A 57671-nucleotide genomic window follows, 5' to 3' on the forward strand; every position below is an offset into this window, starting at 1 on the left:
ATTATGTTGAAAATAATTTTATATAAATTCAATATGATGACTAAACAAATATGGCTTAACCTTCCAGTAAAAGATATCAAACAATCAAAGAAATTTTTTTCTGAAAATTTGTTTTCTTGTAACAATGAACTTGATACGAAGTATTCTGCTTGTTTGTTGGGTGGGGAATATAATTTAGTTACAGTAATAAGACCAACAAAGCTTTTATAAATACAGGGTCAGTTTTACGGTAATTTCGCTTATCAGATGAATTTGATTTCCATCATAGGATAAGAAATTATTACCGATGCACAAACTCAAAATTTAGCTAATTTGAAAAAGATTTTGGAAGAATAATTGTTTTAGTCGGGTATCTAACGAGTTTTTATTGTAAACTATATCTTGATAAGCTGACTGAATTGAAGTTCAACAAATAAAAAAGCTCAGAAATATATGTTTTGAGCTTTTTTTATGGTGTGGGTTTAGGGTAATTGGATTGTTTATTAAACATTATTTGAGAATTCAATTTTTTTCCAAATAATAAATAATTGAAGTAATGTAACTATCAAGGTTATTATTAAAGTGTAATCAAAAACATTAGTAAATTGATTGGAAAAGCCTGAAAGAACTGTGTCGCTTTTTAATCTTTGTTTAAACCTCTTACTTGAAAAGTCATGAAATAAGTTTATAACTGTTATAAAAAAAGTGAATGATAGTAAAACAAAAAAAGTAAACCCATTTATCATTTGTGATTTTATATAGAAAAATTTATAAATAGGAATTGATAAGCTTATTAAAATAAAAAATATAAATGAAAAAGTTACTTGGAAAATAAGTTTGGAATTATGTTTAATTAATTTATAAGTGAGAAAATTTAAAAGAATAAAGAAAAAAATGTAAAATATACTCATGCTATTATCTATTAATTTTGAAAATGCAATTATAAATTAGTTTTGTAATATTAATCAAAGTGAAATATAAGGTATTTAGGATTAGATAATTACTTTTTCCTGTATTTCTTTCAATTGCTCCAGATAATCTCTTTCATTAGACAATCTAGGGATTTTATGTTGCCCGCCTAATTTATTGTTTTCTTTTAACCAATCGTAAAATAAATTTTCTCTAGCTACATTAATTACCAATGGATTTAACGTCATGTTGTTGTAGCGTTTGGCTTCGTAGTCAGAATTTAATGATTGTAGAGTTTCGTCCAGTGCTTGTTGGAAAATAGCCATATCAGCTGGTTTTTTCTTGAATTCAATCATCCATTCGTGGGCTCCTTTTTCTTTTTCTTTCATGAAAATGGGTGCAACCGTATAATCCACTATTTCAGAATGAGTGATTTGACAAGCTTTGGCTAAGGCTTGATCGGTGTTTTCGACCATTAATTCTTCGCCAAAAACATTGATATGATGTTTGGTTCTTCCGCTAACTCTGATTCTATATGGATTTAATGAGGTAAATCGAACCGTGTCTCCCACTAAATAACGGAACAATCCCGAATTAGTAGTAATCACCACAGCGTAGTTTTTATTTAATTCTACATCGGCTAAACGGATTGTTTTTTGATTTAGAGTTCCAAATGTATCCATGGGAATGAATTCGTAAAAAATTCCGTAGTCCAGCATCAACAATAAATCATTCGAATGATTTAAGTCTTGGATGGCAAAAAAACCTTCAGAAGCATTGTATATTTCGTAATATTTAAATTCTTTTTTAGGTAGTATGTTTTTGTATTGTTCGCGGTATGGATTGAAACTCACGCCTCCATGAAAATATACTTCGAGGTTAGGCCAAATTTCAAATAAATTTCCTTTTCCTGTTTCTTCGAGCATTCTATTCATTAAAACCAGCATCCACGAAGGAACTCCGGCAAAACTGGTTACATTTTCTCTTTTGGTTTCATTAATGATGGCAGCCATTTTAGATTCCCATTCGCTCATTAACGAAGTTTTGTTGCATGGAGTGCTACTAAATTCAGCCCAGATAGGCATGTTTTCTATTAAAATAGCTGATAAATCGCCAAAAAAACTATTGTTGTCTTCATAAATTTGAGAGCTTCCGCCCAGACGCAAACTTTTGCCTGTAAAAAGCTCTGAATTCTCGTTGTTGTTCAAATACAAGCACAATAAATCTTTACTGCCCTTGTAATGACAATCTTCTAGGGCTTCGTTGCTTACAGGAATAAATTTGCTTTTAGCATTAGTAGTTCCGCTAGATTTAGCAAACCATTTTATAGGCGATTCCCAAAAAACATTTTGTTCTCCTTGGCGTGTTCTTTCAATTAGAGGTTGTAATTCTTCGTAGGTAGAAATCGGTATTCTCTCTGCAAATGTGGTATAAGAATGAATGGAGTTATAATCGTATTTTTTTCCTAAAACCGTGTTTTTTGCGGCAGCAATTAAATTCATAAGTAATTCTTCCTGAACTTCGTTTGGGTATTTCACGAAAAGTTCAATCTGATGGATTCGTTGTTTTAAAACCCAGGAGGCAAATGAATTGATTAATTGTTTTGGCATTTTAAAAAAAATAGGGTTATGAAATTTACCTTAGGAATAATAACTTTACCAAAAATAGGAAAATTTACGAAACATCAAACTTTTAAAATTCAAACTTAATGCAATACGAAGGCGTACTTACAAAGATGGAAACCGAATATGGTAAACCAATTCAATATTATTTGGTTTTTGAGAATAATTTTTTGAATGTAAACCAACTTTTAGACAAGAATATCGAGATTAACTTTGTAGGTTTTCAATGTTTGAATTGTGGAAAAAAGAAAAAGATATTTCGCCAAGGTTTTTGTTATGATTGCTTTTATTCCAGTGCGGCTGTAGGCGATTGGATTATGAAACCTGAATTAAGTACCGCACATTTAGGCATTGCAGATAGAGATTTGGTTTATGAAGAAAAAGTACAATTACAGCCTCATATTGTTTATTTGGCTTTGTCAAGCGAAATAAAAGTAGGGGTAACACGTAAAACTCAGGTTCCAACCCGATGGATTGATCAGGGAGCAAACGAAGCCCTTACGATTGTAGAGGTACCCAATCGATATTTAGCAGGAATTACCGAGGTGGCTTTGAAAAATCATTATGCTGATAAAACCAATTGGCGTAAAATGCTAACCAATGAAATTGAAGCTGTAGATTTGGTCGCCGAACGATTGAAATTAGAAAATTTGATTCCAACTGAAGTTCAGGAATATTTTTATTTAGATAAAAATGATTTGTACCAAATGGAATATCCTGTTTTACAATTCCCTTCTAAAGTAAAAAGTTTAAGTTTAGACAAAACACCTCATTTTCAAGGAAAATTAACTGGAATAAAAGGGCAATACTTGTTATTCGAAGATGGAACGGTTTTTAATGTTCGTGGTTCTGAGGGTTATATAGTTCGTATTTTAGTATAAATAAAAATGATGGTTTCTACTTAACTTTGAAACCATCATTTTTTTATAGAGATAAAATTTATTTTACTTTTGTAGTATCCACTACTTTTTTCTTTTTGTTAAAAAAGCCATTGATTATATCAGTTGCTTTTGCTTTCACTTGTTCTTTTGCTTTTTCTTGTGCTTCCGCTTTGGTTGATGGAATAGTTGTTTTTGTGGTGTCTCCGGCTTTTTTATTTTTATTGATAAGATCGGTCAAAGCAGAAGTTCCTTTGTTAACTAATTTTGTTTTTTGTTGTTGAATCAATTGGTTTGATAAATTGGTTGCTGCTGTTTTTAAATCAGTAGTGATTTTAGGTTTCGAAAAACTACCTCCTAAAATTGCATTTATCGGAATATTTTCTAATTTTTGAGCATCGGCAGTAGATAATTTTGCAATCAAAGCATTAGCTTCTGTGCCCAGGTATTTGGCAGGTACGTCAAACTTGATGTTGTAATTCATTATTTGGTCAAAACCATGTGTTCCGCCTATTGTAGCCTTGATGTCTTGGTAGTTGATGTTAAACGGTTTTACATTGACTTTTCCATCTTTGAAAGAAATAGCGGCTTTTAAATCGTTCAAATTGATTTTACTCATGTCTAAAAACTTGATGTTTGAAGTTAGGGCTGTCAATAAAGTCGAATTACTAGAATTGATAGTAGTAGAAAGAAACTGACCTAATAAGTCGCCGGTAATGGTTTTTAAATCAGGAGTGAGTTCGTTAGCGTCTAGATTTCCATTTAATTTGATGGTAGAATTAATTTTACCGTTAACAATTCCTGCAATTGGAGCTAATTTTTTTAACATGTCTAATTGGGTGAAAGACTGTGCGATATCTACTTGGTTTAAACCCAAATCCATAGCAAAAGTAGGCGTTTTTCCTTTGGTGGAAACCGAACCATTCAATCCAATAGAACCACCAAAAATGGAAGTTTTGACGTTTTTCATGGTCAGTTTCTCATCTTTGACAATCAATTTACCCGAAACGTTTTTTAGCGTTAAATTATCATACAAAACCGTATTGGCTTTGGCGGTAAGCGTGCAATCTAAGAAAGCTGGAATCTTCATGGCTTCCGTTTTTTTAGTTTCAGTTTTGTTGTCTTCTGTTTTCGGTGCTTCTTCAGTAGTCACAAAATCATTAACCGCTAATTGATTGGAAGTCAGGTTGAAGTTTCCTTGTAAATTTTGATTTCTAAATAGGAAACCATAGAAATTTTCTAAGACTCCTGTCACGCTCAAATCACTTTTTCCTGTTGAAGCATTAAATTGTTTTAAGTTGACTCTTGATGGATTGAATGCAATGGCAGCGTTGCTAATATTTAACGATTTACCGTTTTCATCTGTATATTTAAATCCTGATAAACTCATCGTGCCTGCATTATCAATGTTCTGGTATTGACTTTTTTCTACTGACTGCATGTCAAATTTGGTAGTCACATCGGCTTTTAAAATTCCGTTTAAAGGTTTGTCTAATTTTATAGGATAAGCTTTTGATAGGTTGGCTAAGTTGATGGTTCCTTTTAGCATAGCATCAACCAGTGCGTTTTCGGTAATGTTTTTAATATGGGCTTTGGCATTAAAAACATCTTGATCAATGCGAAACGAAAGTTTATCTAGGTTGACATAAGTGTCGTTTAAAGTTCCAGTTTGATTGATGATTTTAGCATCAATAACAATATTTTGTACTGATTTTGGTAGATTAGGATATTGGAAAGAAGCATTGTTAGAAGCAATTTCGACATTGAATTTTGGTACGGTAGTATCTGAATACAATCCTTTAGCAAAACCGACAATAGAAAAATCGCCTGTAGTTTTTACATTATCTAAATTAGCCGCATAAGCCGCAGGGATAACACCTAAGAAGTTTTTAAACGAAGAGGTTGGTGTTTTAAATTTTAAATCGTATTCCTGACCTTCATCTACTAATTGAATAAATCCATCAAACTCTAATGGTAGTTGATTGATTAAAGCCTTGTTTTCTTTGAAGGTATATTTACTATTTTCTAAATCAATTCCTAAAACTGCGTCCAGTGTCAAAGCAACATGGTTCATGTAATTTACTTTGTCCATATCCAGACTTATTTTAGCCGTAGATTTAGTATCCAAATCTAATTTAGAAGCCGCAAAATCTCCCGTTCCTTCGTGGTTTAAACTGTCAATGAGCATTTTTATTTTCGAACTTTCGTCGAAATATCTAAATTGAAAATTTTCTAGTTTATAGTTCTGAATGTTGAGCGCAAGTGGTTTGCTTTTTGAATCATCAGTGGAAGTTTTATCGTCTTTTATAGCAATATCATAATTTCCAATGCCGTCTTTGTTGAAGATAATATTGATTAATCCATTTTTAGAACTAATTCCGTCAATATTCATAGGTTCGTTATCTCCTTTAAATAGTTCTTTTATTGATAGTTGCAAATTCAATTCGCCTAATGAAACTAAAGTATCTCCTTCAAATGGCGCTTTATTGATAATAGCTAATTTTTCGATAGTAACATTAGCATTAGGAAAGTCTTTAAATAAACTTAAATCGGCATCGGCAAAACTAACTTTAGCATCTACTTTTTGATTGATAGCGTCAATAATTTTAGCTTTTATTTGCTCCTCAAAAAAATAAGGAATGGCAAATAATGAGCCTACTGCTAAAAGGAAGATTGTTCCTGTAATGAGTACTATTTTTTTTAACATGGTGGTAAATTTTAATTTGAATAAAGGTAATGCACTACAAAAATAAGGTATTAACCTATAAGAACTTTACAATATTTCCATAATGTGTTATATCTTTTAGTATAGTTTTTTGACTTTTCTTGAATAAAAAAAGTCCGTTTGAATCATTCACAAACGGACTTTTAAATTGTTTTTTAGTAATTTTTAATAAATCGAAATTTCAAAAGGCAGAATAGCTTGCACCCCTTTTCGAGATTGGAATTTTTTTACTTGTTGCAATAATTGGTAATTTTCAACGCCAATTTCTTCTTTTATGATGTTTTGTTTTGAGCTGCCAAAAGGAAAACGCGAAAGCATATCATCAAAATCTTTTTCGTATTCAGGATAGTTTTGAGTAGTGTAATTTTGTGTTTTAGACAAACGAGCGGCTTCTACAATAGCCGCGTTTAATCCGCCAATTTTATCCACAAGGCCAATTTTTAAAGCTTCTGAACCTGACCAAACTCTTCCTTGAGCAATAGAATCTACAGCTGCGAAATTCATTTTTCGACCTTCGGCAACGTGAGTTACAAAGGTTTTATAAATGTGTTCAATTCCTTCTAGTGTAACGGCTTTAAAGTTGTCATCTAATGGTACAAAAGGACTATAACCAGCTGCGTTATTATTAGTATTTACTTGTTCAACGTTAATTCCAACCTTTTTTGTAAGCTCATTAAAATTAGGTAAAATCCCAAAAACGCCTATAGAGCCTGTAATCGTGTTGTTTTGAGCAAAGATGGTATTGGCGTTACAAGCAATGTAATAACCACCAGAAGCGGCATAATTTCCCATAGAAACCACTATAGGTTTCACTTTTTTAGTTAATTCTACTTCTCTCCAAATCAAATCGGAAGTTAAAGCATTTCCACCAGGGCTGTCAATTCGTAAAACGATGGCTTTTACTTTTTTGTCTTTTCTAGCTTCTTGTAATGATCGACGCATTGAACCTTCACCTATAGTATTTACATCTCCTTCGCCACTCTGGATTTCGCCTTGAGCATAAATAATGGCTATTTTATCATCGCTTTCAGAGACTATAGAAGTTGTGATCATTTTATTAGTATAATCACTAATGGAGATTTTATTGTATTCTTTATCAGGACTAACTTTTAATGCTTTTTTAATGTCATTATGATACACATCTTCATAAGCAATATAGTCAATTAGCTTTTGTTGTTTTGCCATTTCTGGAGTTCGGGCTAATAAACCATTCGCAATTTCGTTTAATTTAGAAACTGAAATACTTCTACTTTTCGAAATTTCCGCACAAACAGAATTCCAAATCGATTGTAATAATTCTGTGGTTTGTTCTCTATTAGCCTCGCTCATTTTATTGTCTAAGAAAGGTTCTACGGCGCTTTTGTATTTCCCGTGTCGAAGTACTTCCATCTTTACGCCAGTTTTTTCCTGCAAATCTTTGAAAAACATAATTTCAGAAGACAATCCTTTAAAATCCAAATCGCCCACAGGATTCAAATAAATGCTATTGGCTACGGAATTCAGGTAATATTCTTTTTGCGAATAACTATTGGCGTAAGCCATGACAAATTTTCCCGATTTTTTAAAATTTTCTAAGGCATTACGCAAATCTTTGCTTTGCGCCATTCCTAACTGGGAATTGTTGTTTAAAATAGAAATTCCTTTGATATTATCGTCTATCGAAGCTACGTCAATGGCATTGATAACATCAGTTAAACCAATGTTTTTTTCTTCCGAAAAAAAGCTCATCCAGGGATCTTTATATTTTCCAGCATAATCAAATTGTACATCTTTAAGGTTTAATTCGATTACAGAATTTTTTTTAAGAGATTCTCCATCTGTATCACCACCAAAAATAGCAGCAATAAAAATGATTCCGAAAAAAAACAACATTAAAAACACAAACAGGCCGACAACAGTAGCGATTACATTACTTAAAAATTTCATAATACGATGCTTTGATTTTGAGGATAAAAACAACCACATTCTAGTTTTTTGTCGAACTTGAATACAGTTACTTTTTGCAAATATATTGCTATTTCTAAAATTCTTAGTTAATTTGTGCTTAATATGAAAGCACAACATCAGGTTATTTTATCCATTGGCAGTAATCAAGGCAACCGACTTGAAGTAATAAAACACTGTATTGCATTATTGCATCAGGAAATAGGAATGGTAATTCAGGTTTCTAAAGTTTATGAAACCGCTGCTTGGGGATTTGATAGTGATGCTTTTTACAATTGTGCCTTGGTTTTGCATTGTCATCTTTCGGCTTCGGAAGTGCTTTTGAAAGCTTTAGCAATCGAACAAAAATTAGGTCGTATTCGAAAAAACGAAAGCGGTTATCAATCTCGAATTATAGATATTGATATGATTGCATTTGATGAAGCTATTATCGAAACAGAAAAGCTTACAGTTCCACACCCATTAATGCAAGATCGAAAGTTTGTCTTGCTTCCTTTTCAGGATTTGAAAATAAATTGGATACATCCCATTTTAAAGATGACGATTTCAGAAATGGTCGAAAATTGTTCGGATACAGGAGAATGTGTTGCTGTTGCAGATTTAGAAAATCCAGTAGAACAATCTTCTTTTAAAAAAGGATTCAATATTGCTTTTGAAGGAAATATTGGAGCAGGAAAAACCACATTAGCTACAAAAATTGCCGAAGATTTTAATACGAAGACGCTTTTTGAACGGTTTGCTGATAATTCTTTTTTGGCTAAATTTTATAAGGATCAGGAGCGTTATGCTTTTCCGTTAGAATTATCGTTTTTAGTAGATCGTTACCATCAACTTTCAGAAAATTTAGCTTCACATGATTTAAAAAATGATATTTTAGTTGCCGATTATCATGTTTTTAAATCCCTAATTTTTGCAAAAGTAACATTGGAAGAAGAAGAATATCAATTGTATAAAAACCTTTTTGATATTATCTATAAAGAAATTCCAAAACCTGATTTGTACGTTTATTTGTTGCAAAAACCGGAGCAGTTATTAAAAAATATTCAGAAAAGAGGGCTGGATTATGAGCAAGAAATTTCTATTGACTATTTGGAAAAAATAAATAATGGGTATTTGTCTTATTTGGATTCTCAGACTAACTTAAATGTTTTAATTATTGATGTAACTAATAGGGATTTTGTAAATAATCAATCGGATTATCTTTTTGTTTTAGACGAAATTCAAAAGAGGATCAATAGTTAGTTTATCTTTTTAAAGAAAAATGACCTCGTTTTTCAGTACCTGAATCATCAATTTTTAATATATACCAATAATCATCAGCAGGAAGCATAATTTTATGATAAGTTCCATCCCAACTAGGATTATTGCTATTTAAAATACTAATTAATTTTCCATAGCGATCAAAAATAGTGACCGAAGCTTTTGGGTAAAAACTCAATCCGTTTATTTCCCAGCGATCATTGAAAGAGTCGTTGTTAGGAGTGAAAAACTTGGGAACAATTAATACTATAAAATTTTTAGTATCTATTCCACAGGAATTGATTTCTCTAACGTAAGCTGTCTGTAAACCACTTGGAACATTAAAAAACACATTGGAATTTTGATAGTTAGTTCCGTCAATTGAATATTCAAAATAGGGTTGTTCTTTTTTTAAATAAATAACTACGGTGGTTTCGTTGACATCGATGTAATTAATTTCAGGAATAGTGTGTTCGGTAAGATTGATGGTTTTTCGACTGCTACAATTATTTTCGTTTGTAACGTCTACGGTGTAGATTCCTCGGCTATTAACCGTGATTTTTTGTGATGTTGCTCCTGTTGACCATAGATAACGCATTCCTGTTAAGCCTGCATCAAGTTCTGTATTGCTCCCTAGGCAAAAGGAAATTTCTTCGTCATTAACATCCGGTGAAGAATATACGACAATGTTTATTGGAGTTCGAATGCCTGATGTGCAACCATTATTAACGGCTTCGGCGTAATAGGTAGTGTTTTGTGTAATTGTAGGTGTGGTAAATTGATTTCCAGAACCTAAAATACTGCTGTCAGTTGATGAAGCATACCAGTTTACAGTACCAACATCAGTTGTTGCGTTCAAGGTGATGCTGCCTGATTCGCATAGAGGAACTATGTTGTCGACAACGTTTAAGGTTGGGATGATGTTGACGGTTGCTGTAACTCTTACTCTTGTTGATTCGCAGTCGGAAGCTTGTGCGTAATAAAATGTGGTGGTGGATAGGGAAGCTGTTATGAAATCATTCCCAGCTGCTAATGGACTTCCAGCAGTAGGAGAATCATACCAACTAATTATTCCAGTTGATGATGTGGCTTTTAAAGTTACGCTACCCGTTCCACATCGTGATGCTGAAGTAGTACTAGTGATTTTTGCAATACTAAGAGTTACACTAGCTGAAAGTTGTAAATCAGGATCTCCTGGCATTCCGCCATATTCTACAATATAACCTTTAGGGTGGTAATTTCCAGGTGGATCACCATCATTAGAAAGATCATTCCATGCCCCCGATTTTCCGATTCCAGGTGCTGTAATATGTGCGTAATGCTCACCATTTGGTTTAAAAGTTTGGATGTTGTTGTTAGGTTCGTTGTTATTCCAATTGGCATAAAAATTAGGAGCTGTTGCTGTTCCATTACTTACTCCTATCCAAAAAATTGTTCCTGTTCCTCCATTAGCAAGTCCTTCTGGTCCCGTAACCCATTTCCATACACCTTCTGTTTCGGCATCGCTTCCGCCAATCCATCCTGCTCCTGGTGCTTGTGCTCCAGCTAATTGAGCTTCATCTGCGGCTGTTAAAGTGGCTAAGTAGCCTTGAAGCCCATAGTATATTCTTGCAGCGGCTTCGTCTCTTGCTCTGGTCCAGTTTATTCCTGATGAAGGTACATATTCATAGTAATGCCCTGTCCTAGGTAAATAACTAAGATTTCCTTTGCCTATACTTATTGAAAATTCTCTGATTCCTGATGGATTTGCTGAGTTATTATAAAACTCTACTTCTTTTATAGCAGTTATAAAGTCTACATAAGGTAATGAACCATTTGTAGATGTTAATGTTAATTTTCCCTCGACAGAATTGAAATTCCCTATTATTGAAGGATTTGTATAATTATTGCTTAGTTTTAAAATATCTTGTCCTATAATATATCCTGAAGAGATTTGTATGTAAACTACATCTGTACTGGTTTCTAATGGATCATTCGTAATGATTACATTTGTGACAATCTTATGATATGTGTTTGGGCAATATACGTCACTTCCATCTACAATTATTGTAGGAGGATCAATGAGTGTGTTAGCAAAAGAATAGGAATGATTTGTGAAAAAAAACACTAGTATTAAAATATGTAAAATATTGTTTATCATATCATAAAAGTATTGTTTTTTTGAATATAGAGTTATTTTGACCCATTCATTTTTTGAAATAAATCCCAAACTACAATTCCTGCACTTACTGAAATATTCAAAGAATGTTTTGTTCCTAATTGAGGAATTTCGATACAACCGTCACACAAAGCTACTGCTTCCTGGGCTACACCATGAACTTCATTGCCGAAAACCAAAGCATATTTTTGATTTTTTTCGACTTCAAAATTTTGAAGGAAAACAGCACTTTCTACTTGTTCGATGGCAAGTGTGATTACTCCTTTTTGTTGTAAAGCAGCAATTGTGTCAAGTACATTCTCGTTATGTTCCCAAGTTACGGTTTCGGTTGCTCCTAAGGCTGTTTTGTGAATTTCCTTGTTTGGAGGTGTTGCGGTAATACCACATAAATATATTTTTTCAATCAAAAACGCATCGGCAGTTCTAAAAACTGAACCTATATTGTGTAAACTGCGTACATCATCTAAGACTAAAATAAGAGGTGTCTTCTCCGATTTTTTAAAGTCTGCAATCGATTTTCTTTCTAGCTCGCTATTTTCTAGTTTTCTCATTTTAATAATGGCATTTATTCGAATAAAAAAAGCTTCCGATTGTAGCAAAAGGAAGCTCTTAGAGTATTATGAAATTTTAAAAATTAACTTTTTTTGTCATCAAGGACAGTTCCTTTGATCGTTAACGTTTTTGTTGGTTGTCCAGCAGCATTAGAAGATACAGTTACTGTTTTTGAAAAAGTACCCACTCTGTCTGTTGCATATTTTACACCAATTACTCCTTTGGCACCTGGAGCAATTGGCTCTTTTGGTGTAGAAGGAACTGTACATCCACATGAACCTACAGCACTAGTAATAATTAAAGGTTTGTTTCCGTTATTTGTAAAAACAAATTCACGTTTTCCATCTGAATTGTGTGCAATTGTACCGTAATCGATAGTCTCATTTTCAAAGACCATTCCCGCTCCGTTTACTTTTACCGTTTTAGCAACTGGCGCTTTGATTTTCTTAGAAGTTTCTTGTGCTTTAGAAGTGCTAATTCCAAAAACAACTAGTGCAGCAAGTAAAATTATTTTTTTCATTTTGTTGTAATTTAGTTTTATTGAACAAAACTAAAGAAAAAATCATGCCAATGCCTTAATTTTTCCTTAAAAATGCTTTTAATTTTTGAAGTGGTAGTTATTCGTAATAAAATTTTTAAATTCGCTTTCGCATTTTTAATATACTAAAAACAAAATAAATTGGCATCTAAAGATAAAGTAGTTAAGGAAACCCCGTTAATGAAGCAGTACAATGAGATAAAGAGAAAGTATCCTGATGCTTGCTTGTTGTTTAGAGTTGGCGATTTTTATGAAACATTTGGAGAGGACGCCATTCGGGCTTCAAAAATATTAGGAATTACATTAACTAAACGTGGTGCGGGTTCTGAAACAGAGACTGCCTTAGCTGGTTTTCCCCATCATTCTATTAATACGTATTTGCCAAAATTAGTTAAAGCGGGACTTCGTGTTGCCATTTGCGATCAGCTGGAAGATCCTAAAATGACTAAAACCATAGTAAAACGTGGGGTAACTGAATTAGTCACTCCGGGAGTTTCTATGAATGATGAGGTTTTACAATCCAAAACGAATAACTTTTTAGCTTCTGTTTTTTTTACCAATAAATCAATAGGAATTTCTTTTCTGGATGTTTCTACTGGAGAGTTTCTTACAGCTCAGGGAAATGCGGAATATATTGATAAATTATTACAGAATTTTAGTCCGTCAGAGGTTTTGATTCAAAAGAATAATAAAAATGATTTCAAGGAAAATTTTGGAGACGATTACCATTGTTTTTATCTTGAAGACTGGGTTTACAAAGAAGATTATGCTTTTGAAACGTTGACCAAACATTTTCAGACTGTTTCTTTGAAAGGTTTTGGAATTGAAGATTTGAAAGAAGGAATTATTGCTTCGGGCGCTATTTTATATTATTTGTCCGAAACGCAGCATAACAGAGTGCAACACATTACAGCCATCCAACGAATTGCCGAAGATGCTTATGTTTGGATGGATCGTTTTACGATACGAAATCTCGAATTGTATCACAGTTATAACCCTAATGCGGTTACGCTTCTGGATGTTATTGATAAAACGCTTTCGCCAATGGGTGGTCGTTTATTAAAACGCTGGTTGGCATTGCCATTAAAAGACATCAAAAAAGTGCAAAGCCGTCACGATGTGGTTTCTTATTTGAAAGAAAATCAAGAGGTGTTGCAAAAAATACAATATCAGGTCAAACAAATTTCCGATTTAGAGCGTTTAATTTCGAAAATTGCCGCTGGGAAAGTCTCCCCGCGTGAAGTGGTTTACTTAAAAGAATCATTAGATGCTATTATCCCAATAAAAACTTTGGCTTTTGACAGTCCGCAAGAAGCGGTGAAGGTAATTGGAGATAGTTTACACAGCTGCGAATTATTGCGAGAAAAAATAAAAACAACTTTAAATCAGGATGCTCCCGTGGCTGTTGCCAAAGGAAATGCTATTGCTAAAGGAGTTAACGAAGAATTGGACGAATTGCGTGCTATTTCTACATCAGGGAAAGATTTTTTAGAAGGAATTGAAGCCAGAGAATCAGAAAGAACGGGAATCAGTTCATTGAAAATTTCATTTAATAATGTTTTTGGATATTATATCGAAGTTAGAAATACGCACAAAGACAAAGTTCCAACCGAATGGATTAGAAAACAAACGCTGGTTAATGCTGAGCGTTATATTACCGAAGAACTAAAAGTTTACGAAGCTAAAATTCTTGGTGCCGAAGAAAAAATTCATAAGATAGAAACAGAATTGTTCGAGCAATTAGTGGCATGGATTGCTACTTATATCAAGCCCGTTCAGTTGAATGCTAATTTGGTCGCGCAATTGGATTGTTTGTGTTCTTTTACGCAATTGGCTATTGAGAACAAATATATTTGTCCAGAACTGGATGAAACTTTCGAATTGGATATTAAAAACGGAAGACATCCTGTTATCGAAAAACAATTGCCTGTAGGTGTTCCTTATATTGCTAATGATGTTTTCCTGGATAGAGAAACGCAGCAATTAATTATGATTACGGGGCCCAATATGTCTGGTAAATCGGCTATTTTGCGTCAAACGGCTTTGATTGTGCTGTTGGCTCAAATGGGAAGTTTCGTGCCGGCTGATAGTGTAAAAATGGGCGTGGTGGATAAAATATTTACCAGAGTAGGAGCGAGTGACAATATTTCGATGGGAGAATCGACTTTTATGGTCGAAATGAACGAAACGGCTTCGATCCTGAATAATATTTCCGATAGAAGTTTAGTCTTGTTGGATGAAATTGGGAGAGGAACGAGTACTTACGATGGAATTTCGATTGCTTGGGCTATTGCCGAATTTTTACACGAACATCCTTCTAAACCTAAAACTTTGTTTGCAACCCATTATCATGAATTGAATGAAATGAGTGAAACTTTGAGTCGAATTCAGAATTATAATGTTTCTGTCAAAGAATTGAAAGATACGGTGCTTTTTATTAGAAAATTAGTCAAAGGCGGAAGTGCACATAGTTTTGGGATTCATGTGGCAAAAATGGCAGGAATGCCTCAAATTGTGATTTTGAAAGCCCAAAAGATTTTAAAGAAATTAGAGAAAGATCATTCTAGTGATGCATTAAACGGAATTAAATCAGAAAAAGAGCAAATGCAAATGAGTTTCTTTAATTTGGATGATCCGTTACTAGAAGAGATAAAAGAAGAGATTTTAAATATCGATATCAATTCGGTTACTCCTGTAGAAGCTTTGATGAAACTGAATGAAATTAAAAGGATGTTGACTAGAAAATAATTTTTTATTTTTAAAGTAAAGCAAATCAAAAGCTTAGTGTAAATATTGAATTTTTTTTCAAAAAAGGCTTGTGTAATCGAAAAAAGGTCTTAAATTTGCATCCGCAATACAGAACAAGTATCGCGGTTCTTTTTAAGAATTGAAAATGCGAAAATAGCTCAGTTGGTAGAGCGCGACCTTGCCAAGGTCGAGGTCGCGGGTTCGAGCCCCGTTTTTCGCTCGAAATCACATCATGCTCGGATGGTGAAATTGGTAGACACGCTGGACTTAAAATCCAGTGAACAGCAATGTTCGTGCGGGTTCAAGTCCCGCTCTGAGTACAAAGAAAGCTTCAAACTAATGTTTGGAGCTTTTTTTATTTGTACAAAAATCAGTTTTTTATTGTTTTTAGTGGGTCAACACAAAAACCTGTGGAGTTAGAAAAAAAATTACCGCAGAGAGCGCTAAGTTTTTTACCCTTAGTTTTTATAAAAAGGAAAAGTTCGCAAAGTTTTCTATTGACTTAGCTTTGTGAACTTTGTGCTTTTAGAAGTATTCTTAGTTGAAAATCTTTGCGCTCTTTGCGGTAAAAAATAATTAGAGCGTATGGTTTTTATGTTTCTCCACAACATTTAGCGTTGATCCGTTTTTAGTGGGTAGTTTAAGATTTGTAATAGTGTGATTTGTTGATTCTAGCCGTTTTTGGAATTTGGAATTTTTTAAAATTGGGATTTAATAGTTTTGTTTGAGTAAAAAAATATGGGAACTTTTGTTATTAGTAAAAGATTTAGCGGAGATTATAAATTTGAGTTTACTTCTAGAAAAGGGAAAACTATTTTTACCAGTAATGCTTATGAATTAAGAATGGATTGTGAAGCAGATGCGGAGTATTTACGATCTGTGTTAGAAAATTGCTCTTATGTAAAATTTAAAACGTCTAAAGGGAAGTTTTTCTTTAGAGTTGTAGTTGATGGTAGGGTTGTGGCTGTAAGTCGAAAATACAGTACAGAACTGATGGTTCAGAAAGGGATTGATGAAATAGTGAAATACGGTTCAAAAGCAGAGATTCTTGATTTTGCTAACAACGATTTTGAGTTTATGGATTAAACTGTTTGGTTGTTTTTAAATTAGAAATTGTTTGTTGAGTATAGGTCAAAAAAAAGCCGTCACAATGTGAACGGCTTATTTTTTACTGTAATTTAAAAATTACTCAGCAGCAGGAGCTTCAACAGCAGCAGAATCAACAGCAGTAGCAACAGTGTCAACAGCTACAGAGTCAACAGCTACAGCAGTAGTATCAACAGCAGCAACGTCCTCAGCAGGAGCTTCAGCTTTTTTACAAGATACAACAGTTAAAACAGCAACTACAGCTAAACTTAAAAATACTTTTTTCATCTTACTTTATTATAAAAGGTTAATTATTAATTCGAGGCAAAGATATAAAATTTTTGATATGTAAAATATTTTTTCATTTTTTTTTTAAAATATTATTCGATTATATTTTCTGACCAAAAGTATCAGTTTTATAGCTGAAATAGTTTTGTTTAAAAACCTCTTTTTTAAAGTAGAAAAAAAAACAGCTTTTTTTGTTGGTTTTTTAATGGATTGATTACAAGTGTATTGTGTTTAGTTTGGTCGAATTGAAAGGATTCTTTATGAATTATGAAATCTATAAGTTGGTTTTTTGAGAATTTAATTTTTTTAAACTGCCGTTTTTGCGTTTCGGTTATTTGCTTTGTTTTCTGTATTTGGTATTAAAAAAGAGAATTTCTAAAGTGCTAAAAATCATTTTTAAAGTTGCTTTAGTTTTATTTCATTGAATGTTTTCTAAAATTAGACTTGTAGCTCCTTTATTTCTATTTACAAATTCGCTACAAATACTACCTTTTTTCTTACGATTACTTTCGTCTGTAATTAATGTTTCAAAAATAGCTGTTAGTTCTTTGCCATTTGTTATGCTAATGCAGCCTTTTAAATTAACTAAAGCAATCGCTTCGGCAAAATGAGAGAAATGAGGTCCAATAATTATTGGAACGCCAAAAGTAGCTGGCTCTAATAAATTATGTACGCCAGGATTACCAAAACCGCCGCCTACATAAGCAATATCGGCGTAGCTGTATATTTTAGTTAAAATGCCGATAGTGTCAATAATGAACACATCAAAATCAGCTAAATTTTTAGATTCTTTTTCGCTAAACAGCACCGTCTTTTTGTTTATGCGGTTTTTTAATTGTTGTATTTGCTCGTTTTTAATGTTGTGTGGTGCAATGATGAATTTTACATTATTAGTATTTGAATTGATGAAATCTACTAGTAATTCTTCGTCTTTTGGCCATGAACTACCAATAACTACATTTAAGGTATCGTCTTTAAATTCGGAAATAAAATCCAAACGATTGTCTTTTTCTAAAATTGCAGCTACCCGATCAAAGCGCGTATCGCCAGAAATAGTCACATTGGTTTTTTCTAATTGAAGTAATAAATTTTTTGAAGCTTCATTTTGAACAAAAAAATGAGTGAAAGTATTCAAGGCATTTCTATAAAATGGCCCGTACCATTTAAAAAACATTTGATTTTTTCTAAAAATCCCAGAAATTAAATAAGTAGGGGTATTTAGTTTTTTTAGTTCATTTAGGTAATTCGGCCAGTATTCATATTTTATAAAGAACACCATTTCGGGATGAACGAGTTTTAGAAATTCTTGGGCATTCTTTTTAGTGTCCATCGGTAAGTACACCGTTGCATCTGCAACTATATTGTTTTTTCGGACTTCATAACCTGAAGGGGAAAAGAAAGTCAACACAATTTTATGCGAAGGGTGTTTTTCTTTTATTTTTTCAATCACAGGAAGACCTTGTTCGTATTCGCCTAAAGAAGCCGCATGAAACCAAATGGTTTTGTCGTTTGCGTTTATTTTTTGCGCAAGCGTGCTGAAAACGGTTTTTCTTCCAGAAACAAAGAGTTTTATTTTTGGATTAAATAGTGCGATAATTTTCAAGAAAAAATCGGCAATTGTAATGATGAAATTATAGAGAAAAAGCATTCGGATATTTTTTGGGCTAAAATACATTTTCTTTGGCTTAAAATCATTGGTTTGAAATCAATAATACCTATTTTTGTTTCCCTTTTGTGAAAGTCCAATTGTTATATGAAGAGTATAAGCCAGTACTTTCTAACTATTAATAAAGTTGAAATGAAGAAAATTCAAATGGTTGACTTAAAGAGTCAATATGATAAAATTGCCACTACCGTTAATGCTTCTATTCAGGAAGTTTTGGATACAAATGCTTATATCAATGGACCTCAAGTGCATCAATTCCAAAAATCGTTGGAAGATTATTTGGGTGTAAAACACGTAATTCCTTGTGCTAATGGAACAGATGCTTTGCAAATTGCCATGATGGGATTAGGGTTACAGCCAGGAGATGAGGTAATTACAGCCGATTTTACCTTTGCTGCAACTGTTGAGGTGATAGCGTTATTGCAATTAACACCAGTTTTAGTGGATGTGGATAGGAACAACATGAATATTTCTTTGGATGGAATTAGAAAGGCAATAACACCTAAGACCAAAGCAATTGTACCGGTACACTTATTTGGTCGTTCGGCTAATATGGACGCGATTATGGCAATTGCAAAAGAATATAATTTATATGTAATTGAAGATAATGCGCAAGCTATTGGTGCCGATTATACTAATAAAAATGGAGAAAAAGTAAAAGTAGGAACTATTGGTCATGTGGGTGCCACTTCTTTTTTTCCGTCTAAAAACTTAGGTTGTTATGGTGATGGTGGAGCAATTTTTACCAATGATGATGCACTAGCGCATACTTTGAGAGGAATTGTAAACCACGGGATGTACGAGCGATACCACCATGATGTTGTGGGTGTAAATTCAAGATTAGATAGTATCCAGGCAGGAGTTTTAAATGCTAAATTACCTCATTTAGATACTTACAATAAAGCGCGTCAAGAGGCAGCTAGAAAATACAGTGTAGCTTTAGGTATTCATCCAGATATTTGGGTGCCAACCATCTGCGAAAGTTGTGATTGTCATGTTTTTCATCAATACGTTATTCGAATTACAAATGGAAAACGAGACGGCTTGTTGGCTCATTTACAAAGTAAAGCAATACCTTGTGCTATCTATTATCCAATACCTTTGCACAGGCAAAAAGCGTATGCCGATGTTAGGTACCAAGAGCAAGATTTTCCTGTAACCAATCAATTGTGTGAAGAGGTTATTGCATTACCGATGCACACTGAATTAGAGGATGAACAAGTCCAATTTATTTCTGAGAGCATTTTAGAATTTTTAAGCAAATAATTATGAAAAAGTATTTGATTTTAGGTTTGATTTTGATTTCATTTTCAAATTGGGCGCAAACAAAATCAGTTTCGAAAGAAGTGACAGTGGTTGCAAATAGAGTGGAAGCATTTAGAAAAGCATTAATTGATCCAGAAACAAATCAACTAAAAGAATTAACGTCAAAAGATTTAAGTTACGGGCATTCTAGTGGTGTGCTTCAAAATCAAGAAGTATTTATTGAAAAATTGCTTAACAAAGAATCTGATTTTGTGACCATAGAATTCCAAAATCAAACCATTCAAATTACAGGAGATGTTGCCATAGTAAGACATAATTTGGCAGCACATACTAAAGATAGTGGTGTTGAAAAAGATATAAAAATTGGAAACGTATTAGTTTGGCAAAAACAAAAAGGAAAATGGGTTGTTGTGGCCAGACAAGCTTTTAAATTGCCACAATAAGAAAAGCTATAATAAGCAAGAATCCCAAATTATCGAAATTGATAGTTTGGGATTTTTTGTTTTAAAGTATTAGTTGTAATTTCGTTAGAAATTAAATGCAGTGATTATGAATGCTAAAGGAAAAAAATCTAAAATAGATAAAGTAGAGGAAACTGCTGCTGCTTATGAGTTATCTAAAACAAAACAAGGCATTGATCATGCTACATTTGACTTTGACGCCGAATTTGAAAAAGGTTATACACCTGAACAAGCAAAAGCAGAGTCAATAAGACGTATTAGAGAATGGTGGGGAAAGTAAAAGTAATTATTACTCCAAAAGTTATTGATTATCTGGATGATTTAGTTCGAATATTATATAAAGAAGAATATTTTGGATTTATAGAATCGGCAGAAGGTTATGTGATAAAGATTTATGATGCTATTGATGAAAATATTAAATTAAATATTCATAAGTCAACTCCAAAATCACTTCAGTATCAAGGTTCTAGTTATGTTTTTTATAAATCCAATAAAAGAACTACTTGGTATATTTTCTTCGAAAAAAAGAATCACAATTATTTGATTACTGGAATAATCAATAACCATTGCGAAGAAGCGAAGGATTTATTACAATACTAATTCAAGATACAATTTCTCAAAAGTTTTGTCTAAATCAGTGCTAAATCCTGAATGCGGTCTTGAAGTTTGAATACTTGAGCTTTTAATAGCTGTTAACCATCTAAAGCGTTCGTCTTTTTCGAATAATGCAATCGGTCCAGCATCTTTTTTACCCTGGCAAATCGCTACAAATGAATCTAAATTGACTTTGAGTTGGTCCAAATCAAATTCGCTACAAAATAAACTGATTTTAGCTGTAGGAATTTGATATTGAATACGTAAATATTTCTGGCGCTTGCAATAAAGCATCAAACCTACATTTATAAATTCTTCGCGTTCTACTCTTGGTACGACACGAATGACAGCATAATCATACAAGTGTTGTTCGTGCATCTTGAGCTTGTTTTAAAAATACATCAGCATTTTTCAAGCGTGAGCTTAAAAACTGAAAATAGATTGCTTTAATTTCGTCGGCAGTTATTGTTTGGTCTTCCCATTGCAACCAATCTTCTGGAATTTGATTTACCATTTCTTTTAGAATCGAATCATTTAACATTGCAATAGATTCTTGATGGGCTTCTTCTAGTTTTGATGCCTTTGGTAATAAAACATGATCTTTAATTAATGCAAATGGAGTGATGGCTGTTTTCTCCCAATTCACCCAGGAATGATGAAAATAAAAAGAGGCTCCGTGATCGATTAACCAAAGTTCTTTTTTCCAAATTAAAAGATTCGTATTTTTGAAAGTACGATCCACATTGGTAATAAAAGCATCTAACCAAACGATTTTTGAAGCCAGTAAAGCTTCGCAATCATTTGCGGCAGCATCATACGTAATAGCTCCGGATAAATAGTGTAATCCTAGGTTTAAACCCTGACTAAACTTTAATAAATCCTGAATTTCTTCATCAGCTTCTGTTCTTCCAAAGGCTTCGTCTAATTGTGCAAAAACTAATTCTGGAACAGGTAATCCCAATTGTTTGGCTATTTGACCACCTAAAAATTCAGCAATTAAAGCTTTTACTCCGTGACCAGCTCCTCTAAATTTTAATACATATTTAAAATCATCATCGGCTTCTGCCAAAGCAGGTAAAGAGCCACCTTCCCGAAGCGGAGTAATGTATCGAGTGACGTTTACTGTTCGTAAATTTAAATTCATAAGAAGATATTCTTAAAAACAAAGATAGTTAATACCGTTTATTATTTCGAAATAGCCCAATTTCTTTTTCAAAACAAAATATCCCCCTAAACCTAAGTTTAAGAGGATTCTTGTTTGTAACAACTGATCACTAAAAGCTGCTTACAGAATACTAATTAAGCATTTGCAGTAGCCGCTTCTTTATTGATTTTTCCAATTAATCCAGCTAATACTTTTCCAGGACCTACTTCAGTAAACAAAGTTGCTCCATCAGCAATCATTTGTTGTACAGATTGTGTCCATTTTACTGGAGCAGTCAATTGTATAATTAAGTTTTTCTTGATCTCGTCTGCAGACGAGACTGCGCTAGCCGTTACGTTTTGGTACACTGGGCAAATTGGTGTTGAGAAAGTAGTCGCTTCAATTGCGGCTGCTAGTTCTTCTCTTGCAGGTTCCATCATTGGTGAGTGAAAAGCACCACCAACAGGCAATAACAAAGCACGTTTTGCCCCTGCTTCTTTCATTTTTTCGCAAGCTAATTCTACCGCTTTAAATTCGCCAGAAATCACTAATTGTCCAGGGCAATTATAGTTTGCAGCTACAACAACTCCGTCAATAGAAGCGCAAACCTCTTCTACAACATTGTCAGCTAATCCTAAAACGGCTGCCATAGTTGAAGGAGTGATTTCGCAGGCTTTTTGCATAGCCAAAGCTCTTTGAGAAACTAATTTTAATCCGTCTTCAAAAGACAAAACACCGTTAGCAACTAAAGCTGAAAATTCGCCTAAAGAATGTCCTGCTACCATTTCTGGTTTGAAATCTTCTAAGGTTTTTGCTAAAATTACGGAATGTAAAAATACTGCTGGTTGCGTTACTTTAGTTTCTTTTAATTCTTCGGCAGTTCCTTCAAACATGATATCTGTAATGCGGAAACCTAATATTTCGTTTGCTTTTTCGAATAATTCTTTGGCTAATGGAGCGTTTTCATATAAGTCTTTGCCCATTCCTGTAAACTGTGCTCCTTGACCTGGAAATACGTATGCCTTCATGTTTTTTTAATTTAAAAATTGAAATATTTAAAGATTGAAAAATTAATCAATCGGGATGCAAAAATAGTATTTTTTTAGGATTTATCAGTAAAGATAAAAACGGCTAAACTTCCAGTCGAAGTTTAGCCGTTTGTTTATGAAAATCAGGGGTTGAAATTCCTTATGCTTTGATTAATTGTAATTCGATGTTTAAACGAACTTCTTCGCCAACTAAAACACCGCCTGCTTCTAAAGCTGAGTTCCAGTTTAATCCCCAGTCTTTACGGTTTATTTTACCAGAAATATTCAATCCTGCTTTAGTATTTCCCCAAGGATCTTTCATTAAACCGCTGAATTCAGTTGCGAGTTTTACCGATTTTGTTACTCCTCTCAAACTCAAATCGCCTACTAGTTCATAATCATCACCATCTTTAGTGAAAGAAGTCGCTTTGAAAGTCAGTTTTGGATGGTTTTCTGCATCAAAAAAATCGCCACTTTTTAAATGATTATCTCTGTCTCCATTATTAGTGTTAATCGAATTGATATCAGCAGAGAATTCGATACTAGCATTTTCGAAATTATCTTCGTCTGTAATAATTGTTGCTTCATAAGAATCAAATTTTCCTGAAACGTTTGTAAACATCATGTGTTTTACTTTAAATCCAATTTCTGAATGTGTCGAGTCGATTGTCCATTTTGTAGTTGCCATAGTTTTATTTTTTAAATTGTTACTTCATTTTGATAAGAACAAAATTATGGTATTCACTTATGCTTATCGCTTAACCTAGATTAAGAAATTAAAAAACCAGATACTAGCTTTCTACCATCTGGTTTCTAAATTTAGCAATTTTACAGTTATACCTTATCATTACAAAAGAGGAAGCGGATTTTATTTAATAAAAATTTATAGACAATCCGCTGTTGTCTTTAAGGGTGTATGACAAATTTAGCGCAGAACACATTTCATTTGGATTTTTTATGTTTTCAATAATTGTTTTAGATGATTATGCAATTTCTTCGTACAGCGACAAAATTGGTAAGCCAAGACTTTGAGATGTGCTTGGGTTTTGTTTTTTGATTTTAATCTTTTTAGGTTTTCTAGTTTCGATTAAAAGATTAATGTTGTTTTTTGTGATGGCTTCGGCTAATAAATACTGAAACTCTTCAGGATCTTGATCGTTAAAAATTTTAGCTTGGCTTACAATTTTAAATTTGAAATGTGTAGGAATCAAATCTTCTAAATCTTCCACTTGAAGCCTAGACATGGTTTGTTCTAAATACATTGCTTTAGTTAATACTTGCTCTTTAAAATTTGCACTTAGGTGTAAAATGGCACATTTAGTGTTGCTCAATATTTGTACAAATTGATTGTGAATTTTTTTTTGAGTATTTCTAATAGAAGGGGTAAGGATGGTTAATTCAATATCCAGATGTTCTATTAGGTTCTTCATTAAAGGTGCCGAAATCCCATATTGATGATGTATTTTTAAGGTACAATTTTGAGAAATAGTAATTAATTCTCTACATTGATCCAGTACATTTTTTTGCGAGACAGTCATTTCGCTTTTCATACTTCTTAAAAATGTTGCTGAAGAATCGGTGTCTGGTATTTCGCTAACTAAAGCCAGGTATATAGTGCAGTTTTGACCGTTAGAATGTTGGATTGCCATTTTGATGGCGTTAATTGTATCCGATTCTAAATTGGAAGGTATTAATAGATTTTTCATATGTATTATTTAAGTATACATACAAAATAAGGGCTTGAACATTAGGTTTTTCTTTGATTAATATTAAAATTCCCTAAGAATTAGGATTAAAATCTCTAATGTTGATTTTTTTCGAAAGTGATATTGACTACAGTTCCCTTTCCTGTTTCTGATTGAATTTGAAGTTCCCCGTTGTGCATTCGGATGATTTTCATGGCCAAAGGTAGTCCTAACCCATACCCATTATATTTAGAAGCAATTTTCCCTCTAAAGAAGGGTTCGTACAAATATGGAATGTCTTCAGGAGGAATTCCAATTCCAATATCTGTAATTGCAATTTTAATTTTGGACTTATCAGCGGTAATGGTCACAAATACTTCGTCGTTATCAGAATATTTCACGCCGTTTGAAATAATATTATTCAATGCTAATTCTAACAGTGGTCGGTTGCAAGGAAGGTTTAATAGTGATTCATCTTCAGGAATTGATTTTAATTTAATATTAACGCGATTATTAGGAAGTAGTGTATCTATCGATGCTTTAACTTCTAAAAGGATTTCATCAATTCGAGCAATATCTAACACTTGTTTCGTTCCATCATAACCGGTTTGGGTTAATTTTAAAAGACTTTCGGTAAGATTTCCCAGTTTTGATGCCTGTTTATTGATGTTTTCCATCGAATGAATGTATTCATCTTTTTCTCTGTCTTTTAAAAGCATGATTTCGGTTTCGGCAATAATAGTAGTAATTGGCGTTTTTAGTTCATGCGAAGCATTATTGATAAAGTTGGCCTGGATTTCGAAAGAGGTTTCTAATCGATCCAGCATGTCATTGAAGGTTTTGGTAAGGTCTGAAATCTCATCTTTCCCATTGGTATCGGCTAGTCGATTGTGAAGATTAGAAGCACTAATCCGGTGGACTTCCTTTGTAATCCGTGCAATAGGATTGATTACTCTTCGAGCAAAAAAATGACCAAAGAAGTAGGCTAGAATAAAAAAACCAATTCCTCCAAAGAGCAAAATTTGTAGAATGTAAATGGCACTGGTATTGCCACGACGATCTTTAGCCGTTACAATTACAATGTGTTTTTGCCCTCCAGTATTAAAAATTTGACCATAATAATAGCGGTAATTCTCTTCAAACCAGCTGGATCCCTTTGTCATTATATCATTGTAAAATTCGGGAGGAAGGTTCAAATCAGTATTGTATTCAAAAGTGTTTTTTCCTTTTACTTTTAATACATATTCTTTTTCTTCGATGAGTTCTTCTAGTCCGTCTTTTTTAAATTCTTTAAAATAATTTTTCTTCTCTGGTGTGTTTTGAGAATAGGCTGAAGAGGCAATCTTAGCTCTGTCTTGAAGTCTTTTTATAAAATAATATTCGTTGTTTTGTTTGAACAGAGAAAAAATAACAATGCACAGCAGCGAAGTGCTAAAACACGAAAGCGCAATATAAGTGATGGTTATTTTTTTTCTAATTTGCATAAATTATGATTTTATAATGTAGCCCAAGCCTTTAATAGTATGGATTAGTTTAACCTGATAAGGTTTGTCTATTTTGTTTCTTAAATAATTGATGTACACATCAACTACATTAGTATTCATATCAAAATTGATATCCCATACATTATCTAGAATTTTTTCTCTGGATAAAATAGTTTTGGCATTGCGAGCCAAATAATGCAATAATTTAAATTCTTTGGCAGTCAATTGTATGAGTTCTCCGTTTCTTTTTACTGATTTTGCGTTGCTGTCAATTTCTAAATCCTCAATTTGAATCAAGTCATTCGGTTTGTGTTCTTGGTTAGATCTTCGGGAAAGCGCTGCTATTCTAGCTTCTAATTCCGAAAATTTAAAGGGTTTTACCAAATAATCATCGGCACCAGAATTCAATCCTGTAACAATGTTTTCGGTTGTTCCTAAAGCAGTTAAGAGTAAAATAGGGACATAGTTTTTAGCTGCTCTTAATCGTCTACAAATTTCGATTCCGTTAATATCAGGGAGCATGATGTCTAAAATAACAACATCAAAATTGTAATTTATAATCATTTCTAATGCTGTTGTCCCGTCAAGAGCAACACTTACATCATTGTTTTTTTCCGAAAGTCCTTTTCGTATAATGGATAGAAGGTTGGGTTCGTCTTCAACAATGAGTAGTTTCATAAAATTATTTTTTATACTTCATCAAAAATATATATTGTCTTCTTAAAATTATGCAAAATTTGGTTTTATATTTTCAGTTTGTATATTTCGAATGCGATTCTCTTGTTTTTTCGATGCTTTAAAAGAAAAAGCGTCACAAAATGCGACGCCTTCAAAAAAGGGTTTGAATTATTGTTAAAGTTCGATTGACTGTATAATTTCAAGCAAATCGCTTTTTAGTTTTTCATTTGTAATTCCTTCACTGCTATTGAAATTGTCATTGAAGCTTGGCAATGAAAAACTTCCTTTAATCACTGCACCTTGAAAAGGAAAACGATTTTTTGCAATCTCTAAAACGGTAAGACCTCCTCTAGGTCCAGGAGAAGTGGATAGAATTAGGGTTTGTTTTTCCTGAAAAAATTTAGAATTGATTCTAGAAGTCCAGTCAAAAATATTCTTGAAAGCTGTAGAATAAGCTCCATTATGTTCGGCAAGCGAAATAACAATTAAATCGGCAGTTCCCAGTTTATTATAAAAACTTTGAGCTAATTCAGGAATGCCGTTTTTTAACTCTTTGTCTAAAGAAAAAATTGGCATTTCGTAATCATTTAAATCTAAAATTTCGGTTATGGCATTTTCAAATTGTGAAGCTGTATAAACTGCAAATTGTTTATTAATAGAATTTGTGCTTGATGAAGCTCCAAAAGTGATAATTTTTTTAGTCATTTTCATGGATATTATTAAAAATTAGATTGCTGGTTTTATTTGGTTTTTTTTAATGAATCATAGGGATTTCCATTAATAAAAATTTAGCGTCAGCTGTAGCTTTGATGTCTAATGCTTTAAAATCAGTAATTCCTAATCCATCTCGAGTTTCTAATTCTTGACCATCAACAGTAATAGTTCCTGAAATTACAAAAACATACATTCCGTTTCCATCTTTTTTAATTTCATAGGTTTTAGAAAAATTTTTGTCAAAGTCAGCCAAATGAAACCAAGCATCTTGGTGAATCCACACTCCAGCATCATCTGCATTTGGAGATAATATTTGAGCAAAATTATTTTTTTGTTCTGCTGTGTCTAACGTGATTTGTTGGTAACGCGGAGTTACATTTCTAGTTTTTGGAAACAACCAAATTTGGAATAATTTAGTTCTTTGATCTGCATTTGGGTTGAATTCACTGTGTTGAATTCCTGTTCCGGCACTCATTACCTGAACATCACCTGTTTTTATAGTGGCGGCATTTCCCATGCTGTCTTTGTGTGCTAAATCACCTTCAAGTGGAATAGTAATGATTTCCATATTGTCGTGAGGATGTGTTCCAAAACCCATTCCTGGAGCAATAGTATCGTCATTCAAAACGCGAAGTGTACCAAATTGTACTCTATCTGGATTATACCAACTTGCGAAACTAAAACTGTGGTAGGCATTTAACCATCCGTGATCGGCATGTCCTCTTGTATCTGCTTTATGTAAAACTGTAGTTGCCATGTTATTTTCGTGTATTGATTATTACATTACAAATGTACAACCATCACAAGCGTTTTGCACTTAACCTAGATTAAGAAGTTTTATAGTCCTTAGTCCTTAGTACGTAGTCCTTAGTAATGAGCGATTTGTGAATAGTCCTTAGTAAATAGTGATAAGTAATGAGTGATGAGTGAGTTATGATTAGTGATATGCACTATGGTACTTGGGCTAATAACTAAGGACTAAGGACTAATAACTAATAACTAATAACTAATAAAATAACTAAGGACTAATAACTAATTACGCTTCAATAATTTAGCTTTCATTTTACTAAAAAATTCTGGTGTTACACCTATATAAGAAGCAATTTGTTTTTGAGGGATTTTGTGAACCAAATTAGCATATCTTTTGTTGAACTTATCAAATCGTTCTTCGGCAGATAGACTTAAATTATCCATTAACCGTTCTTGGTTAGCCACCAATGAATTTTGGGTTAGTATTCTAAAAAAGCGTTCTAATTTAGGTATTTCAGTGTATAGTTGTTCCTGATTTTCTTTAGAAAGTAACACCAGCTCAGCATCTTCTAAAACTTCAATAAAAAGATTACCTGGTTTTTGCGAAATCAAGCTGTACATGTCGCCCATCCACCAGCCTTCGCAGGCAAAACTCAAAACGTGTTCTACAATATTATCATTGATATTGAAACTTCTTAAAATACCCGAGTTTACAAAATAAGAGTGTTTGCAAATTTGTCCTGAATTGAGCAAAATGGTTTTGGCTTTGTACTGATGAATTTCAGTTTTACTTAGAAAAAGTTCCTTTTCTTCGACAGTAAGTTGAACGTGTTTTTCTATATTGTTTAGAATCAGAGCCATTGTTCTTTTTTAAAAATTGACTCTGCAATATAGCAATTTTGATGTATTTGTTTTTTTGTTATTTCGAATAATTTTTAAACATATAAATCCATAATAACCTTGATAATCGGATGTTTAATGGTGACATTACTATGATAACAACCATAATGATGGGGATAATTCTTAAGTCAAATGTTTCCTTAAAAAAGAAACTAGCTATCACATAAGTCATGATTCCTTGCGCCACTGTTAATCCATAATTGACATACATAGCACCAAAAAAATAACCGGGTTCTTTTTGAAATTTATAATGACAATGCAGACAATATTCATTCATTTTGGGAAAACTGAATTTAAAAAAAATGCTGTTTTCTTTAAAAATTTTCCCTTGATGACAATGTGGACAATCATTTTTTAGAATATGGATAAGTGTATTAGACATGATTTCTATTTTTTTCAAAGGTATTTATTATCCATCTGCTAGCTATTTTCTATATTCGCTTAATATAGGACAAAAAAGACATTTTTAGGATGAAAAAATATCCCATTTATAGCATAGAACAATTCAATTGCAATTCGGTAACGAGTGATTTGTATATTAATACGTTTAAAAATCATTTGATAAATCATAGTTTTATAGAAAAACCCCATCGCCATAATTTTTATTTGTTGGTTTTTTTTACCAATGGTTCAGGAATTCATGAAGTTGATTTTGATCGTTTTGATATTCGTCCGGGAAGTGTTTTTGTCTTGCAACCCGGGCAAATGCATCATTGGATTTTATCCGAAGATATTGAAGGTTTTATTGCTTTTTATACAGCCGAAATGTACAATTTGTATTTTGGAAATAAGACTATTGAAGATTATCCGTTTTATTTTTCGGTACAAAATAGCCCCGAAATTGTATTGGAAAAAGAAGAAATAAAATCCATTTTACCTTATTTCGAAAATTTGATTGCCGAAATGCAAACCAATAAAGTATTCAAGCGAGATAAAATAATGAATCTATTGGATATAATTCACATTGAACTCGCTCGAAAGTATAGCGAAATTTACATTCATGAAGCTCATTCGTATAATGTGAAAATCAAAAGTCTGGAGCAACTTTTAGAACAAAAATTCAAAGAAGAAAAATCGGCGGCGTTCTATGCATCGGCATTGAATGTTAGTTTGAAACACCTAAACCGAATTTGTAATGAAATCCTAAAAAAAACAACCACCGAAGTGATTGTGGATCGTGTTCTTTTAGAAGCCAAACGCATGTTACTCGACAAAAACTGGACCGTAAACGAAATTGCCATCGAGTTGGGGTATGACGACTATTCGTATTTTACCCGTTTGTTTAAAAAACATACCGCTATAACACCAACGAATTTTCGATTATTAAAAAAACACTAGGAACTATTCTTTTGTGAAATGGTTTTTTTAACCGCAAATTGCACAAATTCCCTCCAATTACTTCACAGTTACTAAACTCGCCGCTTTTATTGCCTTTTCTACCACGTCTTCAATTGGCGTTTCTAGTGTGTCGTTTACCAAAGCCACGCCCATGCGTCGGTAGGGTCTTGAAGAGGGTTTGCCAAAGATTCTGAAATCAGTTTTGGGTAATGCAGCGACTTTTTCTATTCCGGTATAGGTTGGATTCGAACTGTCTTCCGAAGCTAAAATCACTGCACTGGCGCCTGTTTTTTCTAAGGTAATTTCGAAAATAGGCAAACTCAAAATCGCTCTAAGATGCAATTCGAATTCATTAAAATTTTGTGTTCCTGCTAAAGTTACCATTCCGGTATCATGCGGGCGAGGGGATAATTCAGAGAAATAAACGCCATCATCGGCGATAAAAAATTCCACACCAAAAAGTCCTGCGCCACCTAAGGCTTCGGTTACTTTTTCGGCCATGTCTTGGGCTTCGTATAAATCCTTGTCTGAAATTTTAGCAGGTTGCCAGCTTTCCTGATAATCCCCACGCTCTTGTCTATGTCCAATTGGCGCACAAAACAAAGTACGATTGTTGTTTTGTGTTACAGTCAATAAGGTAATCTCCGAATTGAATTTCACAAAAGCTTCCACAATTACTTCCACCACATCGCCACGCGAACCAGCCACCGCATATTCCCAGGCTTTTTCAATACTTGCACTAAGCTCTGCCGAAGTGTCGCCTTTTATGGTCGATTGTCCCTTTCCAGACGAAGACATTAAGGGTTTTACCACACAAGGAATTCCAACTTCGAGAACGCCTTTTCGCAATTCCTCTGTGGTTGTGGCATATCGGTAATTGGCCGTTTTTAATCCTAATTCTTTGGCAGCCAAATCCCGAATGGCTTTGCGATTCATCGTAAAGTTGGCAGCCTTAGCCGATGGTACTACAGTAATGCCTTGTTTTTCGTAATCGTAAAAACGTTCGGTTCTAATGGCTTCTATTTCAGGAACGATAAAATCCGGATTGTGTTTGGCAACAATTGTATCTAGAGCATTGCCGTCAAGCATATTAATCACTTCAAAAGCATGAGCGACTTGCATAGCAGGAGCATTTTGATAACTGTCCACCGCAATTACGGTTTGCCCGATGCGTTGTGCCGCGATTACAAATTCTTTACCGAGTTCGCCGGAGCCGAGAAGAAGGATTTTTGCCATTTTATATTTTTTAAAACCATGAAGGTTATAGTTGTTTAGCCACTGATTACATGGATTATAAAGATTAATTTGTACAATACTTTAAATCTGTGACAAATTGATAATTAGTGCTAGAAAGCCTCAATATTTCGAAAACAAAAATAGTTTAAAATTTGGAGTTTTGTCGCTTCAAATTTTAAACTATTTATGGCAACGACTACCAGCCTGGGAACACATGAAAAGGTTGCCTTAAAGTGAAACTTGTTTTTTGTCAAAAACTATTTCAGCAAAAGGAGTTGTAAATCTATTTAGTGTTAAGTATCAAATGGTAAAGTTATTTCAGGAAGAGATAGGGTTTTATTGTTTGTGTTGCGTACCTAACGAATTCCTAGCTGTTTTTTGTAAATAATTTAACTAGTATTTCAGTTTTAATAATTCTTTAAATCTTTCTGCATTTTTTTTATCCATTCTTAATGCATACAATTCTGCAATTTTATCCAATCTGTTTTCGTCAAATTGATAAAGGTCTTTGTATATTTCTGAAGATAATTCCGAGATGAATTTATAAGGAAAGTCTTTAACTCTTTTGAAAAACCAAATTAGCTCATTATGACTCATATATTTCAATTCTTTAAATTCAGTAATTTTTTTGACTTTCTCATCTATCAATGAAGTTGAATGTTTTATGCTATTATTTACAATTCGTAATTCATTTATTTCTTTATATCCAGTTAATTCAGCATATTTTATGTTTTTTGATTTCAAAAAGTTAATAACGTTTTCCCATTTATAAAACTCTTTAGTATTAACATTGTAAGACGCTTTTATTAGTTTTTTTAGGTTAATTTCAAAATCTTTATGAACATAAACAATATTCATTTCTGTCAGTGCGAGCAATCTATCTTCTAAATATTCAATGTCTAATGAATATACTTGACCAGCATTTTTCGAATCATATTGAATTTCAATGTAATTTTCAATTTCTTCATTTAATTCATTTTGTAGTTTTTTTATAAGTTCTCCAATTGAATCATCAAATGTGTTTTGTTTTAGGTAAAGTGTAAATGTTTCTAAACCAATTTTATATGTTTCTCTTTGGAATTCAATTTCTTCTGGTGTCAAAATTTTACTCATTATTTCGGGGTTTATTTGCCCACAACCCCTAAACATCCGCAACCCTATTGCGTCTATTGGTTTGTATTCGGCATTATGTTTAAATTATTTTCTCAAATATATAAATAATTCTTACATCTTAACTTATCTCTGGTTCATTTTGCTTGTAGATAGACCGGCAGGCTGTTGCTATTCTTTTTTGTTTTTCTTAGCCATCATCTTGTGCTTTTTGTTTGCTATGAAAGAATGCTTTGTGCTACGTTAATGGCTGTTTGTTATTACAAAAAAGGGTATAAAACCTAAGTTAGTTGGTTAAAACAACCAAGTAAGTTGGTTATAATACATGACTTAGTTAGTTAAAATAACAAAATAAGTTGGTTGTAAAATAGAACTTAGTTGGTTATAAAAGCTAAATTACTTGGTTAAAACAACCTTATGAGTTAGGTATAAAACCTAACTTAATTCGTTAAAACCCATATTTTTTGTACTTTTTGTATTGCTGCAAAAAAAAAAAAATCGCTTCTGTACAAGAAGCGATTGATAGGCTGCGGTTTGGTAAAACCTTTTGCTTACTAAAAAGCGTTTGGCTATTTTGTAATTTATGATTTTAGAAGGTCTGCTTTCAGCGTCTGTTTTAGTACCAAGAAACCTAATCCTCCGGCTATTAGTGAAGAAATTAAAATAACCAATTTGGCATTGTTGATGATGATTTCGTCCTCAAAGGCAAGTAAAGTAATGAAAATAGACATGGTGAAACCTATTCCTGCCAAAAGACCGACCCCGAAAATAGATTTCCAGGTAAGACCCGGTGGTAATTTGCAAAAGCCCAAAGCAACTGCTGCAAAGGACAGTATAAAAATACCCAAAGGTTTACCAACTATAAGTCCCATTAGGATTCCAATACTGTAATTTTCGGCTAATGTTTCTTGAATGTTTCCGCTAAAAACGATGGCGGTATTGGCCAATGCAAAAAGGGGTAATATGATAAATGCCACTGGTTTGTGTAAAAAATGCTGTAAGATATACGAAGTAGAATTTTTATCTCCATTGCCAAACGGAATAGCAAAGGCTAGCAAAACTCCTGTAATGGTAGCATGAATGCCAGAATTAAGCATAAAATACCACATAATCACACCGCCAATAAGGTAGGGAATGAGGTTTCTTACCTTCAATCGGTTGAAGACTAAAAGCAAGGCGAAAATTCCTAAAGCAATAAATAAGTTGGTTAAAATTAGGGTTTTTGTATAGAAAATAGCAATGATTATAATAGCACCTAAATCATCGATTACGGCCAATGCGGTTAGAAATATTTTGAGCATAATGGGTACACGGTTACCCAAAAGCGATAAAATACCTAAGGCAAATGCTATGTCGGTTGCCATGGGAATTCCAGCTCCAGATTGTGTAAGAGTTCCATAATTAAATAGTAGATAGAGTCCAGCAGGAAATACAATTCCACCAACTGCGGCAAAAATGGGTAACATGGCGTTTTTTATATTAGAAAGTTCGCCCTGGTAGATTTCTCTTTCTAATTCTAAACCAATGAGTAAGAAGAAAATAGTCATTAAACCATCGTTAATCCAATGACCAATGCTGTGCGAGCCTAATTTAATTTGAAATAAATGTTGGTAACTGTCTCCAAAGGTTGAATTGGCTAGGAATAATGATGCTAAAGTACAGGCTATTAAGGCAATTCCGCTTGATTTTTCACTGTCAAAAAATTCTTTAAATAATGTGGTTACTTTCATTTTGGTGGGATGTTTTTGTGGACTTTTTCAAAAAATAATCCGATTGCTTTTGTTTTTTTCTTTGTAAAAAGAGTCTTTTTTCAAAGATACTAATTTATATTTGGTTAGTTATTTGACTTTTTTTGTATTCTATCCGTATTCGAGCTTATAAAGCTTACCTTGTGTAAAAATCCATGTCTATAGCTCATCGTGTCATTCTTGTGGAAGCTTTGTTTGCTAAATTAGATATAGAAATTGTTCTTTTTCAAGAACGTTCCACCCTAGGTTGTGTGGCAGGCTGCGGAAAGTGTTGCACTAATCCTGAAATAGATGCTTCTCCACTCGAATTTTTACCCTGGGCGTTTCATCTTTTCTTAAATGGAGAAGCTGAAAATGTACTATTCGCTTTAAAAACCAGCAGTAAAAGCAGCTGTTATATTTACAATCCACTTTCGTTAGTAGATAAAAACAAAGGCAATTGTAGTGATTACCCTTACCGAGGTTTAATTTGCAGATTGTTTGGTTTTGGAGCCAATAAAGACAAATACGGACAATACCGAATGGCGACTTGCAAAATCATCAAAGACAACCAAAAAGAAGCTTTTGAAAAGACCACAATAGCCATCAATAACGGACTAGTCATTCCTGTTTTTACCGATTATTACATGAATCTTTCTCAGATCGATTTTAAATTAGGAAACCTAATTCTGCCCATCAATCAAGCGCTGGTTTTTGCCATTGAAGAAGTCTTGCAGTATTATGTGTATCGACCGATGCCCAATGGTTATGATAATTGTGCGTGATGTATTTTTCTTTTAATAAAAATTTACCAAGTTTTTAACACTGAGTGATATAGCTTTTGCAATACTTTTATGAGTAAGAAATAATTTATTTTATACATGAAAGGATTTGTATCATTGCTGATGTTCTCTTTATCTCAAGTTGGTTTTGGACAAACTCCAGATGGAAAAGTAATTTATGGAAAAATAGTAGCTGCTTCAGGAAATGTTGAAGGAGTGACCGTTGTTAATTTAGTAAACGAAATAGCTACGGTAAGTGACAGTAAAGGCGAATTTTATATACTGGCAAAAGCCGAAGATTTATTGGTTTTCTCTTCTTTAAATTTAGAAATTCATCGTAAACTTATTGAAGATGAAGATTTGAAATCATCATTTCTAACCATAGAAATGTTGGATAAAATCAATCCGCTTGATGAAGTAATTGTCAATAAACATCCCGAAATAAATGCCGTTTCAATGGGAATTGTTTCTAAAAAAGTAAAACATCTCACGCAGATGGAAAGAAAGTTGTATACAGCAGGTGATTTTAAACCAATACATTTATTAACACTTTTAGGAGGAGGTTTAGAAGTTGATCCTATTCTAAATGCTATAAATGGTCGAACTAAGGCTATCAAACATATGATTAAAATCGAAAAGAAATCTAGTATATTGAATCAAATAGAGTTCCTTTTTGAAGAAGAGTTTTATACAAAAAAGCTAAATATCCCCAAAGAATACATCAGAGGTTTTCAATACTATTGTGTGGAAGATGAGAAAAACACCAGTGTTTTAGAATCGAAAAACAAAACTAATATCGAGTTTTTGATGACGAAATTGGCATTGGAATACAATGAAATAATTCGTTGTGAGACTCATCAAGAGTAAATAATTATAGGTGGAATTTCATGGGAACAACTGTTTTTATTAGAAAAAGCCCCAAGTTTCCTTGAGACTTTTATGGTTTTATTCGAAAATTATTTAGTTGTAACTACATTGGGTTTTGTTTGTGGTTTCATGTCAGTTCCTAAATAGAAACTGGGATGAGGTGGCTGATTGTAAGATGAGTTTTGCCAGGCTATTGCTACTCTGTATTGCGTATCGTGCATTAAAGTATATAATTTATGTGTAGTTGGAATATTGGTGGTGTAAATTCGAATTGAAGTATTATCTGCTTTTCGGAAGATAACCTCTTCACGCCAATCGCCAAAAAGATCCGCACTTAAACAAGGTGTTGCTTTCGTCCCATTATTAGACTTATAGTCTGTGGCAGTCAGCAAATTGATACTTTTGGCATTGGTAAAATCCCATTTGTCAATTTTATTTGAATTTAGTAATTCTCTGCTCAAATCGCCATCCCACCAAATGGCAAAATTCATCGAAGGTTTAGCAGTTCCAATTTGGTTTCCTTTACAATCATATAAATTACCTACTGATCCCCATAATTCGTAACCTTTATAGCGAGGATCAATGTCGGAAGCAAGTCCGCGACCTACATCAATTCCTTCTCCGTTAACGCCCCATAATGGTTCACCTGTTTTAGCATCTCTAAATTCGAGTCCGTAATTTTTGTAACTTCTGGGACTTTCATGACATTGCCATACTTCCTGTCCGGGACGATCGGGATCCATATCGGTCATGTGTAAGGAATCGCCGTGCCCTAAACCATTAGAATATAATTTTGTCCCTTCGTCGTCAATGGCATTACTACCATTGCATACTTCATCTTTTCCATCTCCATCGACATCACCAACAGTCATTTGGTGATTGCCTTGTCCGCGAGCATCTCTGTTTTCGGCATCGTCACTATCAAAAATCCATCGTTTAGAAAGGGTGTTATTTCTCCAATCCCAAGCCACACGAACAAGTCTGGTGTAATAACCGCGTCCCATTATCAAGCTTGGATTTTTTCCATCCAGATAAGCAATAGCAGCAATAAAACGATCCACACGATTTCCGTGATTGTCTCCCCAGCCCATACCATCTCCACCACGTGCAGGAAGGTAATCAGTAGTAGCCATTGCTTTTCCTGTTAATCCATTAAAAACAGTTAAGAATTCCGGGCCTGATAAAATAAAACCATTCGCATTTCTATAATCGGCACTATCTGATCCAATTACTACGCCTGTTCCATCGACAGTTCCATCGGCAGTTTTGCAGGCAATTTCGGCTTTACCATCAGAATCTAAATCATACACCATAAATTGGGTGTAATGCGCTCCAGCACGAATGTTTTTCCCTAAGTCAATTCTCCAAAGCAAAGTTCCATCTAAGCGATAACAATCAATAAATACATTTCCGGTATAGCCTTTGTGAGAATTATCATGAGCATTAGAAGGGTCCCATTTTACAAAGATTTCATATTGTCCGTCTCCATCTACATCGCCCACGCTGGAATCGCCTACACTGTAACTGTAGGCACGTCCATCTGGAGTAGTCCCGCCAGCGGGAATTTGCATAGGAATATCTAAATATTGATTTTCCCAAACAGTAACCGTTTCTGAAGTGGTTTCTTCGACACCATTAATAATGGCTCGAATGCAATAGTTACCATCGGTAGTTGTTTCATGTGTAAAATTAGTAGTTGTAGTAAATGGGCTTCCGGCTACTTTTTTGTCATTGCAATACAAATTGTAGCTTACATTAGTAGGTTCGGTTCCTAGCATTCGCCAATTGATGTAGACTTGGTCAGCATTTAAACGCATAGCCACGAGTCCTCGATTGAGTTTTTCAACAGTACGTTGCGCCTGTATTTGAGAACTAATTCCAAATAGCAGCAAGAGAAGAAACGGTATTTTTTTTAATAAATTCGAAGTAGTTTTTTTATTCATAATGTTGGTTATAGGGTTGGTTGATTTCTGCCCAATAATCACAAAATTAGTGCCAAAAAAAGCCCCAAGTTTCCTTGGGGCAATTTATATAAATTTAGTTAGTGTTCTAACTTCTAACTTCTGATTTCTAACTTTAGCTTATCCCGCCAAAGCGTCTTTGATTCTTTTTAATGCTTCTTTCAACAATTCGTCACTAGTTGCATAAGAGAAACGGATACAATTAGGGTTACCAAAAGCGTCACCTGTTACGGTTGCTACATTGGCTTCGGCCAAAAGATACATCGAAACATCGTTCGCATCTTTAATTTCAGTTCCTTTTAGTGTTTTTCCAAAGAAAGAAGAAACGTCTGGGAATACGTAGAATGCACCTTCTGGAACGTTGATTTTTACTCCTGGAATTTCTTTCAATAATCCAACAACTAAATCTCTACGAGAATGGAAAGCCTGAACCATGTGGTTCAATACTGATGGATCAGCATCTAAAGCAGTAATTGTAGCACGTTGTGCTGGAGAATTAGCTCCTGATGTTACTTGTCCTTGAATTTTAGTACATGCTTTTGCAATGAATTCTGGTGCTCCAATATATCCAATTCTGTATCCTGTCATAGCAAAAGCTTTTGCTACTCCGTTTACAGTAATGGTTTTTTCAAACATTCCTGGGATAGAAGCGATACTACAAAAAGTTCCTGAGAAATTAATGTGCTCGTAGATTTCGTCAGCAACTACATATACGTTTGGATATTTCTCTAAAACTTTAGCTAAAGCGGTAAGTTCTTCTCTGTTGTACACCGATCCTGATGGATTACAAGGAGAAGAAAACCACATCATTTTTGTTTTTGGTGTGATAGCTGCTTCTAATTGTTCTGGTGTGATTTTAAAATCAGTTTCTACAGAAGTTGGAACTTCTACAGGAACTCCACCTGATAATTTTACGATTTCGAAGTAAGAAACCCAGTAAGGTGCTGGTAAGATTACTTCGTCACCATCGTTTAACATTACTTGTGCAATGTTGTATAAAGATTGTTTAGCTCCTGTAGAAACTACAATTTGAGATGGTTTGTAATCTAAATCGTTGTCTCTTTTAAATTTTCTGCAAATTGCATCTTTCAATTCAGCATATCCATCAACTGGAGAATAAGTGCTGTAGTTTTCGTCAATCGCTTTTTTAGCGGCTTCTTTGATGAAATCAGGCGTGTTAAAGTCAGGTTCTCCTAAACTTAAACTGATAATGTCTTTACCTTGTGCTTTTAATTCTCTAGCCAAAGCTGCCATTGCTAGTGTTTGTGATGTAGCAAGATTGTTAATTCTGTCTGAAAGTGGATTACTCATTAATAAAGTGTTGATAGCCCTAAATTTTTTTTGAAAACAGGGCGGTTAATTATTTATTTTAATTAATTATTGTTGAAAAGCACTAAAGTACTTCATTATTTTAAGCCATTTCTGGTTTCATTCCTAATTCTTTTAAATGCTTGAAATGTGCAATTATAGCACTTCTCATCGTTTTGTATTCGTAGTAAGGCAGGTTGCATTCTTGTGCTGTTTCGCGAACAATTTTTGCAATTTTACCATAATGAACGTGACTTATATTTGGAAAAATATGATGTTCAATTTGGTGGTTCAATCCGCCAGTGTACCAGTTTACCAACCAGTTTTTTGGAGCAAAATTAGTAGTAGTAAATAATTGGTGAATTGCCCAGGTGTTTTCCATTTCTCCTAATTCATTAGGCGAAGGATTCTCTGTTTCTTCCACCACGTGAGCCAATTGGAAAACAATGCTTAAAATCAATCCAGCAGTATAATGCATGATAAAGAAACCTATTAATACTTTCCACCAAGTAATTCCAATTACAATAGGCAATACGATCCAAATGGAAATGTAAATTATTTTAGTGATAATTAAAGTAGTCCATAATATTTTAGGACTTTTAGGTTCGCCATACGATAATTTTCTTTTAAGGTAACTTCTCATTTGCTTGAAATCAGTTGTAATTGCCCAATTGAAAGTTAATAATCCATATAGAAAAACAGAGTAATAATGTTGAAAACGATGAAAACTATGCCATTCAGCACTTTTAGTAAAACGGATAATTCGTCCCGCATCTAAATCTTCATCATGTCCCGGAATATTAGTGTAAGTATGATGCAAAACATTATGTTGCACTTGCCAGTTGTACACATTTCCAGCCAGAATATAAATGGTGCCACCCATAATTTTGTTCACCCATCTTTTATTAGAAAACGAACCGTGATTGCCATCGTGCATCACATTCATTCCTAATCCAGCCATACCAATTCCCATAACGATGGTTAAAAGTAAGTGAGCCCAAAACGGCATATTTAGTGTAAGAATCAGGAAATAAGGGACTAGAAAAACAGTGAAAAGTATCACCGCCTTTAAGTGTAATTTCCAATTACCTGCTTTGGAAATGTTATTTTCCTTGAAGTAATTGTTTACCCGCGAGTTAAGTGTTCTAAAGAACTTTAGTTTATCTTGTTTTGCGAATGTAGGTGCAGTAGTATTCATATAATTCAAAAATAGTTTTCAAAGATAATTATTTATAAATTTTAACTCAGCAAAATTCAGTTAAATATTTCAAAGTTAAAAATAGTACTTTTGTTAAAAAAATATAACGATGGACGAAATATTGAGCTATTTTCCGGATTTAACCGATATTCAAAAAGAACAATTTCAAAAACTGGATTTTTTATACCACGATTGGAACGAAAAAATAAATGTTATCTCTAGAAAAGACATTGATTCCTTATACACTAAACACGTTTTGCATTCTTTAGGAATTGCTAAAATCATGAAATTTGAACCGGGAAGTTATGTCTTAGATGTAGGAACTGGCGGTGGATTTCCTGGAATTCCATTGGCAATTTTATTTCCCGAAACCCGTTTTTATTTGATTGATGTAATTGCTAAAAAAATAAAAGTAGTGCAAGGCGTTGCTGATGCTTTAGGATTGAAAAATGTAAAAGCTGAGCAAATTCGTGCCGAAAATGTAAAAGGCGATTTCGATTTTATCGTGAGCCGAGCCGTGACTAATATGCCTGATTTTGTTTCTTGGGTGAAAACCAAAATCAAGAAACAGCACAAACATGAGTTGAAAAACGGAATTCTGTATCTAAAAGGAGGAGATTTAACCGAAGAATTAGCCGATTTTCCAAAAGCAACCCAATATGATTTAGCCGATTTTTTTAAAGATGAGTTTTTTGAAACCAAAAAAGTAGTGCATTTGCCGTTGAAATTTGTGGTCTAAAATTTGTGAGCAATAAAGCTTTTTAACTTTAAATTTCAAAATTATAATGGTAAACAAATTACAATCGTTCTGCTTTTTGTTAGTTTTATTTTTGACAGCCAATGTAAATGCGCAAAAAACAGACACTGGAAATTGGTTTCTTTATTTTGGCAATCAAAAAATAAATAATCGATGGAATTGGCATAATGAAGTGCAATATCGAAACTTTAATTTCGCTGGAGATCTTGAACAATTATTGTTGAGAACTGGAATTGGTTACAATTTATCTGAAAACAACAATAACCTATTGTTAGGTTACGCTTACATCCATTCAGAACCTTATGTTGCTGGAACTGATGACAAATTAGAAACCGATGAACATCGAATATTTCAGCAATTTATTAGTAAACAACAATTTGGTAGAGTTCATATTCAGCACCGTTATCGAGTAGAAGAGCGATTCCTGAAGGATGATTTCAAATTGCGTTTGCGTTATTTTCTTTCTTTGAATGTTCCAGTTAATAAAAAAACAATGGATAAAAATGCCATTTATGCTTCTGCATACAATGAAATTTTTATCAATACGGAGCAGAATCAGTTTGACCGAAATCGTCTTTATGGCGGAATTGGTTATTGTTTTAATCAAAATTTCAAAGTAGAGGCGGGTATTATGTCGCAAATGTTAGCTAACAATAGTAGAGCTCAATTTCAAATTATGATTTTTAATAGTTTGCCTTTTTAGATTTCTCAGATTTAAAAAATTAAAACCCACCAGCAATTCAAATTACATGAATTCCTGGTGGGTTTTTGATTATCATTTAGTACTTCCAACTCCTAACTTCTCACTTCCAGCTTTAGTCTATTCTCCTAAAAACGGATATCTGTAATCTTCTGGAGAAACAAAAACTTCTTTGATTGTTCTTGGAGAAGCCCAACGCAATAAATTCATTGCTGAACCTGCTTTGTCATTCGTTCCAGAAGCTCTGGCACCACCAAAAGGCTGTTGTCCTACAACTGCTCCCGTCGGTTTATCGTTGATGTATAAGTTTCCAGATGCATTTTGTAGCTTCACAGTCGCTTCTTCAATAGCATAACGGTCTTGGCTAAAAATAGCTCCCGTAAGTGCATATTCCGAAGTTTGGTCTATCAATTCTAATGTTTCAAGCCATTTGGTATCCTCGTAAACAAAAATAGTTAAAACAGGACCAAATAATTCGGTTTCCATTGTAACATATTTTGGATTTGTAGTCAGAATAACCGTAGGCTCAATAAAATAACCAATTGATTTATCGTAATTTCCTCCAATGATAATTTCAGCATCACTATCTTTTTTGGCTCGGTCAATATAAGAAGCTAATTTGTCAAAAGAACCTTCATGAATAACTGCAGTAATAAAGTTGCCGAAATCTTCTGGCGAACCCATTTTCATCGATTTGATATCAGTGGTAAGTTGTTCTTTAATAGGGGACCACAAACTTTGTGGAATATAAACTCTCGAGGCAGCCGAACATTTTTGACCTTGAAATTCGAAGGCGCCACGTATAATTCCTGTAACGGCTTGTTTTACATTCGCACTTGGATGTACCATAACAAAATCTTTCCCGCCCGTTTCGCCTACAATTCTAGGATAGGTTTTGTAATGATGAATGTTGTTTCCAATTTGTTTCCAAAGCTCTTTAAACACATGAGTAGAACCTGTAAAATGCAATCCGGCAAAATCACGACTTGCTAAAATAGTGTCGGTAATCATGGCTGCATCTCCAAAAACGACGTTGATAACACCATCAGGAAGTCCAGCTTCTTTGAAAATTTCGATAATAATTTTTGCCGAAAAAACCTGGCTGTCACTTGGTTTCCAAACTACCACATTTCCCATCATAGCCGCACTAGCCGGAAGATTAGCAGCAATAGCAGTAAAATTAAAAGGAGTAATAGCGTACACAAAACCTTCTAGCGGACGGTATTCTACGCGATTCCAGATAGCGGAGTCCGAAGTAGGTTGGTCAGCATAAATTTGCGTCATGAATTCGACGTTGAAACGTAAAAAGTCAATTAATTCGCAAGAAGCATCAATTTCAGCTTGATGAATATTTTTAGATTGACCAATCATAGTTGCAGCATTAATTCGGGCTCTGTAAGGACCTGCAATTAACTCGGCAGCTTTCAGGAAAATAGCGGCACGTTGTTCCCAAGCCATATTTGCCCAAGCTTGTCTCGATTCTAATGCATTTGCAATAGCGCTTTCAATATGTGTTTTTTCAGCAAGATGGTAGTTACCTACAATGTGTTTGTGATCGTGAGGTGGCGTGATGTTTTTAGTATTTCCCGTTCTAATTTCTTCTTTTCCAATGTATAATGGTACCTCTATTTTAGTATTCCACATTTTTTTGTAAGCGGCTAAAACAGCTTCTTTTTCAGGAGAATTAGGAGTGTAGTTTTTTACGGGCTCGTTGATAGCTTTGGGTACTTTAAAAAATCCTTTTAGCATGATATAATTTTTATTTATCTAAAGATATTTAGATAAGGTTAGAAAAATGTATTCAAAGTTTGAATAATCAGTATGCTAACAAAAGTACAAAAGGAGAATTTAAAACTTTTATAATAAAATTATAATAAGTTATAAAATTGTAAAATGAGTATTAATTCAGCGCAAATGGAGCACACAATCTAAAAGTAGGGATGATTACTTTGAAAGTCTTAGTATTGGTAAAATTAATCATATTGAAATGCCCTTTCATAGCTCCATAAGGAGAGGAAAGCAAGCATCCAGAACTGTAGGTATGGTTTTCTCCAGGTTTTAAAACTGGTTTCTTACCAATGATGCCTTCCCCATCTACAATTTCGATATTATTTAGAGAATCAAAAATTTCCCAGTGACGAGAAGTTAATTGTACCGAATCCTTACTATGATTTTCAATTGTGATATGGTAACTAAAGGCAAAGTGGATTTTGTAGTTTTTGAAGTAGGTACCTTCAAAACTAGTCAAAACCGTGATTTTTATGCCTCTTGTTATTTGAGAAACCATATTAAAGTATTAAATCTGTGTTTAATAGGGGCAAAATTACAAAATTTTCATTTGCTTTTGTTGATTTTTAAATCTTTTTTTAATTAATGATGTTCAGCGAATTAGCCGTTCCTTTTCCAATGACTCTATCGTAGCGTCCTGTGTTTTCTCTGTAGTAAACTAAAACAGTGTATTCGTTTTCAGTTTGATAGAAATTTCCGTCTATGGCGTTTTCATTATCGATCTTTCCTTTGCTGTCTGCAATAACATATTTGAAGTTGGTAAAACCTTGCTTAATTAGTATGGCTTTTTCATAAATCCCCTTTTTTTCGTTGTAATCCATTTTATATTCAGGAGATAGGCTATAATTATTAAACATTCCGCTAATGTAAATGCCTTTGTCTAATCGATACGTTGGAGCAGAAAGGCTAAAATAAATCCAGGCGTAATCGGCTTCAATGTCGTTATCTGTAGCATTTGTGTTTTTTACAACAAAATTACCATTGATGTCTTCAAATAAGGTGTAAGGTGAATTTCTTCTGGCACTATTGGTGTGTAATAAGCAATTATAAATGTCTGTGCTTGAATCTACATGGGCAATGTTGTTGCTTGCTACTCGAATGTCTCTGTTTTCGAAATAAAGAAATTCATTGCCTGCCCAAAATTGAGTTTCTGTATCGTATTTGTAAATTAAATCATTTCCAATGGTGTATTGGGGTTTGATGTTTTTTATCTCGGTATTAAAATCTCCATTTTGAAGTAGACTTACTTTTATATTTTTCAAAGCATTTTGAAAATTGATAGTAGTTGATTTTATCGAAAAATCCAAGTTGTTCATGTATTCGACAACACTAATATTTCTGGCTCTTTTTACTTGTAAAGGAACGGTTGCGCCATTTTCATGAAGAATAAATTTTCTGGAAAAGACTACTTCTTTGCTGTCATTCAGGATTTTAAGTATGTAGTTTCCGCTCAGTCGTAATTGTTCGGTAAATTGATTTGGCAGACTTAAGGTGTAATGTGAATAGATCTGTAAGGTGTTGAAGGAATTCAAGTAGTTTTGAATTCTTTGATTGTCAAATCCTTGTAAATATTCGTTTTTTGGAATGTTTGAAGGAATCCAGTTGTAATCACAATGAATAATTTCGTAATAATAATTGGCTTCATTCCCAAAAAGATCATCAAATTGAAACTGAAAACTGCTTCCTAATTCAAAAATGGGTACTGCATTTTGGTTATTTTGAACAAAAGAAACGGTTTTTATGTGGTATGGAGGAATTATTTCGTTTTGTACTTGAGCAGTTGCTGAAGCAAAAACAAACAAAAATATAATTTTAAAAAGAAGAGATTTAGACATGATTTTAGAATTGCTTTTGTGTAAATATAACAAATTAAGCAATAAAATAGCAGTTGTCTTAATGGCTCTTTTGAGTTTATTTAAAACATACGGGAATAATTTCTCCTTTAGCCAAACAATATTTTTCTACTAAATTCGGGCTGATTTTATTAGTATAATCTTCTTCAATTACTTTAAAACCGATGCTTCTTAATTTATCAAAATAATCACGACCGTAAATGCGTACGTGATCGTATTGCCCGAAAATCTTAGTGCGTTCCTTTTGGTCAGTAATACTATCGTCTGCAAAAGTAACGTCTCGATTTAAATCTTGTGGAATTTGTAAAATCGCCATTCCACCCGGTTTTAATACGCGATACAATTCCTGCATGGCTTTAGTATCGTCAGGAATGTGTTCTAAAACGTGATTGCAAAGAATTACATCGTATTGATTGTCTTCAAACGGAAGATTACAAATATCAGCTTTTACATCTGCCAATGGCGAAAACAAATCGGTTGTGGTGTAATCTAGATTTTGTTGTTTTCTAAACCTTTTGTAAAAAGCTTGTTCTGGTGCAAAGTGTAATACTTTTAATGCTGAATTGGTTTCAGCATCTCTTAATTTTATTCTTTTAGTATTTGTGATAGAAGAATCTGAATCTGGTTCAGATTGAAAAAAATCAGTTTCTTCATTTAAATACAGCCATAACAAACGGTGTCTTTCGAGCGAAAGTGTACTTGGCGAAAGCACATTGTTTCTTTGTTTTTCGTATCCGTATGGCAACATCGATTTGAAGCTTTTTCCATCAATAGGATCAGTGAAATTATTTCCTTTTAACGAAAAAGCAATAACAGGACGAGCCACATAACTCAAACGAATTAATAATGGTCGAGGAATAGTGTTTAGGACGAGTTTGAACACAGATTTCATTGGATAAAAATTTGAACACGAATTTCACGAATTAGCACAAATTATTTATGTCTAATATGAATTTCACTAATTTGAGATTATAAAATAATTCTTTTGTATTTCAGACTATCTTCTCCAAAATTAGCTAATAAACCAAGCTTGTTTTTGGATGATGCTAAATAATTTAATGTCTGCTTGATATCACTATTTGTTAATTGTGAAATTGCTTTTACTTCAAATATTATTTCATTGTAAACAACAAAATCAGCAATGTATTTTCGAGGTAAAATAATGTCTTTATACTTAATTTCATAAATTTTCTCTCTTTCGAAAGGGATTGAATTTATTTTAAATTCGTATTCTAAAGCATCTTTATAAACTACTTCGCTATGTCCTTTTCCAAGAATCTTATGTACTTCCATACAGATTCCAATAATTTTATATGATTCTTCTTTTAAATAAATGATATCCATATTAATTATTGTTGGTGAAATTTTTATACATTTTTCATTCGTGTTAATTCGTGAAATTTGTGTAAAATTAAACCACTAAAGGCACTTTTCTAAATTCATCTTCTTCATTACTCTCAATTCCTAATGCTTTGTAGATATAAGCAAAGGTGGAAAGTAATTCTGGTTTGCCATCCACAAGAGCTACGTCATGTTCAAAATGAGCAGATGGTTTTCCATCGGCAGTAAGAATTGTCCAGCCGTCTTTTAGTTGTTTGATATTGCGTGTTCCTTGATTGATCATTGGTTCTAGTGCAACGACCATTCCTTCAACAAAAAGTTTTCCGCGACCTTTTTTACCATAATTCGGCATTTCAGGGTCTTCGTGCATTTTTTGACCAAGACCGTGACCAACTAATTCACGTACAACACCATAGCCATGTGATTCAGTATATTTTTGGATTGCATTCCCCACATCTTCTACACGGTTTCCTGCTTTGAATTCACGAATTCCAACGTATAATGATTCTTTGGTAACTTGTAATAATTTTTTGGTTTCAGGAGCTACTTCGCCCACTTCAAAAGTATAAGCGTGATCACCGTGAAAACCATTTTTAAAAGCGCCACAATCAATAGAGATGATGTCTCCGCTAACTAAGGGAGTGTTGTTTGGAATCCCGTGTACAACTTGAGCGTTTGGACTCATGCAAAGGGAATTTGGAAAACCATATAAACCAAGGAAACTTGGGACAGCGCCATGATCTCTAATAAATGTTTCGGCTAATTTATCAAGGTGTAAAGTAGTTACTCCTTCTTTTACTTCGGAAGCCAACATTCCTAATGTTTTGGATACGATTAAGGCACTTTCGCGCATTAATTCTATTTCTTCACGTGATTTTACTATAATCATATTTCGTATTTTCAGTTGGCAAAAGTACAATTTTATAAATTATTTAATCCGGATTAGCCATTATTTTAAAAAGCTCTGAATTTGATATGAAAAAACGGTTTTCCAAAGCTATTTTTGATAGTTGTGCACTAACTAAATTATTCTCGCGTGTATTGATTAAAAATAAGGAACTTTCGCCAAAAGAAAACAATCTTTCTTCGGAATTTAACATCATCATATTGTCCTGAACTAAACTTTTAATTAATTCCTTTTGCTTTATTAAGGATTCAATTTCCATTTTTTGTGCATTGATTTTATTGTTCAATTGCACTTTCTCTAAATCCATTGTGTACTCAGTTTCCTGTACTTTGTACTTTGCTAATTTTAAACTTCCACGTTCTTTTCTCAGAAATAATGGAAAATAAAAGTTCAATCCTATTTTGTAATCTTCAAATTGATAATTGTCAATATAACTGGGTTCTGATAAATAGGAATAACCCACGTCAATTTTTGGCAACAGCATATTGGCTTTTAATTTTCTTTCCACATTAAGCATGTCAATTTTGCTTTGCAACGCATTGATTTTTGGATGATTAGTAATCGAAAAATCAGGATTTAGTAAGTCATTGGTTCTTAAGCTTTCCTGAATTGTAAATTCTAATTGTGCTTCTGGAACTAAATCGTCAGCTAATTCTAGTGGTATATTGTTTTCTAGCCAGAGGAAATTAGAAAGTTCTAATTTGGCTTTAGCCAATTTTAGTTGGGAGTCTATTAAATTTAAAGTTCGGTTTTTTACAACCATTCCAGCTTCGACACTGTCAATAGCGGGTTTGTCACCTTGCTCAATTAAGGACTGAATTCCTTTAAATCTAATTTTTGCATTAGTATTGTATTCATCATACAATGCTACTTCGTTAAAGCTTTTTTTCCAATTAAAATAAGCCACTGAGGCATCATACAAAATAGCAATCGCTTCTAGTTTTCTCTCGGATTGACTTAATTGCATTTGCATTTTTGCTTTTTGCAAATCGGCCATTCTTTGATTGATAAACAAACCTTGTCCAAGCGGGACTGTAATTCCTAATGAAGTTAATCCTTGATTAGGAACTGTGTTTTGTGGATTTAAGTACATGCCTTCATTATTGTCAAAGCCTGCTTTAATTTCGATTCCATACCAAGTAGGTATTTTAAAACTACTATTTAAAATAGAATAATATTCCTTGTCTTTGAATTGTTTTTTACTGAAATCGACTTCTATTTTTGGATCAAATCCGCCTCTAGCCATCATTAAATTAGCTTGTGCTTTGCTGATTTCTAAGTTGGCATTTTTAACTAATGGATGATACTTTTTTACATAACCCAAAAACTCGTTGTAAGTCAATTCCTTTGAAGGAATTTCTTGGGCAGTTATAGAAAAACCAAAGAATAAAAATGCTAAAAATACATGTTTCATTATTTCTTTTCTTTTGTGGTTTTAGTTGCTGGTTTATAATAATTAGGAGGAAATCCGTTTAGAACTCTCCATAATTCAAACCACACGGATACGTTCTCTAATAAGGCTATTGTTTGAGCTCCAGCTCCAATGCTTAATTGTTCTGGCCACTTATCTTCGTTTTTATCTGGAGCAATCAAAACTCTGTATTTACCATTATCGCTAATGAAGTTTTCTATGGCAACAATTTCTCCACCAAAAGTTCCGTAGGACATATTAGGCCATCCAGAAAATACAATGGTTGGCCATCCATCAAACCAAACTCTTACTTTTTCTCCTCTGGTTATTAATGGTAAATCGATAGGATTTACAAAAGTTTCAACCGCTATGTCATATTCTGATGGCATTATGGTTGCAATAGGAGTCCCTTCTTTTATAGTTTCGCCAATACCGGACTGCAATGCTCTATTGATATATCCGCTTTGCGATGCCTTGATATAATACATGCCGTTACGAATGCTGTAATTTGTGTATTGATTTTGGAGTTTGTTTACCTGTGCATCAGTGTCGTATTGACTGCTTAATGCTGTGAATTTATCACTATTAGCTTTCGAAACTTTTTCGGCATATTCTGCGGTAATTCTATTTATTTCTACTTTAGCGTTTATTAATTCATTTTTACTAGTTAGATATTTGTTTTCCTGTGTAATAATTTTAGCTTCAACTTCTTGCAATTTTAATCTTTTCTCTTCGATATCTGTAAGCGGTTTTAGACCTTCTTTATTTAGCTGAACAGATCGATTGTACTGGGTGTTAGCTATTCTTAACTGTGTTTTTACGGCAGCAAGATCCATACTGTCGCTTTCTATTTTCAAGAAAGCTTGCTTAATTTTATTTTCAGCTTGTTGTAGTTTTAAAACTTTCTCTCGTTCAATAGCCTCAATTTGGTTTAAAAGCATATCTACTTTTGAACTATAGGAATTCAAAGATTGCTGTTTTGCATTCATTTGGTTTTTAGTGTTTTCAACTAAATTGGGATCCATATAGTCTTCTTTTATCTCAGAGATAAATAAGATGGTGTCACCTTTTTTAACAAAATCACCTTCCTGAACGTACCATTTTTCTAATCGACCAGAAATAACACTTTGTATTGATTGTGGTCTTTGGTTTGGTTTTAATGTGGTTACACTCCCGATTCCTGAAATGGTTTGTGTCCATGGTAAAAAAAGTGCCGCTATTGCAAGCAATGAAACTCCTGCAATGATTCTGTTTAAAATTTTATAATGGGGTCTGTCTTTTAAGTTTCTTACTGTTTCGTAGCGTTCTAGCGACTGCAGTTTTGTATTGTTGTTAGATATGTTTAACATGCTTAATTATTTTTAATATCAAGTTGAATAGCTCCATTTTGCATAATTATTCTTCGATTACATTTGGTTTTCCAATATGGATTTTTTGAAGAAACAATTATTGTCCATTTGTTTTTTTCTGAAGTGATAAAGTCAATAATTTCATTAGCTACATTTTCATCCATCATATCGGTTGGGTCTTCATAAAATAATATTTTGGGTTTATGAATAATACTTCTTGCTAATAATAGTTTTTGAGCATTAGAGGAAGATAACTGTCTTCCTTCAGGAAAAATACGTGTTTCCAGACCTTTTGGTAAAGATTTTATTACTGATGAAAGTTGTACGCCATCAAGCGCCCATTTTAGGTCTTCGGTTGTTATATATTTATCGTTAAAAGTAATGTTTTCTAATAATGTTCCTTCAAAAGGTGTTTCGTCATGGATAATACTTCCTATTTGAGAGCGGTATTGTTTTAAGTTTATTTTTTTAAAAGTGTCATCATTGATATAAAACGATCCAGATGTTTTTTGTAATAAACCGGATAAAATTCGAATCAAAGTAGTTTTGCCTGAACCATTTTCACCATCAATTACTATTTTTTCTCCTTGTTCAATTTTTAAGGAAATTGAACTTAATATTTCGGTTTCAGAATCAGGGAATTTAAAAGCAAGATTCTCGGTTTCTATTGTAATATTAGTGTAGCATGTATCGCTCTCAAATGGACTTTCTTCTTCTATTTCTAAGTCAGTAACTTGTCCTATTTTTTCAATAGAAGTTAAAACATCATAGAATGTTTCGATTCCAAATATTATTTTTTCGGATGAATTAATGACTAATAAGATAATGATTTCTGCTGCAACAAATTGCCCAATATTCATTTCTTGTGACAAAACTAGAAATCCTCCAATTAATAATAAACAGGCTGTTATCGATACTTTAAAAATAATTAATTGAATAAATTGCCTTTTAATTACATCAAAATGTTTTTCTCTGTAGTTTAGGTAGCTAGCAACTAGGTTGTTGTTTTTTTGTAACCCAAAATTATAATGGAGTTCTTTTTTAAAACTGTAACTATTTCGAGCTATTTCTTGCAGCCAACTTGCTACTTTGTATTTGAATTTAGACTCTTTTAAACTAGTTTCTATTCCTGTAAAATATGAGAATTTAAAGATAGAATATAAAGCGACTATTAGTAAAATTCCTAAAATAATAAAATACGGATGGTACAAAGACAATAAAATGACTCCAAAAATGATTTGTAATAATGCTGCCGAGAAATCAATTAATAGTTTTGAAGCACCTTTTTGTATGGCTATAGTGTCAAAAAAACGATTGGCTAATTCTGGTGGATAGCTGTTATAAAGTTGGTTTGTTTTTATTTTAGGTAATCTTGCTCCAAAATCAAACGAGGAGCGAACAAATATTTTTTGTTGTAAATTTTCAGTGATACGCAATTGCATTAATGATAAAATTCCAACTAATATAACCCCAACAACTACTAAAATAATTAGAGCAATCCATGAGGCACTAACTCTTCCAGACTGTATAAGGTTTGTGATGGCTTGAATTCCAAGTGGTAAAGACAAACTAATTAATCCAGCAAAGATGGCGTAAAAGAATATTTGTGAAACATCTCTTTTGTCTAATTTAAGTAAGTTATAAAAACGTTTTAAGGGAGTCATAGTGGCTATTTTTGTTTTTTAATATATTGTTTATCTAAGGACATTATCAGCAATATTCAAATAAAATTGCGTCGTGCTATCAGGTTCATTACAATCTGTAATAGTTTTCAAATGTTCGTTTAAGAAGTGTTGATGTAAATTGCCCTCTACTATTGTTGAGACTAAGGATTTAGCATACGGATAACTTGGGTTTACTTCATTGACAATATTGGCAATGGTGTTAATTACTCTTTTGTATATTTGAAAAAAACCTTCTTTGTTTTCCTGGTCTACTTCTTTAGTTTGAAGTGTTTTTGTAAATTCGGCAATGATGATTTTATTTAATATTAACTCATTAATATGTTCGATTTTAGTGTCAACTGTTACTTTTTCAGTTACAACAGTGATAGCTTTTTTTAATTTTTCTTTCGAATTGGTACTGTTTGCTGTTGCCAGAATTAATTTGTATTCCATCCAACTCCAATACCAAGAAGAGAGATAAACTAATAATTTATGTTTGTTTTCAAAATAACGATAAATGGAACTTTCATTTGATTTGATTTTCTCTCCTAACTTTTTAAATGTAAAATGGTCAAACCCAATTTCGTCTATTAATATGATGCTTTCCTGAATAATTTTCTTTCCCAGAATAGAGGTTTCAGGATCTTTAATATACAGTTTTTCATTGACTTTTATTTTTAAATTTTCGGACAAATCCATTGTCAGTGTTTTTTGTGCAAATTTAATAGTAATACTGTTAGTTGTGAGTTTTTAACATTTTATTATATGAAAAAAACAGTAATTCTAATGTTATTCTAATGTTGGAGAATCTTTAGTTTTTTTTAGATAACGGCCAAGGTTAGCTTGCCTCACATTCGTTTCATGTTAGAGCCTATTTAAATTTTAGCCAATTATTTTTAGCCGATTATTTTCTAGAGTTTTCGGTAAATTTACTCAAAAATAAGTCTATTATTCTTTTTAAAATTTGCTCATCAATAGAAAAATAATTGTATAAATAACATGCTAATTAAAATAGGCTCTTAAAATCTAAAATTGTATTCTGATTTAGAATGTCTTTATAATTAAGAAATATATTGGCATTCCTATTGTTATGTTTACGGGAAAGGTTACTGCAAGTGCCATGGGCAAAAAAAGTCCAGGATTTGCTTTGGGTACAGTTATTTTCATAGCTGCTGGCACAGCAATATATGAAGCACTAGCAGCTAATATTGCAAACATAAATCTATTACTGATGTCATCAGTAACTAAGGAACTTAATACTGCAAACAAACAACCATTGAATAATGGTATAAATATGGCAAATAGGGTAGGGAATAGACCAAAAGAGAAAAATGATTGTAATTTTTTACCACTTGTAATTCCCATGTCTAGAAGGAATATGGCCAAAAATCCTTTAAAAAGATCATTAGTAAATGGAGCAATGCCCTCTGCTTGTTTGTCACTAGCCATAAAGCCTATAGCTAAACTTCCAAGTATTAGTAGTACACTACCATTAGTTAAAGAGTGTTTTAGTATGGAGCTTTTTTTAATAGATTTAGACTCTTTTTTGTTGAAAATAGATATTAAAACTAATCCTATTATTATTGCAGGTGACTCCATTAGTGCCATTATTGCAACCATGTGTCCATGAAGGTTTAATTGTTGTGCTTCGAGAAAAGAAACTGCAGTTACAAATGTTACTGCGCTAACTGAACCATAGGCTGCTGCTATTGCTCCCGAATCAAATATATTTAGTTTTTTCTTTAAAATGAAAAATGTATATAATGGGATAAATAGCGAAATGCAGATTCCAAATATCATTGACCATGCTATTTCACTAGTAAAGGTTTCATGCGATAATTCTTGTCCTCCTCTAAAACCAATGGCAAATAATAAATAGAGTGAAATAAATTTAGAAGAGTTTTGAGGGATTTCTAAATCACTTTTTAAATATACTGCAATTATACCAAGAACAAAAAAAAGTAAGGCAGGGTTTGTAAGGTTTTCAATTAGTAAATTAAAATTCATTTCAGTTTTTGATTTATTGTTATGTTATTTTTTATTAATGGAGTAAAAGGGCGTGTTTTTTTAATTATCTCAAATGTTTTTTTTGTTAAAAGTCTCAGGATTTTTAAAAATAATTTGTACTTCCGATAAAACAATTAGTTTTTGATTGTCCGCTTCAGCTCTTGAAAATATTTCCAAAAATTGTTTGACACTTTGATTTAATTCGTCTATTTTTTTTATTGCCATTAGATCATTTTTACCAGATCTGATTAATGAACTAAAATCCTTTCTTTCATAGAATTTTATTTTGTTTGAAAAAAGATTACTTAATACTTCTTTGAATTCTTCCGATGTAAATTCACCTTCAATTAATTTTAATTTTTGCATTTGATTCGTTTTAAGGATTTGTAGAATATTTGATTTTGCAAAATTCTGAGTTTTAACTCATATATTTTTATTTATATTTGTAATGAAACGCATAAAAATATTTTATGAATTATACTTTAAATCAACTCCAGATTTTTTTAAAAATAGTTGAAACGAGAAGCGTTACTAAAGCTTCTGAAGATTTGAATTTAACCCAACCTGCTGTATCCATTCAACTTAGGAATTTTCAAAATCAGTTTGATATTCCATTGACTGAAATTATTGGAAGGAAAATTTTCATCACTGATTTTGGATTTGAAATAGCTGAGGCGGCAGAGAATATAATCAATCAAGTTTATGCTATTAATTACAAAACACAATCTTACAAAGGACTTATGTCTGGAAGATTGAAAATTTCGGTAGTTTCAACAGCTAAATATGTAATGCCTTTTTTTCTTTCTGATTTTATAAAATCCAATCCAGAAATAGAGTTACTTATGGATGTGACTAATAAAAATAAAGTGATTAGAAGTTTGGAAAATAATGAAGTAGACTTTGCATTGGTATCAATACTACCTACAACAATTCCTCTTGAAAAGTTGGATTTGTTGCAAAATAAATTATTTCTTGTTGGGAATAACAACGAAAAATATAAGAGTAAAGAATATACAAAGAATGTTTTTTATGAATTGCCATTAATTTTTAGAGAAAAAGGTTCAGGAACAAGACAAACGATGGAAGAATTTATTAAAAAAAATGCAGTTCCTGTATTAAAAAAGTTGACTCTTACTTCAAATGAAGCTGTTAAGCAGGCTATATTGGCTGATTTTGGTTATTCAATAATGCCTTTAATAGGTATAAAAAATGAATTGCAAAATCATGAATTACAGATCATTCCTGTAAAAGGCCTTCCAATTAAAACAGTGTGGAGTTTGATTTGGTTAAAAGGGAAGAAACTTTCTCCTGTAGCTTTAGCTTACTTGAATTTTTTAAGACAGGAAAAAGATAAAATTATTCAGGAAAAATTTAGTTGGTACGAAAGGTATTAATGAGGTGTTTGTCTCTCAATAAAAATGTCCCTAAATAGTTTACACCGTTAGGGACATTTTGAATTTACACTGAGTTAAATTTATTTTATTAACAAAGAATGACTAGACATTACAATGGGTTGTTGTACTCCCATTAAATCTAAAATGGTTGGTGCAATATCACCTAAAACTCCATCCTGTATAGCAATCTGGTCATTGTCCACTAATATAAAAGGAACAGGATTAGTAGTGTGAGCTGTATTAGGGCTGCCGTCAGGATTAATCATAGTTTCGCAATTTCCGTGATCGGCAATTACAATAGTAGCATACCCATTTTTTAATGCTGCATCAATTACTCTTTGCACACAAACATCAACGGCTTCACAAGCTCTGATGGCAGCTTCCATAATTCCAGTGTGTCCTACCATATCACCATTAGCAAAATTAAGACAAACAAAATCAACTTCTCCTTTTTCGATTTCGGGAACTAAAGCATCGGTTAATTCATAAGCACTCATTTCAGGTTGTAGATCGTAAGTAGCTACTTTTGGAGAGTTTTTAAGAATTCGACTTTCGCCAATAAAGGGTTCTTCTCTTCCTCCTGAAAAGAAAAATGTCACGTGTGGGTATTTTTCCGTTTCAGCAATACGAATTTGTTTTTTACCCGCTTTTTCTAAAACCTCACCTAATGTTTCTGTAATGTTGTCTTTGTTGTAAACAACTTTTACATTTTGGTACGTTTCATCATAATTGGTCAATGTAACATAGTACAAATTCAATTTATGCATGTTTTGTTCGTGGAAATCTTGTTGCGAAAGTGCCTCAGTCAATTCACGACCTCTGTCGGTTCTAAAGTTGAAGAATATAACCACATCATCATCTTGAATAGTGGCTAATGGTTTTTCATTAGAATCTACAGCCACTAGGGGTTGAATGAATTCATCCGTAACATCATTTCCGTAGCTTGTAGCAATAGAAGTTACAATATCTTGTGTTGGTGTTCCAATTCCATTAACAACTAAATCGTAAGCAAGTTTTACTCTTTCCCAACGTTTGTCACGATCCATTGCGTAATAACGACCAATTACCGAAGCGATTTTTACAGGCGTAGTAGCAATATAGTTTTCTAAATCCTGGATGTATTTTTTTCCTGATTTTGGATCCACATCTCTACCGTCAGTAAAAGCGTGTATAAAAACTTGGTTTAAACCATAATCCTGAGTAGCATCAATTAATCCGCGTAAGTGAGAAGTATGGGAATGAACACCTCCATCAGAAACTAATCCCAGGAAATGCACTTTTTTATTGTTGTCTTTTGCATATTGAAAAGCATCTTTGAGTACTTGTTCTTGTGCTAAAGTTTTATTGGCTACAGCCAAATTAATCTTAGCTAAATCTTGGTAAACAATTCTACCAGCACCAAGATTCATGTGCCCAACTTCGCTATTTCCCATTTGACCTTCTGGTAAACCTACATGTAAACCGTCTGTCCTAAGTTGTGCGCTAGGGTATTTTTTATAAAGACTATTTATAAAAGGAACATTTGCATTATCAATTGCAGATACTTTAGGGTCAGGAGATTTTCCCCAACCATCTAAAATCATTAGGATTACTTTTTTGTTCATTATTTTTTAATTTTCAACAAAGATAAATTATTTCTAAAATCTTCGTTATGAATAAAACTACTATTATATATTAGAGAATTTTGCTGTAGTAAAATTGATAATTTTATTGCTTAAGCGCTGTTTTGTTAAAATTAATGCACTTTAAAATTTGTTTTTTATTGCATTGTAGTCAATAAAGTACCGTAAACTGATAGAGAAAATATTGGTCATATTCGCTTTAAATATGGTATCAAGGTTTCTGTTTAGGTTTCTTTCGATCAAATTGGTTTCTTCTTGCGCATAGTTTCTATATAATATAGATAATTGACTTCCAGGAGCAAACCACCATGAATA

54 protein-coding genes and 2 tRNA genes (2 of these 56 cut by a window edge) are annotated in these 57671 nt (G+C 33.0%); 17 read left to right on the forward strand and 39 right to left on the reverse strand.

The window, feature by feature from the left end; all coding sequences use genetic code 11:
• Positions 1-26 carry the end of an SRPBCC domain-containing protein gene (locus tag AAGV28_RS05915; RefSeq protein ID WP_373405905.1) on the forward strand. 385 nt of this gene lie to the left of the window's left edge, so the window shows 26 of its 411 coding nt (coding positions 386-411); its start codon lies beyond the left edge, outside the window; the stop codon is at positions 24-26.
• 945 nt (positions 27-971) lie between these two features.
• Here AAGV28_RS05915 and AAGV28_RS05920 read toward each other — a convergent pair.
• Positions 972-2498: a GH3 auxin-responsive promoter family protein gene (locus tag AAGV28_RS05920; RefSeq protein WP_373405906.1), complete on the reverse strand. Its 1527-nt coding sequence runs from the start codon at positions 2496-2498 to the stop codon at positions 972-974.
• A 98-nt stretch (positions 2499-2596) separates the two neighbouring features.
• Here AAGV28_RS05920 and AAGV28_RS05925 point away from each other — a divergent pair, with 98 nt between their 5' ends.
• Positions 2597-3391: a DUF2797 domain-containing protein gene (locus tag AAGV28_RS05925; RefSeq protein WP_373405907.1), complete on the forward strand. Its 795-nt coding sequence runs from the start codon at positions 2597-2599 to the stop codon at positions 3389-3391.
• Positions 3392-3449: 58 nt separating this feature from the next.
• Here AAGV28_RS05925 and AAGV28_RS05930 read toward each other — a convergent pair whose 3' ends face one another.
• Together AAGV28_RS05930 and sppA are read right to left on the reverse strand one after the other, a co-directional pair.
• On the reverse strand, positions 3450-6095 hold the full coding sequence (locus AAGV28_RS05930) for an AsmA-like C-terminal region-containing protein (RefSeq protein ID WP_373405908.1): 2646 nt from the start codon (positions 6093-6095) through the stop codon (positions 3450-3452).
• Between the two features lie 183 nt (positions 6096-6278).
• A complete protein-coding gene (sppA, locus tag AAGV28_RS05935; protein WP_373405909.1) occupies positions 6279-8039 on the reverse strand; it encodes a signal peptide peptidase SppA in 1761 nt (586 codons plus the stop codon).
• 123 nt (positions 8040-8162) lie between these two features.
• Here sppA and folK point away from each other — a divergent pair, with 123 nt between their 5' ends.
• Complete coding sequence (gene folK / locus AAGV28_RS05940; RefSeq protein ID WP_373405910.1) at positions 8163-9299, forward strand: 2-amino-4-hydroxy-6-hydroxymethyldihydropteridine diphosphokinase; 1137 nt, start codon at positions 8163-8165, stop codon at positions 9297-9299.
• A gap of 1 nt (position 9300) precedes the next feature.
• On the opposite strand, the gene AAGV28_RS05945 is transcribed toward folK, so the two are convergent.
• The 3 genes from AAGV28_RS05945 to AAGV28_RS05955 form a co-directional block, all read right to left on the reverse strand.
• A complete protein-coding gene (locus AAGV28_RS05945) occupies positions 9301-11436 on the reverse strand; it encodes an Ig-like domain-containing protein (RefSeq protein ID WP_373405911.1) in 2136 nt (711 codons plus the stop codon).
• A 32-nt stretch (positions 11437-11468) separates the two neighbouring features.
• The gene (locus tag AAGV28_RS05950) at positions 11469-12005 is read right to left on the reverse strand and encodes an RNA methyltransferase (protein ID WP_373405912.1); all 537 of its coding nucleotides are present in this window, start codon (positions 12003-12005) and stop codon (positions 11469-11471) included.
• 83 nt (positions 12006-12088) lie between these two features.
• Entirely contained in the window at positions 12089-12526 is a 438-nt protein-coding gene (locus AAGV28_RS05955) for a DUF1573 domain-containing protein (protein WP_373405913.1), read from the reverse strand.
• Positions 12527-12685: 159 nt separating this feature from the next.
• On the opposite strand from AAGV28_RS05955, the gene mutS reads away from it, so the two are divergent.
• The 4 genes from mutS to AAGV28_RS05975 all read left to right on the forward strand — a co-directional run bounded on the left by mutS (position 12686) and on the right by AAGV28_RS05975 (position 16378).
• Entirely contained in the window at positions 12686-15292 is a 2607-nt protein-coding gene (gene mutS / locus AAGV28_RS05960; RefSeq protein ID WP_373405914.1) for a DNA mismatch repair protein MutS, read from the forward strand.
• 147 nt (positions 15293-15439) lie between these two features.
• Positions 15440-15512 (forward strand) — tRNA-Gly (locus AAGV28_RS05965).
• Positions 15513-15526: 14 nt separating this feature from the next.
• Positions 15527-15612: transfer RNA gene (locus AAGV28_RS05970), tRNA-Leu, on the forward strand.
• Positions 15613-16030: 418 nt separating this feature from the next.
• Positions 16031-16378 carry a DUF1508 domain-containing protein gene (locus AAGV28_RS05975; protein ID WP_373390822.1) on the forward strand — a complete coding sequence of 116 codons (348 nt, stop codon included), beginning with the start codon at positions 16031-16033 and terminating at the stop codon, positions 16376-16378.
• A 99-nt stretch (positions 16379-16477) separates the two neighbouring features.
• On the opposite strand, the gene AAGV28_RS05980 is transcribed toward AAGV28_RS05975, so the two are convergent.
• Together AAGV28_RS05980 and AAGV28_RS05985 are read right to left on the reverse strand one after the other, a co-directional pair.
• Positions 16478-16666: a hypothetical protein gene (locus AAGV28_RS05980; protein ID WP_373405915.1), complete on the reverse strand. Its 189-nt coding sequence runs from the start codon at positions 16664-16666 to the stop codon at positions 16478-16480.
• Between the two features lie 418 nt (positions 16667-17084).
• Positions 17085-18314 (reverse strand): 3-deoxy-D-manno-octulosonic acid transferase, encoded by a 1230-nt coding sequence (locus AAGV28_RS05985; RefSeq protein ID WP_373405916.1) that lies wholly within the window; start codon positions 18312-18314, stop codon positions 17085-17087.
• A gap of 150 nt (positions 18315-18464) precedes the next feature.
• Here AAGV28_RS05985 and AAGV28_RS05990 point away from each other — a divergent pair, with 150 nt between their 5' ends.
• The 4 genes from AAGV28_RS05990 to AAGV28_RS06005 all read left to right on the forward strand — a co-directional run bounded on the left by AAGV28_RS05990 (position 18465) and on the right by AAGV28_RS06005 (position 20659).
• Positions 18465-19598: a DegT/DnrJ/EryC1/StrS family aminotransferase gene (locus tag AAGV28_RS05990; RefSeq protein WP_373405917.1), complete on the forward strand. Its 1134-nt coding sequence runs from the start codon at positions 18465-18467 to the stop codon at positions 19596-19598.
• A 2-nt stretch (positions 19599-19600) separates the two neighbouring features.
• Positions 19601-20041 carry a nuclear transport factor 2 family protein gene (locus tag AAGV28_RS05995; RefSeq protein WP_373405918.1) on the forward strand — a complete coding sequence of 147 codons (441 nt, stop codon included), beginning with the start codon at positions 19601-19603 and terminating at the stop codon, positions 20039-20041.
• A 106-nt stretch (positions 20042-20147) separates the two neighbouring features.
• Entirely contained in the window at positions 20148-20339 is a 192-nt protein-coding gene (locus AAGV28_RS06000) for a hypothetical protein (protein WP_373405919.1), read from the forward strand.
• A complete protein-coding gene (locus AAGV28_RS06005) occupies positions 20324-20659 on the forward strand; it encodes a hypothetical protein (protein ID WP_373405920.1) in 336 nt (111 codons plus the stop codon). The genes AAGV28_RS06000 and AAGV28_RS06005 overlap by 16 nt, the downstream gene beginning before the upstream one ends.
• Here the strand turns inward: AAGV28_RS06005 and AAGV28_RS06010 are convergent.
• The 11 genes from AAGV28_RS06010 to AAGV28_RS06060 all read right to left on the reverse strand — a co-directional run bounded on the left by AAGV28_RS06010 (position 20648) and on the right by AAGV28_RS06060 (position 29418).
• A complete protein-coding gene (locus tag AAGV28_RS06010; RefSeq protein WP_373405921.1) occupies positions 20648-21031 on the reverse strand; it encodes a DUF3037 domain-containing protein in 384 nt (127 codons plus the stop codon). The genes AAGV28_RS06005 and AAGV28_RS06010 overlap by 12 nt on opposite strands.
• Positions 21009-21797, reverse strand: coding sequence for a HipA family kinase (locus AAGV28_RS06015; protein WP_373405922.1), 789 nt, complete (start codon positions 21795-21797; stop codon positions 21009-21011). Before AAGV28_RS06015 ends, AAGV28_RS06010 begins: the two co-directional genes overlap by 23 nt.
• A 155-nt stretch (positions 21798-21952) precedes the next feature.
• Positions 21953-22825: an ACP S-malonyltransferase gene (gene fabD, locus AAGV28_RS06020; RefSeq protein WP_373405923.1), complete on the reverse strand. Its 873-nt coding sequence runs from the start codon at positions 22823-22825 to the stop codon at positions 21953-21955.
• Between the two features lie 160 nt (positions 22826-22985).
• A complete protein-coding gene (locus AAGV28_RS06025; RefSeq protein ID WP_373405924.1) occupies positions 22986-23513 on the reverse strand; it encodes a YceI family protein in 528 nt (175 codons plus the stop codon).
• Positions 23514-23808: 295 nt separating this feature from the next.
• Entirely contained in the window at positions 23809-24531 is a 723-nt protein-coding gene (locus AAGV28_RS06030) for a hypothetical protein (protein WP_373405925.1), read from the reverse strand.
• 95 nt (positions 24532-24626) lie between these two features.
• Positions 24627-25994, reverse strand: coding sequence for a sensor histidine kinase (locus AAGV28_RS06035; protein ID WP_373405926.1), 1368 nt, complete (start codon positions 25992-25994; stop codon positions 24627-24629).
• 3 nt (positions 25995-25997) lie between these two features.
• Positions 25998-26672, reverse strand: a complete 675-nt coding sequence (locus AAGV28_RS06040; protein ID WP_373405927.1) for a response regulator transcription factor — start codon at positions 26670-26672, stop codon at positions 25998-26000.
• Positions 26673-26846: 174 nt separating this feature from the next.
• Positions 26847-27377 carry an NADPH-dependent FMN reductase gene (locus tag AAGV28_RS06045; RefSeq protein ID WP_373405928.1) on the reverse strand — a complete coding sequence of 177 codons (531 nt, stop codon included), beginning with the start codon at positions 27375-27377 and terminating at the stop codon, positions 26847-26849.
• A gap of 49 nt (positions 27378-27426) precedes the next feature.
• Positions 27427-28143: a pirin family protein gene (locus AAGV28_RS06050; protein ID WP_373405929.1), complete on the reverse strand. Its 717-nt coding sequence runs from the start codon at positions 28141-28143 to the stop codon at positions 27427-27429.
• 275 nt (positions 28144-28418) lie between these two features.
• Positions 28419-28997, reverse strand: a complete 579-nt coding sequence (locus AAGV28_RS06055; RefSeq protein WP_373405930.1) for a Crp/Fnr family transcriptional regulator — start codon at positions 28995-28997, stop codon at positions 28419-28421.
• 58 nt (positions 28998-29055) lie between these two features.
• Positions 29056-29418, reverse strand: a complete 363-nt coding sequence (locus AAGV28_RS06060) for a DUF983 domain-containing protein (protein WP_373405931.1) — start codon at positions 29416-29418, stop codon at positions 29056-29058.
• A gap of 89 nt (positions 29419-29507) precedes the next feature.
• Between AAGV28_RS06060 and AAGV28_RS06065 the strand changes: the two genes are divergently transcribed.
• Positions 29508-30374: a helix-turn-helix domain-containing protein gene (locus tag AAGV28_RS06065; RefSeq protein ID WP_373405932.1), complete on the forward strand. Its 867-nt coding sequence runs from the start codon at positions 29508-29510 to the stop codon at positions 30372-30374.
• A 57-nt stretch (positions 30375-30431) separates the two neighbouring features.
• Here the strand turns inward: AAGV28_RS06065 and purT are convergent, their stop codons facing one another.
• The 3 genes from purT to nhaA all read right to left on the reverse strand — a co-directional run bounded on the left by purT (position 30432) and on the right by nhaA (position 34450).
• A complete protein-coding gene (gene purT / locus AAGV28_RS06070) occupies positions 30432-31610 on the reverse strand; it encodes a formate-dependent phosphoribosylglycinamide formyltransferase (RefSeq protein ID WP_373405933.1) in 1179 nt (392 codons plus the stop codon).
• A gap of 393 nt (positions 31611-32003) precedes the next feature.
• Positions 32004-32723 (reverse strand): hypothetical protein, encoded by a 720-nt coding sequence (locus tag AAGV28_RS06075; RefSeq protein ID WP_373405934.1) that lies wholly within the window; start codon positions 32721-32723, stop codon positions 32004-32006.
• A gap of 578 nt (positions 32724-33301) precedes the next feature.
• Positions 33302-34450, reverse strand: coding sequence for a Na+/H+ antiporter NhaA (gene nhaA / locus AAGV28_RS06080; protein ID WP_373405935.1), 1149 nt, complete (start codon positions 34448-34450; stop codon positions 33302-33304).
• A 173-nt stretch (positions 34451-34623) separates the two neighbouring features.
• Between nhaA and AAGV28_RS06085 the strand changes: the two genes are divergently transcribed.
• Positions 34624-35232 carry a YkgJ family cysteine cluster protein gene (locus tag AAGV28_RS06085; RefSeq protein WP_373405936.1) on the forward strand — a complete coding sequence of 203 codons (609 nt, stop codon included), beginning with the start codon at positions 34624-34626 and terminating at the stop codon, positions 35230-35232.
• 96 nt (positions 35233-35328) lie between these two features.
• Positions 35329-36096, forward strand: coding sequence for a peptidase associated/transthyretin-like domain-containing protein (locus AAGV28_RS06090; RefSeq protein ID WP_373405937.1), 768 nt, complete (start codon positions 35329-35331; stop codon positions 36094-36096).
• Between the two features lie 89 nt (positions 36097-36185).
• Here AAGV28_RS06090 and AAGV28_RS06095 read toward each other — a convergent pair whose 3' ends face one another.
• The 3 genes from AAGV28_RS06095 to AAGV28_RS06105 all read right to left on the reverse strand — a co-directional run bounded on the left by AAGV28_RS06095 (position 36186) and on the right by AAGV28_RS06105 (position 40563).
• Complete coding sequence (locus tag AAGV28_RS06095; RefSeq protein WP_373405938.1) at positions 36186-38039, reverse strand: rhamnogalacturonan lyase; 1854 nt, start codon at positions 38037-38039, stop codon at positions 36186-36188.
• Positions 38040-38177: 138 nt separating this feature from the next.
• Positions 38178-39368 carry a pyridoxal phosphate-dependent aminotransferase gene (locus tag AAGV28_RS06100; RefSeq protein WP_373405939.1) on the reverse strand — a complete coding sequence of 397 codons (1191 nt, stop codon included), beginning with the start codon at positions 39366-39368 and terminating at the stop codon, positions 38178-38180.
• 100 nt (positions 39369-39468) lie between these two features.
• Complete coding sequence (locus AAGV28_RS06105) at positions 39469-40563, reverse strand: fatty acid desaturase family protein (protein WP_373405940.1); 1095 nt, start codon at positions 40561-40563, stop codon at positions 39469-39471.
• A 109-nt stretch (positions 40564-40672) separates the two neighbouring features.
• On the opposite strand from AAGV28_RS06105, the gene rsmG reads away from it, so the two are divergent.
• On the forward strand, positions 40673-41302 hold the full coding sequence (gene rsmG / locus AAGV28_RS06110) for a 16S rRNA (guanine(527)-N(7))-methyltransferase RsmG (protein ID WP_373405941.1): 630 nt from the start codon (positions 40673-40675) through the stop codon (positions 41300-41302).
• A gap of 46 nt (positions 41303-41348) precedes the next feature.
• Positions 41349-42023 carry a DUF2490 domain-containing protein gene (locus AAGV28_RS06115; RefSeq protein ID WP_373405942.1) on the forward strand — a complete coding sequence of 225 codons (675 nt, stop codon included), beginning with the start codon at positions 41349-41351 and terminating at the stop codon, positions 42021-42023.
• A gap of 117 nt (positions 42024-42140) precedes the next feature.
• Here the strand turns inward: AAGV28_RS06115 and pruA are convergent, their stop codons facing one another.
• From pruA to AAGV28_RS06175, 12 genes are all read right to left on the reverse strand, one after another.
• Positions 42141-43769, reverse strand: a complete 1629-nt coding sequence (gene pruA / locus AAGV28_RS06120) for an L-glutamate gamma-semialdehyde dehydrogenase (RefSeq protein ID WP_373405943.1) — start codon at positions 43767-43769, stop codon at positions 42141-42143.
• Between the two features lie 151 nt (positions 43770-43920).
• Positions 43921-44307, reverse strand: coding sequence for a Co2+/Mg2+ efflux protein ApaG (gene apaG, locus AAGV28_RS06125; RefSeq protein ID WP_373392399.1), 387 nt, complete (start codon positions 44305-44307; stop codon positions 43921-43923).
• A 79-nt stretch (positions 44308-44386) separates the two neighbouring features.
• Positions 44387-45643, reverse strand: coding sequence for a type IX secretion system plug protein (locus tag AAGV28_RS06130; RefSeq protein WP_373405944.1), 1257 nt, complete (start codon positions 45641-45643; stop codon positions 44387-44389).
• Between the two features lie 76 nt (positions 45644-45719).
• Complete coding sequence (locus AAGV28_RS06135; protein ID WP_373405945.1) at positions 45720-46553, reverse strand: class I SAM-dependent methyltransferase; 834 nt, start codon at positions 46551-46553, stop codon at positions 45720-45722.
• Between the two features lie 77 nt (positions 46554-46630).
• Positions 46631-47005 carry a GxxExxY protein gene (locus AAGV28_RS06140; RefSeq protein ID WP_373405946.1) on the reverse strand — a complete coding sequence of 125 codons (375 nt, stop codon included), beginning with the start codon at positions 47003-47005 and terminating at the stop codon, positions 46631-46633.
• A gap of 67 nt (positions 47006-47072) precedes the next feature.
• Positions 47073-47891: a type I methionyl aminopeptidase gene (gene map / locus AAGV28_RS06145; RefSeq protein WP_373405947.1), complete on the reverse strand. Its 819-nt coding sequence runs from the start codon at positions 47889-47891 to the stop codon at positions 47073-47075.
• 43 nt (positions 47892-47934) lie between these two features.
• On the reverse strand, positions 47935-49323 hold the full coding sequence (locus AAGV28_RS06150; RefSeq protein ID WP_373405948.1) for a TolC family protein: 1389 nt from the start codon (positions 49321-49323) through the stop codon (positions 47935-47937).
• A complete protein-coding gene (locus AAGV28_RS06155; RefSeq protein WP_373405949.1) occupies positions 49323-50669 on the reverse strand; it encodes an HlyD family secretion protein in 1347 nt (448 codons plus the stop codon). The genes AAGV28_RS06150 and AAGV28_RS06155 overlap by 1 nt, the downstream gene beginning before the upstream one ends.
• 2 nt (positions 50670-50671) lie before the next feature.
• Positions 50672-52333, reverse strand: a complete 1662-nt coding sequence (locus AAGV28_RS06160; protein ID WP_373405950.1) for a peptidase domain-containing ABC transporter — start codon at positions 52331-52333, stop codon at positions 50672-50674.
• A gap of 30 nt (positions 52334-52363) precedes the next feature.
• The gene (locus AAGV28_RS06165) at positions 52364-53032 is read right to left on the reverse strand and encodes a TetR/AcrR family transcriptional regulator (protein WP_373405951.1); all 669 of its coding nucleotides are present in this window, start codon (positions 53030-53032) and stop codon (positions 52364-52366) included.
• A 345-nt stretch (positions 53033-53377) separates the two neighbouring features.
• Entirely contained in the window at positions 53378-54340 is a 963-nt protein-coding gene (locus tag AAGV28_RS06170; RefSeq protein WP_373405952.1) for a sodium-dependent bicarbonate transport family permease, read from the reverse strand.
• Between the two features lie 69 nt (positions 54341-54409).
• Positions 54410-54706 carry a hypothetical protein gene (locus tag AAGV28_RS06175; RefSeq protein ID WP_373405953.1) on the reverse strand — a complete coding sequence of 99 codons (297 nt, stop codon included), beginning with the start codon at positions 54704-54706 and terminating at the stop codon, positions 54410-54412.
• A 104-nt stretch (positions 54707-54810) separates the two neighbouring features.
• Between AAGV28_RS06175 and AAGV28_RS06180 the strand changes: the two genes are divergently transcribed.
• The gene (locus AAGV28_RS06180) at positions 54811-55734 is read left to right on the forward strand and encodes a LysR family transcriptional regulator (protein WP_373405954.1); all 924 of its coding nucleotides are present in this window, start codon (positions 54811-54813) and stop codon (positions 55732-55734) included.
• Positions 55735-55814: 80 nt separating this feature from the next.
• On the opposite strand, the gene gpmI is transcribed toward AAGV28_RS06180, so the two are convergent.
• A complete protein-coding gene (gpmI, locus tag AAGV28_RS06185) occupies positions 55815-57338 on the reverse strand; it encodes a 2,3-bisphosphoglycerate-independent phosphoglycerate mutase (protein WP_373405955.1) in 1524 nt (507 codons plus the stop codon).
• 141 nt (positions 57339-57479) lie between these two features.
• Positions 57480-57671, reverse strand: partial view of a DUF5916 domain-containing protein gene (locus AAGV28_RS06190; protein WP_373405956.1) — the end only. It continues 2220 nt past the right edge of the window; only the last 192 of its 2412 coding nucleotides appear in the window; the start codon falls outside the window, past its right edge — the gene reads right to left on this strand; the stop codon is at positions 57480-57482.

Origin of the sequence: Flavobacterium zubiriense, from assembly GCF_041729725.1 — a bacterium.
Taxonomy (GTDB): domain Bacteria; phylum Bacteroidota; class Bacteroidia; order Flavobacteriales; family Flavobacteriaceae; genus Flavobacterium; species Flavobacterium zubiriense.

Excerpts from the sequence above, each read along its gene's own strand:
- AAGV28_RS06085 (WP_373405936.1), top strand. The coding sequence starts at position 34,624 with ATGTCTATAGCTCATCGTGTCATTCTTGTGGAAGCTTTGTTTGCTAAA.
- AAGV28_RS06045 (WP_373405928.1), bottom strand. The coding sequence starts at position 27,377 with ATGACTAAAAAAATTATCACTTTTGGAGCTTCATCAAGCACAAATTCT.
- apaG (WP_373392399.1), bottom strand. The coding sequence starts at position 44,307 with ATGGTTTCTCAAATAACAAGAGGCATAAAAATCACGGTTTTGACTAGT.
- AAGV28_RS06155 (WP_373405949.1), bottom strand. The coding sequence starts at position 50,669 with ATGTTAAACATATCTAACAACAATACAAAACTGCAGTCGCTAGAACGC.
- AAGV28_RS05985 (WP_373405916.1), bottom strand. The coding sequence starts at position 18,314 with ATGCTTTTTCTCTATAATTTCATCATTACAATTGCCGATTTTTTCTTG.
- AAGV28_RS06115 (WP_373405942.1), top strand. The coding sequence starts at position 41,349 with ATGGTAAACAAATTACAATCGTTCTGCTTTTTGTTAGTTTTATTTTTG.
- AAGV28_RS06015 (WP_373405922.1), bottom strand. The coding sequence starts at position 21,797 with ATGAATTTAAATTTACGAACAGTAAACGTCACTCGATACATTACTCCG.
- AAGV28_RS05945 (WP_373405911.1), bottom strand. The coding sequence starts at position 11,436 with ATGATAAACAATATTTTACATATTTTAATACTAGTGTTTTTTTTCACA.
- map (WP_373405947.1), bottom strand. The coding sequence starts at position 47,891 with ATGATTATAGTAAAATCACGTGAAGAAATAGAATTAATGCGCGAAAGT.
- AAGV28_RS06000 (WP_373405919.1), top strand. The coding sequence starts at position 20,148 with ATGAATGCTAAAGGAAAAAAATCTAAAATAGATAAAGTAGAGGAAACT.
- gpmI (WP_373405955.1), bottom strand. The coding sequence starts at position 57,338 with ATGAACAAAAAAGTAATCCTAATGATTTTAGATGGTTGGGGAAAATCT.
- AAGV28_RS06135 (WP_373405945.1), bottom strand. The coding sequence starts at position 46,553 with ATGAAATCTGTGTTCAAACTCGTCCTAAACACTATTCCTCGACCATTA.
- AAGV28_RS06005 (WP_373405920.1), top strand. The coding sequence starts at position 20,324 with ATGGTGGGGAAAGTAAAAGTAATTATTACTCCAAAAGTTATTGATTAT.
- AAGV28_RS06130 (WP_373405944.1), bottom strand. The coding sequence starts at position 45,643 with ATGTCTAAATCTCTTCTTTTTAAAATTATATTTTTGTTTGTTTTTGCT.
- AAGV28_RS06180 (WP_373405954.1), top strand. The coding sequence starts at position 54,811 with ATGAATTATACTTTAAATCAACTCCAGATTTTTTTAAAAATAGTTGAA.
- AAGV28_RS06035 (WP_373405926.1), bottom strand. The coding sequence starts at position 25,994 with ATGCAAATTAGAAAAAAAATAACCATCACTTATATTGCGCTTTCGTGT.
- AAGV28_RS06095 (WP_373405938.1), bottom strand. The coding sequence starts at position 38,039 with ATGAATAAAAAAACTACTTCGAATTTATTAAAAAAAATACCGTTTCTT.
- AAGV28_RS06065 (WP_373405932.1), top strand. The coding sequence starts at position 29,508 with ATGAAAAAATATCCCATTTATAGCATAGAACAATTCAATTGCAATTCG.
- AAGV28_RS06150 (WP_373405948.1), bottom strand. The coding sequence starts at position 49,323 with ATGAAACATGTATTTTTAGCATTTTTATTCTTTGGTTTTTCTATAACT.
- AAGV28_RS06060 (WP_373405931.1), bottom strand. The coding sequence starts at position 29,418 with ATGTCTAATACACTTATCCATATTCTAAAAAATGATTGTCCACATTGT.
- AAGV28_RS06050 (WP_373405929.1), bottom strand. The coding sequence starts at position 28,143 with ATGGCAACTACAGTTTTACATAAAGCAGATACAAGAGGACATGCCGAT.
- AAGV28_RS06160 (WP_373405950.1), bottom strand. The coding sequence starts at position 52,333 with ATGACTCCCTTAAAACGTTTTTATAACTTACTTAAATTAGACAAAAGA.
- pruA (WP_373405943.1), bottom strand. The coding sequence starts at position 43,769 with ATGCTAAAAGGATTTTTTAAAGTACCCAAAGCTATCAACGAGCCCGTA.
- AAGV28_RS05920 (WP_373405906.1), bottom strand. The coding sequence starts at position 2,498 with ATGCCAAAACAATTAATCAATTCATTTGCCTCCTGGGTTTTAAAACAA.
- AAGV28_RS05980 (WP_373405915.1), bottom strand. The coding sequence starts at position 16,666 with ATGAAAAAAGTATTTTTAAGTTTAGCTGTAGTTGCTGTTTTAACTGTT.
- AAGV28_RS05925 (WP_373405907.1), top strand. The coding sequence starts at position 2,597 with ATGCAATACGAAGGCGTACTTACAAAGATGGAAACCGAATATGGTAAA.
- AAGV28_RS06170 (WP_373405952.1), bottom strand. The coding sequence starts at position 54,340 with ATGAATTTTAATTTACTAATTGAAAACCTTACAAACCCTGCCTTACTT.
- AAGV28_RS05990 (WP_373405917.1), top strand. The coding sequence starts at position 18,465 with ATGAAGAAAATTCAAATGGTTGACTTAAAGAGTCAATATGATAAAATT.
- AAGV28_RS06105 (WP_373405940.1), bottom strand. The coding sequence starts at position 40,563 with ATGAATACTACTGCACCTACATTCGCAAAACAAGATAAACTAAAGTTC.
- AAGV28_RS05950 (WP_373405912.1), bottom strand. The coding sequence starts at position 12,005 with ATGAGAAAACTAGAAAATAGCGAGCTAGAAAGAAAATCGATTGCAGAC.
- rsmG (WP_373405941.1), top strand. The coding sequence starts at position 40,673 with ATGGACGAAATATTGAGCTATTTTCCGGATTTAACCGATATTCAAAAA.
- AAGV28_RS05975 (WP_373390822.1), top strand. The coding sequence starts at position 16,031 with ATGGGAACTTTTGTTATTAGTAAAAGATTTAGCGGAGATTATAAATTT.
- AAGV28_RS06010 (WP_373405921.1), bottom strand. The coding sequence starts at position 21,031 with ATGCACGAACAACACTTGTATGATTATGCTGTCATTCGTGTCGTACCA.
- AAGV28_RS06040 (WP_373405927.1), bottom strand. The coding sequence starts at position 26,672 with ATGAAACTACTCATTGTTGAAGACGAACCCAACCTTCTATCCATTATA.
- AAGV28_RS06165 (WP_373405951.1), bottom strand. The coding sequence starts at position 53,032 with ATGGATTTGTCCGAAAATTTAAAAATAAAAGTCAATGAAAAACTGTAT.
- AAGV28_RS06140 (WP_373405946.1), bottom strand. The coding sequence starts at position 47,005 with ATGGATATCATTTATTTAAAAGAAGAATCATATAAAATTATTGGAATC.
- fabD (WP_373405923.1), bottom strand. The coding sequence starts at position 22,825 with ATGAAGGCATACGTATTTCCAGGTCAAGGAGCACAGTTTACAGGAATG.
- AAGV28_RS05955 (WP_373405913.1), bottom strand. The coding sequence starts at position 12,526 with ATGAAAAAAATAATTTTACTTGCTGCACTAGTTGTTTTTGGAATTAGC.
- AAGV28_RS06055 (WP_373405930.1), bottom strand. The coding sequence starts at position 28,997 with ATGGCTCTGATTCTAAACAATATAGAAAAACACGTTCAACTTACTGTC.
- sppA (WP_373405909.1), bottom strand. The coding sequence starts at position 8,039 with ATGAAATTTTTAAGTAATGTAATCGCTACTGTTGTCGGCCTGTTTGTG.
- AAGV28_RS06025 (WP_373405924.1), bottom strand. The coding sequence starts at position 23,513 with ATGGCAACTACAAAATGGACAATCGACTCGACACATTCAGAAATTGGA.
- AAGV28_RS06175 (WP_373405953.1), bottom strand. The coding sequence starts at position 54,706 with ATGCAAAAATTAAAATTAATTGAAGGTGAATTTACATCGGAAGAATTC.
- AAGV28_RS05995 (WP_373405918.1), top strand. The coding sequence starts at position 19,601 with ATGAAAAAGTATTTGATTTTAGGTTTGATTTTGATTTCATTTTCAAAT.
- AAGV28_RS06075 (WP_373405934.1), bottom strand. The coding sequence starts at position 32,723 with ATGAGTAAAATTTTGACACCAGAAGAAATTGAATTCCAAAGAGAAACA.
- AAGV28_RS06100 (WP_373405939.1), bottom strand. The coding sequence starts at position 39,368 with ATGAGTAATCCACTTTCAGACAGAATTAACAATCTTGCTACATCACAA.
- nhaA (WP_373405935.1), bottom strand. The coding sequence starts at position 34,450 with ATGAAAGTAACCACATTATTTAAAGAATTTTTTGACAGTGAAAAATCA.
- AAGV28_RS05930 (WP_373405908.1), bottom strand. The coding sequence starts at position 6,095 with ATGTTAAAAAAAATAGTACTCATTACAGGAACAATCTTCCTTTTAGCA.
- AAGV28_RS06090 (WP_373405937.1), top strand. The coding sequence starts at position 35,329 with ATGAAAGGATTTGTATCATTGCTGATGTTCTCTTTATCTCAAGTTGGT.
- folK (WP_373405910.1), top strand. The coding sequence starts at position 8,163 with ATGAAAGCACAACATCAGGTTATTTTATCCATTGGCAGTAATCAAGGC.
- AAGV28_RS06030 (WP_373405925.1), bottom strand. The coding sequence starts at position 24,531 with ATGAAAAATCTATTAATACCTTCCAATTTAGAATCGGATACAATTAAC.
- purT (WP_373405933.1), bottom strand. The coding sequence starts at position 31,610 with ATGGCAAAAATCCTTCTTCTCGGCTCCGGCGAACTCGGTAAAGAATTT.